Annotated in this window: 50 protein-coding genes; 26 read left to right on the plus strand and 24 right to left on the minus strand. The window is 45.2% G+C overall.

From position 1 onward, the window contains the following. Positions 1–336 precede the first annotated feature (336 nt). Entirely contained in the window at positions 337–1,446 is a 1,110-nt protein-coding gene (locus QUA03_RS07635) for a hypothetical protein (RefSeq protein ID WP_333210984.1), read from the minus strand. A gap of 231 nt (positions 1,447–1,677) precedes the next feature. Continuing rightward, entirely contained in the window at positions 1,678–1,956 is a 279-nt protein-coding gene (locus QUA03_RS07640) for a hypothetical protein (protein WP_333210986.1), read from the minus strand. Positions 1,957–2,104: 148 nt separating this feature from the next. Here QUA03_RS07640 and QUA03_RS07645 point away from each other — a divergent pair, with 148 nt between their 5' ends. After that, complete coding sequence (locus QUA03_RS07645) at positions 2,105–2,644, plus strand: cyclic nucleotide-binding domain-containing protein (protein WP_333210988.1); 540 nt, start codon at positions 2,105–2,107, stop codon at positions 2,642–2,644. 131 nt (positions 2,645–2,775) lie between these two features. Here the strand turns inward: QUA03_RS07645 and QUA03_RS07650 are convergent, their stop codons facing one another. Continuing rightward, positions 2,776–3,189, minus strand: a complete 414-nt coding sequence (locus tag QUA03_RS07650) for a hypothetical protein (protein WP_333210990.1) — start codon at positions 3,187–3,189, stop codon at positions 2,776–2,778. Positions 3,190–3,315: 126 nt separating this feature from the next. Beyond that, on the minus strand, positions 3,316–4,176 hold the full coding sequence (locus tag QUA03_RS07655) for an FAD-binding domain-containing protein (RefSeq protein WP_333210991.1): 861 nt from the start codon (positions 4,174–4,176) through the stop codon (positions 3,316–3,318). Between the two features lie 414 nt (positions 4,177–4,590). Between QUA03_RS07655 and ribD the strand changes: the two genes are divergently transcribed. Together ribD and QUA03_RS07665 are read left to right on the plus strand one after the other, a co-directional pair. Then, entirely contained in the window at positions 4,591–5,766 is a 1,176-nt protein-coding gene (ribD, locus tag QUA03_RS07660) for a bifunctional diaminohydroxyphosphoribosylaminopyrimidine deaminase/5-amino-6-(5-phosphoribosylamino)uracil reductase RibD (protein WP_333210993.1), read from the plus strand. 52 nt (positions 5,767–5,818) lie between these two features. Continuing rightward, a complete protein-coding gene (locus QUA03_RS07665) occupies positions 5,819–6,430 on the plus strand; it encodes a hypothetical protein (protein ID WP_333210994.1) in 612 nt (203 codons plus the stop codon). 184 nt (positions 6,431–6,614) lie between these two features. Here the strand turns inward: QUA03_RS07665 and QUA03_RS07670 are convergent, their stop codons facing one another. Next, a complete protein-coding gene (locus tag QUA03_RS07670) occupies positions 6,615–7,529 on the minus strand; it encodes a PPC domain-containing protein (RefSeq protein WP_333210996.1) in 915 nt (304 codons plus the stop codon). Positions 7,530–7,622: 93 nt separating this feature from the next. Between QUA03_RS07670 and QUA03_RS07675 the strand changes: the two genes are divergently transcribed. Both QUA03_RS07675 and QUA03_RS07680 read left to right on the plus strand, forming a co-directional pair. Continuing rightward, on the plus strand, positions 7,623–9,350 hold the full coding sequence (locus QUA03_RS07675; protein WP_333210998.1) for an NAD(P)/FAD-dependent oxidoreductase: 1,728 nt from the start codon (positions 7,623–7,625) through the stop codon (positions 9,348–9,350). A 614-nt stretch (positions 9,351–9,964) separates the two neighbouring features. After that, a complete protein-coding gene (locus QUA03_RS07680; RefSeq protein WP_333211000.1) occupies positions 9,965–11,674 on the plus strand; it encodes an ABC transporter ATP-binding protein/permease in 1,710 nt (569 codons plus the stop codon). A gap of 105 nt (positions 11,675–11,779) precedes the next feature. Here the strand turns inward: QUA03_RS07680 and QUA03_RS07685 are convergent, their stop codons facing one another. Next, the gene (locus QUA03_RS07685) at positions 11,780–12,307 is read right to left on the minus strand and encodes a hypothetical protein (RefSeq protein ID WP_333211002.1); all 528 of its coding nucleotides are present in this window, start codon (positions 12,305–12,307) and stop codon (positions 11,780–11,782) included. Between the two features lie 219 nt (positions 12,308–12,526). On the opposite strand from QUA03_RS07685, the gene QUA03_RS07690 reads away from it, so the two are divergent. Both QUA03_RS07690 and QUA03_RS07695 read left to right on the plus strand, forming a co-directional pair. Continuing rightward, positions 12,527–13,009, plus strand: a complete 483-nt coding sequence (locus tag QUA03_RS07690; RefSeq protein ID WP_333211004.1) for an FxLYD domain-containing protein — start codon at positions 12,527–12,529, stop codon at positions 13,007–13,009. Positions 13,010–13,335: 326 nt separating this feature from the next. Further along, positions 13,336–15,063: an ABC transporter ATP-binding protein gene (locus QUA03_RS07695; protein ID WP_333211006.1), complete on the plus strand. Its 1,728-nt coding sequence runs from the start codon at positions 13,336–13,338 to the stop codon at positions 15,061–15,063. A 206-nt stretch (positions 15,064–15,269) separates the two neighbouring features. Here QUA03_RS07695 and QUA03_RS07700 read toward each other — a convergent pair whose 3' ends face one another. From QUA03_RS07700 to QUA03_RS07710, 3 genes are read right to left on the minus strand one after another with little or no spacing between them, the layout of a single operon-like run. Then, the gene (locus QUA03_RS07700; RefSeq protein WP_333211008.1) at positions 15,270–15,674 is read right to left on the minus strand and encodes a PIN domain-containing protein; all 405 of its coding nucleotides are present in this window, start codon (positions 15,672–15,674) and stop codon (positions 15,270–15,272) included. A gap of 26 nt (positions 15,675–15,700) precedes the next feature. After that, entirely contained in the window at positions 15,701–15,940 is a 240-nt protein-coding gene (locus QUA03_RS07705; RefSeq protein ID WP_333211010.1) for a hypothetical protein, read from the minus strand. Between the two features lie 19 nt (positions 15,941–15,959). Beyond that, on the minus strand, positions 15,960–20,453 hold the full coding sequence (locus QUA03_RS07710) for a WD40 domain-containing protein (protein WP_333211012.1): 4,494 nt from the start codon (positions 20,451–20,453) through the stop codon (positions 15,960–15,962). 379 nt (positions 20,454–20,832) lie between these two features. Here QUA03_RS07710 and QUA03_RS07715 point away from each other — a divergent pair, with 379 nt between their 5' ends. Continuing rightward, positions 20,833–21,189, plus strand: a complete 357-nt coding sequence (locus tag QUA03_RS07715; RefSeq protein ID WP_333211013.1) for a hypothetical protein — start codon at positions 20,833–20,835, stop codon at positions 21,187–21,189. 52 nt (positions 21,190–21,241) lie between these two features. Here the strand turns inward: QUA03_RS07715 and QUA03_RS07720 are convergent, their stop codons facing one another. From QUA03_RS07720 to QUA03_RS07730, 3 genes are all read right to left on the minus strand, one after another. Next, on the minus strand, positions 21,242–22,210 hold the full coding sequence (locus QUA03_RS07720; protein WP_333211015.1) for a YegS/Rv2252/BmrU family lipid kinase: 969 nt from the start codon (positions 22,208–22,210) through the stop codon (positions 21,242–21,244). 269 nt (positions 22,211–22,479) lie between these two features. After that, positions 22,480–23,208: a DUF3891 family protein gene (locus QUA03_RS07725; RefSeq protein WP_333211017.1), complete on the minus strand. Its 729-nt coding sequence runs from the start codon at positions 23,206–23,208 to the stop codon at positions 22,480–22,482. 145 nt (positions 23,209–23,353) lie between these two features. Continuing rightward, the gene (locus QUA03_RS07730; RefSeq protein ID WP_333211019.1) at positions 23,354–24,946 is read right to left on the minus strand and encodes a metallophosphoesterase; all 1,593 of its coding nucleotides are present in this window, start codon (positions 24,944–24,946) and stop codon (positions 23,354–23,356) included. Positions 24,947–25,184: 238 nt separating this feature from the next. Here QUA03_RS07730 and QUA03_RS07735 point away from each other — a divergent pair, with 238 nt between their 5' ends. Continuing rightward, entirely contained in the window at positions 25,185–25,439 is a 255-nt protein-coding gene (locus tag QUA03_RS07735; protein WP_333211020.1) for a hypothetical protein, read from the plus strand. 1 nt (position 25,440) lies between these two features. Then, positions 25,441–26,619 (plus strand): DNA cytosine methyltransferase, encoded by a 1,179-nt coding sequence (locus QUA03_RS07740; RefSeq protein ID WP_333211022.1) that lies wholly within the window; start codon positions 25,441–25,443, stop codon positions 26,617–26,619. Positions 26,620–26,643: 24 nt separating this feature from the next. On the opposite strand, the gene QUA03_RS07745 is transcribed toward QUA03_RS07740, so the two are convergent. The 4 genes from QUA03_RS07745 to QUA03_RS07760 form a co-directional block, all read right to left on the minus strand. After that, positions 26,644–29,064 carry a dynamin family protein gene (locus QUA03_RS07745; protein ID WP_333211023.1) on the minus strand — a complete coding sequence of 807 codons (2,421 nt, stop codon included), beginning with the start codon at positions 29,062–29,064 and terminating at the stop codon, positions 26,644–26,646. Positions 29,065–29,117: 53 nt separating this feature from the next. Next, on the minus strand, positions 29,118–29,348 hold the full coding sequence (locus QUA03_RS07750) for a type II toxin-antitoxin system HicB family antitoxin (RefSeq protein WP_333211025.1): 231 nt from the start codon (positions 29,346–29,348) through the stop codon (positions 29,118–29,120). Between the two features lie 77 nt (positions 29,349–29,425). Continuing rightward, a complete protein-coding gene (locus QUA03_RS07755; RefSeq protein ID WP_333211026.1) occupies positions 29,426–30,223 on the minus strand; it encodes a PIN domain-containing protein in 798 nt (265 codons plus the stop codon). Between the two features lie 19 nt (positions 30,224–30,242). Beyond that, positions 30,243–30,689: a helix-turn-helix domain-containing protein gene (locus tag QUA03_RS07760; protein WP_333211027.1), complete on the minus strand. Its 447-nt coding sequence runs from the start codon at positions 30,687–30,689 to the stop codon at positions 30,243–30,245. Between the two features lie 562 nt (positions 30,690–31,251). Between QUA03_RS07760 and QUA03_RS07765 the strand changes: the two genes are divergently transcribed. The 3 genes from QUA03_RS07765 to purB all read left to right on the plus strand — a co-directional run bounded on the left by QUA03_RS07765 (position 31,252) and on the right by purB (position 33,389). Continuing rightward, positions 31,252–31,512: a DUF2281 domain-containing protein gene (locus QUA03_RS07765; protein ID WP_333211029.1), complete on the plus strand. Its 261-nt coding sequence runs from the start codon at positions 31,252–31,254 to the stop codon at positions 31,510–31,512. Beyond that, on the plus strand, positions 31,509–31,895 hold the full coding sequence (locus QUA03_RS07770) for a type II toxin-antitoxin system VapC family toxin (RefSeq protein WP_333211031.1): 387 nt from the start codon (positions 31,509–31,511) through the stop codon (positions 31,893–31,895). Before QUA03_RS07765 ends, QUA03_RS07770 begins: the two co-directional genes overlap by 4 nt. Before the next feature lie 198 nt (positions 31,896–32,093). Continuing rightward, entirely contained in the window at positions 32,094–33,389 is a 1,296-nt protein-coding gene (purB, locus tag QUA03_RS07775; protein ID WP_333211033.1) for an adenylosuccinate lyase, read from the plus strand. 19 nt (positions 33,390–33,408) lie between these two features. Here the strand turns inward: purB and QUA03_RS07780 are convergent, their stop codons facing one another. Beyond that, positions 33,409–33,747 carry a type II toxin-antitoxin system PemK/MazF family toxin gene (locus tag QUA03_RS07780; RefSeq protein ID WP_333211034.1) on the minus strand — a complete coding sequence of 113 codons (339 nt, stop codon included), beginning with the start codon at positions 33,745–33,747 and terminating at the stop codon, positions 33,409–33,411. Then, positions 33,747–33,983 (minus strand): hypothetical protein, encoded by a 237-nt coding sequence (locus QUA03_RS07785; protein WP_333211036.1) that lies wholly within the window; start codon positions 33,981–33,983, stop codon positions 33,747–33,749. The genes QUA03_RS07780 and QUA03_RS07785 overlap by 1 nt, the downstream gene beginning before the upstream one ends. Before the next feature lie 94 nt (positions 33,984–34,077). Here QUA03_RS07785 and QUA03_RS07790 point away from each other — a divergent pair, with 94 nt between their 5' ends. Continuing rightward, complete coding sequence (locus tag QUA03_RS07790; RefSeq protein ID WP_333211038.1) at positions 34,078–34,803, plus strand: M15 family metallopeptidase; 726 nt, start codon at positions 34,078–34,080, stop codon at positions 34,801–34,803. Between the two features lie 73 nt (positions 34,804–34,876). Here the strand turns inward: QUA03_RS07790 and QUA03_RS07795 are convergent, their stop codons facing one another. Continuing rightward, entirely contained in the window at positions 34,877–35,716 is an 840-nt protein-coding gene (locus QUA03_RS07795) for an SH3 domain-containing protein (RefSeq protein WP_333211040.1), read from the minus strand. Positions 35,717–36,102: 386 nt separating this feature from the next. Between QUA03_RS07795 and QUA03_RS07800 the strand changes: the two genes are divergently transcribed. Further along, a complete protein-coding gene (locus QUA03_RS07800; protein ID WP_333211041.1) occupies positions 36,103–37,470 on the plus strand; it encodes an NACHT domain-containing protein in 1,368 nt (455 codons plus the stop codon). A gap of 81 nt (positions 37,471–37,551) precedes the next feature. Continuing rightward, positions 37,552–37,824 carry a type II toxin-antitoxin system HicB family antitoxin gene (locus QUA03_RS07805; protein WP_333211043.1) on the plus strand — a complete coding sequence of 91 codons (273 nt, stop codon included), beginning with the start codon at positions 37,552–37,554 and terminating at the stop codon, positions 37,822–37,824. Positions 37,825–38,059: 235 nt separating this feature from the next. Here the strand turns inward: QUA03_RS07805 and QUA03_RS07810 are convergent, their stop codons facing one another. Then, on the minus strand, positions 38,060–38,623 hold the full coding sequence (locus tag QUA03_RS07810) for a Uma2 family endonuclease (protein WP_333211045.1): 564 nt from the start codon (positions 38,621–38,623) through the stop codon (positions 38,060–38,062). Between the two features lie 194 nt (positions 38,624–38,817). Between QUA03_RS07810 and QUA03_RS07815 the strand changes: the two genes are divergently transcribed. The 5 genes from QUA03_RS07815 to QUA03_RS07835 all read left to right on the plus strand — a co-directional run bounded on the left by QUA03_RS07815 (position 38,818) and on the right by QUA03_RS07835 (position 43,066). Continuing rightward, a complete protein-coding gene (locus QUA03_RS07815; protein ID WP_333211047.1) occupies positions 38,818–39,801 on the plus strand; it encodes an alpha-ketoacid dehydrogenase subunit beta in 984 nt (327 codons plus the stop codon). A 151-nt stretch (positions 39,802–39,952) separates the two neighbouring features. Next, on the plus strand, positions 39,953–41,350 hold the full coding sequence (gene secD, locus QUA03_RS07820) for a protein translocase subunit SecD (protein ID WP_333211048.1): 1,398 nt from the start codon (positions 39,953–39,955) through the stop codon (positions 41,348–41,350). 133 nt (positions 41,351–41,483) lie between these two features. Beyond that, positions 41,484–42,452: a protein translocase subunit SecF gene (gene secF, locus QUA03_RS07825; protein WP_333211051.1), complete on the plus strand. Its 969-nt coding sequence runs from the start codon at positions 41,484–41,486 to the stop codon at positions 42,450–42,452. Between the two features lie 88 nt (positions 42,453–42,540). Continuing rightward, complete coding sequence (locus tag QUA03_RS07830; RefSeq protein ID WP_333211053.1) at positions 42,541–42,663, plus strand: hypothetical protein; 123 nt, start codon at positions 42,541–42,543, stop codon at positions 42,661–42,663. A gap of 22 nt (positions 42,664–42,685) precedes the next feature. Then, entirely contained in the window at positions 42,686–43,066 is a 381-nt protein-coding gene (locus QUA03_RS07835) for a hypothetical protein (protein ID WP_333211055.1), read from the plus strand. A gap of 207 nt (positions 43,067–43,273) precedes the next feature. Here the strand turns inward: QUA03_RS07835 and QUA03_RS07840 are convergent, their stop codons facing one another. Next, on the minus strand, positions 43,274–44,758 hold the full coding sequence (locus QUA03_RS07840) for an ATP-binding protein (protein WP_333211057.1): 1,485 nt from the start codon (positions 44,756–44,758) through the stop codon (positions 43,274–43,276). Between the two features lie 1,431 nt (positions 44,759–46,189). On the opposite strand from QUA03_RS07840, the gene QUA03_RS07845 reads away from it, so the two are divergent. Both QUA03_RS07845 and QUA03_RS07850 read left to right on the plus strand, forming a co-directional pair. Further along, positions 46,190–46,588 carry a DUF4342 domain-containing protein gene (locus QUA03_RS07845; RefSeq protein ID WP_015175606.1) on the plus strand — a complete coding sequence of 133 codons (399 nt, stop codon included), beginning with the start codon at positions 46,190–46,192 and terminating at the stop codon, positions 46,586–46,588. 588 nt (positions 46,589–47,176) lie between these two features. After that, entirely contained in the window at positions 47,177–48,019 is an 843-nt protein-coding gene (locus tag QUA03_RS07850; RefSeq protein WP_333211059.1) for a hypothetical protein, read from the plus strand. Between the two features lie 432 nt (positions 48,020–48,451). Here the strand turns inward: QUA03_RS07850 and QUA03_RS07855 are convergent, their stop codons facing one another. Further along, on the minus strand, positions 48,452–49,885 hold the full coding sequence (locus QUA03_RS07855; RefSeq protein WP_333211061.1) for a hypothetical protein: 1,434 nt from the start codon (positions 49,883–49,885) through the stop codon (positions 48,452–48,454). A gap of 946 nt (positions 49,886–50,831) precedes the next feature. Then, a complete protein-coding gene (locus tag QUA03_RS07860; protein ID WP_333211063.1) occupies positions 50,832–52,361 on the minus strand; it encodes a YifB family Mg chelatase-like AAA ATPase in 1,530 nt (509 codons plus the stop codon). 251 nt (positions 52,362–52,612) lie between these two features. Here QUA03_RS07860 and QUA03_RS07865 point away from each other — a divergent pair, with 251 nt between their 5' ends. From QUA03_RS07865 to lnt, 3 genes are all read left to right on the plus strand, one after another. After that, a complete protein-coding gene (locus QUA03_RS07865) occupies positions 52,613–52,960 on the plus strand; it encodes a histidine triad nucleotide-binding protein (RefSeq protein ID WP_333083650.1) in 348 nt (115 codons plus the stop codon). A 545-nt stretch (positions 52,961–53,505) separates the two neighbouring features. Next, positions 53,506–54,588 (plus strand): photosystem II q(b) protein, encoded by a 1,083-nt coding sequence (gene psbA, locus QUA03_RS07870; RefSeq protein WP_333211065.1) that lies wholly within the window; start codon positions 53,506–53,508, stop codon positions 54,586–54,588. A gap of 188 nt (positions 54,589–54,776) precedes the next feature. Beyond that, positions 54,777–56,573, plus strand: coding sequence for an apolipoprotein N-acyltransferase (lnt, locus tag QUA03_RS07875; protein WP_333211100.1), 1,797 nt, complete (start codon positions 54,777–54,779; stop codon positions 56,571–56,573). A 73-nt stretch (positions 56,574–56,646) separates the two neighbouring features. Here the strand turns inward: lnt and QUA03_RS07880 are convergent, their stop codons facing one another. Continuing rightward, positions 56,647–57,552 carry a bestrophin family ion channel gene (locus QUA03_RS07880; RefSeq protein ID WP_333211067.1) on the minus strand — a complete coding sequence of 302 codons (906 nt, stop codon included), beginning with the start codon at positions 57,550–57,552 and terminating at the stop codon, positions 56,647–56,649. Positions 57,553–57,671 lie beyond the last annotated feature (119 nt).

A 57,671-nucleotide genomic window follows, 5' to 3' on the forward strand; every position in this document is an offset into this window, starting at 1 on the left:
TAGAGTCGAACTCATGCACTGGCTAATTTCATAAATTCCTTTTTTTGTCAACTCCTAATACTGAACCGACGCCCTAGGCGTTCTTCTGCTGTCAGATTTTTGAGTGCTGCTAAGATTTCTGTTTTGGTCACGGTTTTTTCGGGTGGTTGGTGAGAAAGTACGATCGCACCATCATTATATCTTTCACAAAAATCAATCTCGGCGCTCTCTGCTTATGGCGTACCCTACCTTGATCGCATAGGCAGATTTTCCATCATCAAAAAGGGTTGACTGTATTCCTACAGCCAACCCCGCGCCTATTTATTTATTTGTCCTGGGTTTGCTCAAACAGCAACACTACCGGGCAATATTCGGAAACGTATAGCCGACACCGACTAACAATCCCACGTCAGCTCCGTCAACAAAACCAATATTCAATCCCGCTGTTGCTGTTAAATTTCTCGTCAGCGGCACATCTACACCCCCCGAAATCAGGAAGCCAAAATTACCGTCATCTCCGGTAGTAACTATCACGCCAGCACCTGCATAGGGAGCAGCACTAATCACAAAATCCTCGCTGACTTCGACGGTCTCTTGAGATACAAAATCGAAGGTAACGGGAACTAGAAGAGTTAAGTTGTCGCGCAACAAAACAGTCGGTCTCACCGACAAATTGTTCGTCAAACCGATTTTGCTAATAATCGCAAATGAACCGTCGCCTAAGGCTGAATCTCCGCCAAAACCTACATTGCCGCCAATGCCGATGTAGCTGGGTCCAGAACGGGTAGCTCGGCCTGGTCGGATTTGAGTTCCTTGAGCTACTTTTTCAGTTGGTTCCGAGACAGTTGCCGGTTTTTCAGCAACTTTGGGTTGGTTTGTCAAAGCTGAGGCGGAAGTGCTGACAGGATTGCTCAACAATTCTTGTGCTGTTTGGACTTCTTTTTCTTCCTTCGTTGCTGTTACTTCAAGATTATTGCTTTGGGCAACAATTGAGCTAGGTCGATCGCTCTTTTTGGCAGTCTCGACTGTTGACTCAACTTTGACACCATTGTCAGCAATTTTAGCGGTTTCTTCCGACTTTTGGGTCTCAGCAGCAATGGAGGTATTTGGCGCTGTTTCTGTCTCAGCAATTTCAGATATTGCTGCTTCCGATTTTTCGGGTGCAGCAATAGATACTTGCAAGTTGGCGGCCGGTTCAGAGGCTGCTGGCTCTGCCGCTTCTGTTAGTTCGCTCCAACTGATTGAATCAATTTTTTTATTACTAGACGTTGTTTCTGCGTCGGGTTTAACTGCTGAAGTTGCCGCAGGCTCAGAAGTTTGGTCAATATTTTGAGCTGCGATTGTTGCAGTTGTAGCGACATCGGGCAAGTTGCCAGTTTCAGCTTTCGCTGACATGGTACTGCAACAAACAGCTAAAGCTGCAAGATTTATTAACGCAAAAGTAGACTTGGAAAATAGACTATTCATAGCAACTCCTCAATGAAGGGTGTGTTAAAAGTGTAAGTGTTTGAGGGAGAACGTCGAGAGCTTTGGGAAAAAAAGACACAAATATGAGTTGTGTTGTTCCTAGATTGCCATTTTACCGTTGAATAGTCAACTCTCAAGCTGATTAGATTCAAGAACGGACGGTGGGTTTAGAGGCTAATTTTAATTTACCGATCGATCGGCAAAAAATCAATCCTAGGGATGATTCCATTCTTAATCCTGTTTAATTGATGGGTCGATCGCGCGTCTCGCTTGCATTCTACAATACTGTACTTGGGGGCGCTGCACTTGCAGCCACGCCGGAAAAACCCGGTTTTTGAGGGCGCACGGAGTCGAAACCAAGAGACAACAAGCTTTCAAAACAGTCTTGGCAGCCCCGCCGTCCAAAGCAAGTGCAGTTAATACAACGCGATCGGCTGCTGCACAGTCCCTGACAATTAATGTAGAATAATACCACCGATCCGAGAAATATTTGTGGCTCGATCGTGTCAAAATTACTGAATTTTATGAAAATTGTGTAAAATTTAGTCTTCTATTTGTAAAGTTTAGCCTTCGCTTTCGCTCAGGGTCTGACCATCTAACAACTGCACGCAACTAAACAAGTAAAAAAATACAAAGTATCTCATCTCAACCTGACTTTATGAGCAAAGTTCTAGTGATATTAGGCGAATTGAGCGATCGCGACATCGATTGGATGCTCGCCAACGGCACCCGCACCCAAGTCCTCCCCGGCACAACCCTGATCACCGAAGGTAAGCCCTTAGACGCCCTGTACATAGTTCTGGAGGGAACTTTGAGCGTTTCTGTATCATCTTTGGGCGACAAAGAAATTGGAAAAATTATTTCCGGGGAAGTGTTAGGGGAAATGTCTTTTGTAGACGGGAGGCTTCCTTCTGCTAGCGTCACGGCAATTGAAGAGTGCCTCATCCTGTCAATTCCCCGGCGACTGCTAACTGAAAAACTCGAGCAAGACGTGCTTTTTTCCCTGCGGTTTTATCGGGCGATTACCAAATTTCTGTCGTCCAGACTGCGGGGTACAGTCAAACGCTTCGGCGATGATAGTGATGGTTTAATATATGAAGATCCCGACGGCGAGGAAGGCATCCCGCAAAATGTCGAAAATCCAGATTTGGCGGCATCGAGATTTCAATGGCTGTTGGAGCGTTTGAAGGGGAGTTGAAGGAAGAAGGAAGTTCGGCAACGGATTCTGTAACGGATGTAACGGATGTAACGGATTTCAGGAAGAAGGAAGAGGGAAGAGGGAATAAGAGAAAAGAACACCTATTTCCTATTTCCTATTTCCAATTACAATTAGAAAACATATTTTTCAGCGACGCGCCAATAGCGAGAAAAACGCTTCAAATCAATGTAACCATCGTAGCGGACAAAGGGTTCTGGTGGCAAAACTTCTACTGGGTGCGATCGCTTAATTTTTCCGCAAATATCCTGAAACAGAGGACTGGGACTTTCGGTAGTTACCACTTGATTAGCGCCGGATTCGATCGCAAAAGCGATAACTTCTGCAGCCACATCGCCCCGCCGAATAACTACCGGCAACTCCAGCAAACATTCGTAAATAAACACCATTCGTTTGAGACTCAACTGCCATTCATCAATGAGCGCATCATCCCAAACCCAGATTGCCGGTGCCTGTGGGTGCGCTTGAAAAGCCGGGCCTTCAGGACTCAAACAGTCGCCGTGCAGCCAAATAATCGGATTGTTCATAAATTGGTAATTGTTGACGGTTGACGGTTGACTGTTGACTGTTAACTGTTGACTACTGACTAATGACTAATGACTAATGACTACTGACAACTAACTACTGAAAACTAACTACTGAAAACTAACTTTTTAATTTCTGCTACCTTTTTTAGAGCCTTGCCAACTTTTAGAACCGCCGCTACGATCGACCTTTTCTCCATTAGGAAACAACTGCCCTTCCAAATATTCGTAAGTTCCCTCAAAATCGCATTGCCCATACAGAGGACAATCGCGACAATAAACCGCCTTAGTGTAACGCTCCAAATTTTCCCGATTAAAAAAATAAGGTTTGTGACTAAAAGTGCTTGCTACCCACTGCCAAGAAAGATTATTGCTCGCCGGATCTCCATCTAGCAAATGTTGCAAAAACCAGCGAGCTCCGGCTTGCCAACGCACGCGGCGCCAGTGTACGAGATAAGCGGCAGTCCACATCCGGTGGTGATTGTGCAAATAACCAGTTTCTCGCAACTCGCGGCTGAAACTGTCGATGCAAACCAAACCAGTCGTGCCCTCGACGACATCCTGTGGCAGAGTTTCGCTGTAATCTTTAGCAGTGTAACCAGTTTTGTAGGGTTCCCGGTCTTGCCAAATGCCCTTGCCCAATTCGGCGTACAGTCGCTGCCAATAATCCCGCCAACCCAACTCGTTGACGAGTTTTACGGCCTCTTCTGGATGCCGCACCTTCTCCAGTACGGCATCCCGGACTTCCGCAAGACTCAAAACTCCGTAGCGCAAATAGGGCGACAAGCGCGTTACCGCACCGTTGAGGAAATTGCGGGTTGAGGCGTATTTGCCGGGGTCAATTTGTTGCAGGGCTGTCTCGGCTGCTTTCCGCCCGCCTGGGGTTGGGGGTACGCTGCTGTCCCGGCCGGCGGCTTCGGGGAACTGTTCACGCACGTAGGCAATTAATTCGTCGCGGCTGGCAAATTCCCGCTTCATCTCCTGACTCATGGTTTTCTCAAGCGCCTGCTATTGTTTCTTAATCTTAAAGCTATGCGATCGGGCGTGCGGGTCGATCGCCCTAAATTGCTTTTCACTCCTGCTAACTCACATCTTGCACCCTTGTCAGTAACAGGCTTTCCGGCCTGTTCATAAAAGGCTAATTGAGAATGGTGCAATATAGCGGTTCTCAACCGTGATGAGGTATGGGGCCGAGTCCTATGCCCTATGCCCTATGCCCTATGCCCTATGCCCTATGCCCTATGCCCTATGCCCTATGCCCTATGCTCACCTCATGTTACTGAGAAAGGCTATATCTTCAGTGGTAACGTACAGTTTGCCCCAGCCGCAATCGATCGTCGGATCGCAGCCAAAATTAGCATCAAAGTTCAGTACACTCAGGGATAGATATAATACCAAAATCCTATGGAAACTTTTCCGGCGCACGCTAAAACGATCGCCAGCTTAACTAACGGACAGCAGCAAGGTACAAAACAACTGGAAAACAGCGAAGTTGAAGAGTTCGATCGAGCCATGATGCGCCGCTGCATAGAATTGGCTCGCCGTGCTCTCGGCAAAACCGCACCCAACCCCCTTGTCGGTTCTGTAATTGTCCGAGACGGCAAGATTGTCGGCGAAGGGTTTCATCCCGGTGCCGGTCAACCTCACGCCGAAGTTTTTGCGCTCCGGGAAGCGGGGGAACTCGCCGCAGGAGCGACTGTCTACGTGAACCTGGAACCCTGCAACCACTACGGCCGGACTCCTCCGTGTTCCGAAGCTTTAGTTAAGGCCAAGGTGGCAAAAGTAGTGGCTGGCATGGTCGATCCGAATCCTTTGGTAGCTGGAAGTGGGCTAGCCCGGTTGCGAGAGGCTGGCATTGAAGTGGTGGCGGGAGTGGAAGGGGAAGCTTGCCAGAAACTCAACGAGGCTTTTGTGCACCGGATTTTGTACCGTCGGCCTTTTGGAATTTTGAAATATGCAATGACTTTGGACGGTAAAATTGCTACCAGTAGCGGCCACAGCGCTTGGGTGACAGGCGAGGAGGCTCGGAGCGAGGTACACCGGGTGCGCGTCGGCTGCGATGCTGTGATTGTTGGGGGAAATACGGTGCGTCTGGACAATCCCCTACTGACGAGTCACAAGCCTGATAGGAATAATCCTTTGCGGGTGGTGATGAGCCGCACTTTGGATTTGCCGAAGTCGGCTTGGTTGTGGGAAACCTCTGTGGCGGCTACTTTGGTGCTGACTGAGCCTGGGGTTAACCCGGAATTTCAGGAATTTTTGATCGCCAAAGGGGTGGAAGTTGTGGAGCTCTCGCCTCTGACACCGACTAATGTTATGGCTTATTTGTACGATCGATCTTTTCTTTCTGTACTCTGGGAGTGCGGTGGCACTTTAGCCGCGAGGGCAATTGCTGAGGGTGCAGTTCAAAAAATTATGGCTTTTATTGCTCCTAAAATTGTCGGTGGTAAAGGTGCTCCAACTCCTGTAGGAGATTTGGGCTTTTCCGCAATGACTGATGCTTTGACTTTAGAGCGGGTTTCTTGGCGCACAGTTGGTGCAGATTGTGTGGTAGAAGGCTATTTAAAAGTTAAAGATTGAAAGTTAAAAGCGAGTCTTTTGAGTTTTTGATTTTTAACTTTTAACTCCTTTTATGGTTGCAATTCTGATTTGGAGTTTGATGATTGGCAGTCTCGGCTTGGAGGCTGCGCTTGTGGGTTTTTTGGTGAACCACGAGCAATTGGATGCGGGGCAAAAATGCGATGAGGAGGAGGAAGTTTTGACTCGGTACGAATCTCAAGAAGATAATTTTAATGCGCCTGAAAATGCGCGATCCAATAGCAATCCCAAGTCTGAACCCAATTCTGTTGATTTGACGGTTTGGGAGTACAAGATTGTGCGGGCTAGCAACGATTTGTTCCGCAATCCTGCGATTTTTCACAAGCTATGCCAGGAAGAGGCGGAAGTTGGCTGGATTTTGCTCGAAAAGCTAGACGACAGGCGGGTGCGGTTCAAACGTCCGATCGCGCTGCGGGATGCCCCGATGCCTAATTTACCCATGTTTGACCCTTACCGCACTCATTACGGCCCGATCTCGAATGCGATGACTTGGGCTGCGACGATCGTGTTTATGAGTGCGATCGTGCTTCCTGCTATTTTGGGCTATGCTTTGGTGTCTACTACTCTAAGCAGAAGTCGCTCTAATTGGCCTCCGGCACCTGTTCAATCTTTGCCTTCTCCCAGTGGGCCAGCAACTAATAAGTGAAACCTGGGCAAATTGTCGCTCGCCTTTTTTGCAGCCTGTTTTATAGCAAGTCTAAATCATTTGTGAACCAGATGTTTTTTTACGAGCCACGAAGGCGCAAAGACCTCGCAGGAAGACAGGATAAGTGAGGAGAAGTCGGGGTTTGTTTGACTGATTTAGGCTTGCTATATACGTTATTTTGATTTTATAATTGGGGCGGTATTACTGAGGGAGAGGCTAGCAATCTCAAGTCATAATTTGTATCGCCTTGAAATTGAGAAACGCGGACAAAATAACTCCCCGCAGGTAAAGGCCCATTGCTGACAATTGTTTCTGAAGCCGTGCCTAAATTGTTAGACGAAGCAATAAGATCGTCTAATCCAACTGCGCCGTTGCCGTTGAGATCTTGAATTAATTCAACATCAACATCTGCACTCAAACCGTCAACAGTTACACTGAAAAGGCTGGGAGTATTGAGGATGAAACTGTAAATGTCGGCGGTTTCTGCATCTCCCACAAAATCGCTCGCAGTTTGAATTTCTGTGAGAATGCCCAGGCTTTTTGCTGCGTTCAAATTGTCTGCAGGATCGGGGAGAGTGCTCAACAATCCTTCTTGTTGACCGAATTGAATGTAATGGTCGATCGCACTTTTAACTGCGCCGCTTTGGACTGCGGCTGCTACCAGCGGATATTTTTCTAGATAAAAGCTGGGATCGAAGAAAACGCTAGCTTTGCGGTTTTCTAATTGACCGGCTTTGAAGTAGTGTTCAAAAGGGGTAAATTGATTTGTTTGGACTGCTGTCTGAACATCTGGGTTGTTTGCTAAATAGAAACCAACATCGAAGAAAGGGTTGGGGTTGCGTCGTTCAAATTGACCGAATCTAATAAAGTGATCGGCTGCTGAAAAGCCATTGAGTTTGGCTGATACCGCTACATCTGTATTGGTGTCTAAATAATAGCTGGCGTCGAACAAGGCATTCGGGTCGCGATTTTCAAATTTGCCAATTTTTCGGTAGTGATCGAAGGGACTCGATACCGTGCCTCTGGCAACTGCTACGGCGACATCAGGGTTGTTTTCGAGATAAAATTTGCTGTCGAACAGTGTTCTGAGGGTTAGCATTATTAAAAAAATCTCTCTGGACTTTAGTCTGGAAAGTGCACGATCGAGAATCCAGTGTACATCAAAGTTTTGTTTTGTGAGGATGTCTTAATTATGGCTAAATCTGCACTGATGGCAATGCTGCGCCGCGCTGCGAGTATTGCTCAGAAATCAAGGGAAACGGGCATTCCGGCTGATGAACTGCTGGGGATGCTGAGCGTGAAGCGAAGCTATCCCGTAGGGAATCGCATTCCCAATTCTGCCATATCTCGGCGCCGCTTGCTGCACGGGGGCTTAGCTGCTGCGGGGGCTGTCGCTGCTGCGACTTTTACCAGGGAGGGAGGGGGAGCTTTAGCTCAACAGGGCGGACGATCGCCCATTTTGGTTGTGGGTGCAGGGATTGCGGGTTTGACGGCGGCTTATCGCTTGCGCCAAGCGGGCGTGCGCGCCGATATAATCGAGGCAACGAATCGCGTGGGGGGGCGGATTCGCACTATTCCCAAGGTGGCTGGAACGCTGATTCCGGCGGATCTGGGGGGAGAATTTATTGACACCGGCCACACTAATTTAATCTCGCTGGCGACGGAATTGGGTTTGCGGGCGATCGACTTAGCCCAAGTGCAGAGTGGACTGGTGAAGGATACTTTTTTCTTTCAAGGGCGCCGCTTTTCTCTTGAGCAAATAATCGCGGAATTTGCGCCACTAGCGAGTAAAATTACTGCTGATTTGGAGGCGGTTGGCGATGAAATTAGCTATCAAGATTTTACAGAAGCAGCGGAAAGATTGGACAATCTTTCGATCGCTGAATATGTAGACCAAGCTGAGACTAGCACGATTGTCCGGCAGCTACTCCGCATTGCTTACACGACTGAATACGGTCGAGATCCTGAAGAACAGTCGGCGTTAAATCTGCTGTTTTTAATCGGTTCTGAACCTGGCAGTTTTGAATTGTACGGCAACAGCGATGAGCGTTATCAAATTGACGGCGGCAACAGTCAAATTATCAACCGTTTGGCGGGTCAATTGTCTGGTTCGATCGAGGCGGGGACGGTTTTGGAAGCGATTACTCTTTTGCCGGATGGCCGCTATCGGGTAAATTTGCGATCGGGACTAAGCGCGTTCGAGCGCACTTACGAGCGAGTTTTGTTAACTTTGCCGTTCAGCACTCTGCGAGACGTTAAAATTAACGTACCTTTGCCCCAACCAAAGCGCAGGGCGATCGAGCAGTTGGGTTACGGTACTAATTCTAAGTTAATTACCGGCTACCGCAGCCGAATTTGGCGGGAACCTTATCGATCGACTGCTTCTGTTTATAGCGATTTAGGATTCCAGAATACCTGGGAAGCTACGCCTTTTGCTCCTACTCCTAACGGTTTAGTTACTAATTTTACAGGAGGAAAGCAGGGTTTGTCGATCGGTGCCGGAACTCCCGAAGACCAAGCACAAAGATTTTTGAACCAATTTGAAAGAGTTTTTCCCGGAGTGAGAAATTTGCGATCGGGCAAAGCTGTGCGAGCTTATTGGCCGGGAGAACGCTTTTCTAAAGGTTCTTATTCCTGCTATTTAGTCGGACAGTGGACGCAAATGTACGGCGTTGAAGGCGAACGAGTTGGCAATTTATATTTTGCCGGAGAACACACTTCGCTGGAAAATCAAGGTTACATGGAAGGCGGTTGCGAAACTGGACAAAGGGCGGCTGTTGAAATTTTGCAAGACTTGGGTTTGATACCTTCTGCTGATGCTTTGAATGCTCGAACTGCGAGTAATTTGAACACTCGCCGTCCCAGCCGAAAAATTCCCGGAGCGCAGAATCTTAGGAATAGGAAGCCGAGTATTAGATAATCTCGCCAGGTGCGTATTTAATGCTTGTTCGCCGTTTTTCCTAGCCCGTGCATCTAATTCTTGTGGGGTGGGCTTCTAGCCCGCCCAAAAATACAATTTAGATGCCCAACAGCTTAAAGCAACTTTACTAATTTTAAATCAGCACTTACCCCCTGCGGGGGTAGTTCTGGGGGCTGTATTCTTTGTCCAGTCTCGGTTTTAGCGACTTGACTGCCGACAAACCGTAGTCATGTATTTAAGATTTTCTCAATATTTAGGGCGAGAGTATTGTTCTCTGATGAATTTAAGTAAAAACCCCGCCACATAAGGGTTGTAAGAGGTTTTAGTCAGGTAAAAGACTTGGAGGCTCCGGGCAAGTCTCACCTTGCAATGGTTTCAGACGGAACTTACCCCGCACACGGGGTAAGTTCCGTTTAATCAGTAAAATTACTGGTGTTTAAGATGTGTCATCTACCTTAAGATAGAAATCATGAAGTTATTCGAGCATCATTAGGCAAGTACCACGGGAGCATCACCCCTACCAGGTGTCGCTGATGGACAAGAACGATGAGAATTGCCCCATCCGCTACAGGTAGTTTCCACCAAAGCACAATTTTTCCTACCCATAAGAAAAGATGAATCAATTGAAGCAGTCGATAAAGCAGTTTTGGTCGATCGTAAACCCCTACTTCTTTTCCAGAGAAAAATGGGGAGCTAGGGGGTTGTTCGCCCTCGTAATGTTATTAATGCTAGGTTTCAATGCTGTGAGCATAGTCCAGAGCTATATTATGCGGGACTTGATGAATGCAGTCACGGGAAAGAATGTTTCAGACTTCTATAAGATGTGGCTGATGCTATTGGGTCTGTTTGCCATATTCACGCCCATTATGGTTTTCTTCTTCTATTCGCAAAATGTACTGCAACTCTACTGGCGAAAGTGGCTAACGAATCACTTACTGAAGAAATATTTTAGCAATCAAGGTTTCTACAAAATTAAGTTCAATGATAAGGTTGATAATCCCGATCAGCGTTTAGCTGAAGACGTTAATTTGTTTGTTAAGCAAAATATTGATATTTGGGGATTATTATTCAACCAAGTTGTCACAATAATTTCTTTTCTCGGCGTTCTCTTTACAATTGACAAGGCACTGACTTTAGTTGTATTTATACTGGCTACTTTTAAAACTGTTTTAACTATCTTTATAGGTAAGAGATTAAGTAGATTAAAGTTCAATCAGTTACAACGAGAAGCAAATTTTCGCTATAGTTTGGTTCATCTTCGAGACAATAGTGAATCCATTGCATTTTACCGAGGTGAAAAGCGTGAATTTAGTGCAGTATCACAGCGATTTAATGAAGTTTTGAATAATTTTAATAACCTGATTGTCTTGCAGCGTAACCTTGGTTTCTTTACTCAAGGAACCGGGATGATATTTACAAATTTACCTATAGTTTTTTTAGCTCCTCGATACTTTGCGGGTCAGATAGATTTTGGGCAGGTAACGCAAGCTTCTGGAGCGTTTGTGTCTATTTTAAGTGCCCTGGGCTTTATTGCCGAGAATTTTGATATGCTAACTAACTTTACCACTCAGATTAATCGTTTAGGAACATTTGATCGGGTTCTGTCCGAGCAAATGGCAGCACCTCGAGCCGGCATGGCAACGATTGATGTTGTGGAACAGCACTATCTAGCCCTCGAAGGGGTTACCTTAGAGACGCCTAACTATGAGCGAATCTTAGTTAGAGATTTATCTTTCAAGGTGGGGCAGGGTGAAAGCGTCTTGATTGTTGGACCTTCTGGCGCTGGCAAGAGTTCGTTAATGCGAGCGATCGCAGGATTGTGGAATGCGGGTACGGGTTGCATTGTCCGTCCTAAACCGGAGGAAACGCTGTTTTTGCCCCAACGGCCTTATATGTTGCTAGGGGACTTACGCAGCCAATTGCTATATCCCAACACCAGCGGTCAAGTTACTGATGAAAAACTGCACGAAATACTCGAACAAGTCAATCTTTCCCATTTGCCAGAACGGGTAGGTGGATTTGATGCAGAATTGGAATGGGCTGATGTTTTGTCACTAGGAGAACAACAACGGTTAGCATTTGCACGCCTACTGCTGACTAAACCTCGCTACGCTATTTTGGATGAATCAACGAGTGCATTGGATGTGGCTAACGAGAGACGGCTCTATCAGTTGCTCAAAGAAACAGGAACTGCCTTTATCAGTGTCGGTCACCGTCCGACTTTGGTACAGTATCACGAGCAGGTCTTAAGGCTAGTTGGTAATACCAATTGGCATCTGATATCGGCTAAAGATTACAGCCCCGATCTCGCCGAGTTTACTTGAAAAATGCAATTGCCGAACTGCAAGTAATGGTCTTTACCGTACCCGCCTCAAAATTCCAGGCGTGCGATCAGGTAGAACAGAGTAACTTTTGACCGTACCCGTCCATCACTTCCCTTTTAGGAGTTTTTCAATAGCGTCGCGTGTTGCCATAGCATTGACATCACTTGAAAGCAGTTGATGAAGACTCCAACGCACAGTATACTGATAGCGATCGCCCTGTTTTAAAAGATGTAGTGGAGAAAGTAGTTCTAGTTCTGCGTAATTTTCTTTAGCATCGCCATTGTTATACACTTCTACAGGAAATCCAGCACCGCCTACTGTCCCATCGGGGTATTCCCCATCCTGACAAGTTGCTTTTTCCATCATGGCTAAGCCATCTTTGACAGTTGCTACCACAACGACGGGGGTATCAGCACCAACCTTATAAATTTTTTTAGCAGAGACACCAACAGAGGGACGTAGCTGTAATAATTTCGGCGTAATTTGCACAATCGGTGACTCATTCTCCGGAGGGACGAGCCAATGATAATTATTCTTATATGTACTCTGGGGATTGAGTGGTAAAAAGATGGCGTCTGGAGCTTCAATTTGAGTAACGTTCACAATCGATAGGAGCAAAGGTTCTCCTTTCACTTTCTCCTTTCCTGCTCAAGAACAATACGATCAGTTCTAACGTTTTTTATTCTGGGTTATCTTGAGTAACGACCATGACTTTACTTTACTTTATAAAGTTTGATGCCTTATCATAGCACAATGCAGCGTGAGCGCGACGCGCCATACCTATAGATATGCTAGCCTAAATTTTAGCTGCATTATATTGTAGAATTTATTTCATAAATTGCCGAAAAAAGCATGATTAATTTACATTTAACAGTAGCTTTATCGACCTTGCTAATGGCCCCGATTTCAGCTCGCGCTTTGATTGCATACTCTAAAAATACAATTGCCCAAAACTCCGAAATTGACGAGCCATTTTGCTACATGAAAACCCCCGATGGCAAAACAGTAGACTTAGGCAAGTTATGCGAGAAACAGCCATCTTTAGGGACTTCCCAAACTTGCATTCCCGGTTCCAACATTGCTGCGAAAGTGTCTATTGCGGCGACTAATTATGACGGCAACTTTTTCAGCGGTCAAGTCCTTAATCAAGGCTGCAAAATAATCAAGAATGTCAAAGTCAATTATGAAGTTTTGGACGAGTCAGGCAATTTAATTGACAACGGATTTATCTACGCTGAACCAGTTACTCTTGCACCCGGACAGTCAGCCGTCTTTCGGGGGCAAGTTGTCGCGGGGTCTAAAGTACAGGCTACTCATGCCGACGGTCAAGAATGATTTTAGATTTTAGATTTTAGATTTTAGATTTTAGATTGAAGAATTGGACAATGAACCCCACAGATGAATCCGTGACCTTTCTATCCCGGATGCTTTGGGTGAAGAATGATTGTTGAGATTTGCCCGATCGCTGTTATCATATTCTGGCTCAGATATCTCTATGACTTACGCAATGAGTGACGCAGAGATCCCCCTAAATCCCCCTTCTTAAGGGGGACTTTGAATAATAATCTTGTCCCCCCCTTATTAAGGGGGGTTAGGGGGGATCGAAGTTTGAATATTCTTGCAGAGATTCCCAAAAACAGAATTTGCGAGGGCAAAATATCTTGAAAACTCGATCGACATACTGGCAAATCTTACCCTACCTCCGTCCCCAAAAACAAACGATCGGTAAAGCATTAGCTTGTACTGTAGTATTTACCATATTTTGGCCAATTATAGCGTGGCTAGTTGGCGAAACAGCCAAATTTATAGGAAAAGGAGATTTACAAGGGTTCGCTCAAATTGCTGCACTCAGCGCCATTATATTTCTACTTCGCGGTACAGCCCAGTACGGTCAAGATACGCTGATGGCCAAAGCTGCTTTGACTATTGCTTTAGAAATTCGCAAAAAAGTCTACTCTCACCTGCAAAAACTCAATATCGGCTACTTTGAAACTGCCAAAACCGGAGACTTATCCTACCGCCTCACAGAAGATATTGACCGCATTGGCGAAGTAGTAAATAAATTTTTTCATCAGTTTATCCCTTGTATTTTGCAGCTAATTGCCGTACTGGGATATATGATTTATCTCAACTGGCAATTAACTTTGGGTGCATTAATTATTGCACCGCTGATGGCTATTTTAATTGGCTGGTTTGGTGAAAGACTACTAAGTTACTCGCGGCAAAGTCAAAATCGTATTTCTGATTTATCCGCTTTGCTGACAGAAGTATTCAGCGGCATTCGTTTAATCAAAGCATTTGTGGCTGAAGACTACGAAATTGCCCGCTTTGCAGAAGAAGCAGAACAAAACCGCCGCGCTAAGTATTTGTCAGAAAGAGTAAAAGCACTTCAGTTCGTTGTAGTTGGCTTTCTGGAAGCGATGAGCGTGATTTTGCTTTTTTTCCTGGGAGGTTGGCAAATTTCTCAAGGAAATCTCACAGGTACTCAATTTATCAGTTATATCGCAGGAGTAGCACTGTTAATTGATCCGATCGCTATTACAACTGCTAATTACGGGGATTTTAAGCAGGGAGAAGCTTCTAGCGATCGCATTTTTGAACTATTAGCAATTCAACCAACAGTAGTCGAAAAGCCTGGGGCGATCGAACTTCCCCATGTTACTGGCAAAGTCGAATACCGCAATATTAATTTTGCCTATAACTCAGAGACACCCATCCTGCAAAACATGAGTTTGTTGGTGCTTCCCGGAGAAATGATTGCTCTCGTGGGTGCATCGGGTGCGGGTAAAACTACTTTAGTAAACTTGTTACCGAGATTTTACGATCCGCAAGCGGGACAGATTTTAATTGACGGTATTGATATTCAAGATGTCACCTTAAATACTCTGCGGAGGCAAATCGGAATTGTACCGCAAGAAACGATTTTATTTTCCGGTACAATTGCTCAAAATATCGCTTTCGGTCAATCTTATTATCAACTGAAAGATGTTCAAAAAGCTGCGGAGATTGCTAACGCTCATCAATTCATTAGTGAGTTTCCTGACGGCTATCAAACTTGGGTAGGAGAAAGGGGTGTAAATTTATCTGGGGGACAAAAACAAAGAATTGCGATCGCCCGTGCAGTTTTGCTTAATCCGAGAATATTGATTTTGGATGAAGCTACATCGGCGCTGGATTCGGAATCCGAAGGTTTAGTGCAAGAGGCGCTGGAAAGATTGATGCGCGATCGCACGGTATTTATTATCGCTCACCGCTTGGCTACTGTGCGGAGAGCCGATCGCATTTTAGTTTTGGAAAAAGGCAGAATTGTCGAATCTGGCACGCACGAGGAGTTGCTGGAAAAGGGCGATCGCTATGCTGGCTACTACGCTCAGCAATTTAGTCAGTAGGCTACGTTAGAAACCGGGTTTTTAGCTGTTTTTGCTGGCTTCAACGAAGTATTGTCGAAAAAACCCGGTTTCTGACTACTCGTGGGTAAGTCCTATCATCGTATTTTATCATCTGCGTTCCCCGAACTCAACCTGACGGTTGAACAGGTTTTCAGATATATCCAAAGGGAAAAATAGCATTCTTTTGGGAATGCGATCGCCTATGATTATGATGCCAAAACATCACTCAGGATGACAACAGATAGATTTGGAACATTACGAAATCCATTGTCATTGGTGAGAAACAGCGTACAGCCTTCAGTGATGGCTGTCGCAGCATGAATAGCATCAGGGGTTTTGAGATGGGTATTAGCCCTTAAATTAGCTGCCGTTCTCAGTACAGATTGAGTGATGGGAACTAGCTGTATATCTGAGGATAATAAAAGTTGTTCGTAGTCACTGACTAAGATAGTGTTAGCATTTTTTAGAGGGAAAACTAAGGTTTCCAGTAACGTCAATTCACTGGTCATGAGTTCAATTTCACCTGTTTGAAACTTCAGCCACAAGGGTTGAAGAAGCGAATAGTAATTCGAGTTAGCTTCAACGGTGTAAATAATGACTTGTGTATCCAAGTAAATTGTAGAAGAGGTTGGTAGGTTTAGTTGTCCCATGAGTTTCTTTCTTCTTCTAGTTCCCGGTCAATTTCTTCAACAGTTCTGGAAACATGACGGCTGCGGATTTCTGTCAACAATGCCAACACTTTACGTCGCCCACCTTGAGGCTTTTCTGGTATAATCACAAACACTTCAACCTCTTCACCTACAGATCCAGGCGGCACTTGAATTTCCAGTTTATTTCCTGCAAGAACTTTGGTTGTAATCCGTATTGCTGACTGCATAATTCCTCCTTTGCGATGATTAATTTTCAACAGCCCCTAAAGCTTTGAGCGTGGCTTTTTCAACTTCCGTTAAACCCGTAACTCCTGCAATATTCATGTTTTCATAAGGTCTGTCACTTTTGAGTATTTTGAGGCACTCACCAGTCTCAATATCCCAAATCATAATTGTGCCATCCCGACTACAAGCAGCAATAATTTTTTCATTTGAACTGAAGGCAACTGAGTTAATTCTACTGGTATGATCTTGCAAAATTTTTAGACATTCACCTGTACGGATATCCCATATTCTTACCGTTCCATCTACACTTCCACTAGCAACTATTTCACCCGAATAACTAAAGGCAACTGAACGTATCCAATCAGTATGCCCGTGAAAAATATTGAGGCATTCACCGCTGTTGATATCCCATACTCTTACTGTTTGATCGATACTTCCACTGGCAAGTATTTCACCGTTCTGGCTAAAGGCGATCGCGCGTACCCAATCCGTATGCCCCTGCAATATTTGGAGGCATTCACCAGTATGGATATCCCACAGCCTCACCGTTCCGTCAAAACCTTCACTGGCAAATATCTCGCCCAAAGGACTGAAAGCAGCCGAGTATACATAATTGTTATGTCCGTGCAACGTTTTGAGGCATTCGCCAGTACCGATATCCCACAGCCTCACCGTTTGGTCATAACCTGCACTCGCAAGTATTTCACCATTTGGACTGAAGGCGATCGATCGTGTTTCATTGCCAAATTCTGGCAAAGTATGAAGGCATTCACCACTGCGAATATCCCACAGTTTCAGTGTTTGGTCATAACTAGCGCTGGCAAGTATTTGACCCGAAGGATTGAAGGCAACTAAGTTTACCCGATCGAGATGCCCGTGCAAAATTTGGAGGCACTCACCGCTGCTGACATCCCACAGCTTGACAGTTTGTTCGTCATCGGCGCTAGCAAGTATTTTACCGTTTGGACTGAAGGCGATCGATATTACTTGATTGCGATGCCCTTGCAGTGTATTCAAGCATTCACCGCTGTCGATATCCCACAGCCTCAGCGTTTTATCGTAACTACCGCTAACAAGTATTTCACCGTTTGGACTGAAGGCGACTGACCTTACTTGATTGCTATGTCCTTGCAAAGTATTCAAGCATTCTCCAGTGCGGATATCCCACAGCTTTGCAGTTCGATCGTGACTTCCACTTGCGAGTATTTCGCCCGAAGGACTGAAGGCTATTGACCGTACTCGATCGCCATGTCCCTCCAAAGTTTTGAGACATTCACCGCTACTGATATCCCACAGTTTCACTGTTTTTTCGCTGCTGCCACTAGCAAGTATTTCACCCGCAGGATGGAAAGCTACTGAAAACACGTTTTTAGTATGACCGTACAAAATTTTGAGGCATTCACCAGTACCGACATTCCACAGCCTTACTGTTGTGTCGCCGCTTCCACTGGCAAGTATCTCACCAGCAGGATGGAAAGCAACTGAAAATACAACTTTAGTATGGTCTTGCAAAATTTTGCAGCATTCACCTGTGCGGATATCCCATAACCTGATCGTGCAATCGAAACTCCCGCTAGCGAGTAGATTTCCATCAGGATTGAAGGTGACTGACATTACCGATCCGGTATGTCCCTGCAAAACTTTTAAACATTCACCAGTCTTGACATCCCATAACTTGATTGTATTTTCATAACTCCCGCTAGCAAGTATCTCACCGTCAGGACTGAAGGCGACTGACTCCACCACGTTGGTATGTCCTTTACAGGTCAATATTTCTCTGCAACTGCCAGCTTCCCACAAGCGAACTACGCCATCAGTATCACCTGTAGCTAACAGTTTGCCATCGGGACTAAATATGACCGATCGCACGCTGCTGAAGATTTTAGTAAAATCAGAATTAGCCAAATTAGCTTCAGCAAAGTTGACGCGACGCAGCGTCGCATTTGTAAAATCAGCACCTAAAATAACCGCACGAGACAGGTCTTTTGTTTCTAACGCAGTGCGATCGATTTTCACCAACAGCGTCGCCGCATTCCCTCCCACATAACCTACCTCACTTTCAGTTTTTCCCCGCGTTGCTTCCAGAATTTCCAATAATTCCTCCGTAGCTACCGCTACATCGAGGCAAGGCCGGCACGAGGACACCGCCCCTACCATTGGTAACAATAAATCCATCACTGCTTTTGTCAGTGGCGCGTGTCCGAAACTCTGACGGAGTTGTCCTAAATCTTCCGTCGCAAATCCTTTCAAAGGCGCAATAAGCTCACCATTATTTCTCTTCTGGGCTTGCAATCGACAATAATTAGACCAAGTATATTTTTGAGGCGCTGCATTAGGATCTAAACAAGACTGTTCGGGCGCAACTAATTCGGTAAAATCTGCGGCCAAAACTCCCAATTCTGCTGCAAATTTATAAGCGACAAAAAACTCTAATAACGAACGGTGGGCCGGAGTATAATCGCCATCAGCATTGCGAATTAGCATCGTTTGACCCATCATGTCGTAATGCCAGTGGTCTAAGTCTTTTTCTTCTTGCACCACTGAACCAAACAAGCTGCGAATGCGATCGGGAAAACCGCGATAATTGAGACTCATTTGGTTGGTAGACAGCATTTCCCAAGACAGTTCGCACAAAAAGTAAAGCTTATCTGCTACAGAAGTAAAAGTACGTTCAGCTTTGATATCTCTCTCTATCTTCCGCCGCACCGCATACAGATAAATCCGCGACATATCGACTGGTTTTCCAGCTTCAATATCGGGCAATGCTTCCAAAATTAACTCGGTCATCACCGGGCGACGCGCTAAATCCAATAGTTGCGGGTTTCCCATCACTTTTTCTACTGTCGCCGCTTCTGTTTGAAATGACAGCGCTTGCCTAATTTGCTCGTCGTTAAATTTTTCTAATTCTAAGACTTCAAATTGGGGAATTTCGCCTGTTAAAATGGTTGTTGATGCTTGCAGTTCTGCATTGAACAATGCCCGTCCTTCCTTGCCTTCAGGAAAGTGTTCGGTACGGCAAGTGAGGATGACTTTTGCGCCGGGAACGACGGCTTTTGCTAGTTCCCAGAAGTTGTTGATGGTTTCTTGCCGATCGCACTTAGCGGCCATTTCATCAAAACCATCGAAAATTAACAGAAATTTACCCATGCGATTAAGTTGTTCAAAGGCCGAATAACCCGCCAAAGGTATCTCGTGCTTGCGAAAGAAAAACTCGGAAAATAGCGACTCGACACTAACTGCTTTGGCGTAATCTCGCAAAGGAATTACTAACGGCAAACGCGGACGTTCTAATCCCCGCTTTTGAGCATTTCGGTAGCGTTGCAGCGCCATCCAAGCATAGTGCATCGCAAACCAACTTTTTCCAGTTCCAAATTCTCCTAAAACTGAAATATGTTCTTTTACTGGGTCATTCAACCACAGGTCAAGATAACCTTCGATCCAGCCATCTCGATCGCCATAATGACTCACGCCTATCTTGCGGTGAGTATCGGGGTCGATTTCTTCTTTCGTACAAGCTAGCGGCACATATTTGGTATCAATTCCTCGGCTGGTAATTTCTGTTTCTAGCCAATTCAGATAAGCGGTAAAATCGGCATCTTGGTCGAGTAATTCATCGAAGGTATAACAAGCTAAATCGCGATTTTCATCTTTTTCTACTTCATCCCGCGCCGCGCGACTGATGCGGCGGGCGGTGACTAACCACCCTTCATCGGTGCGCTGTTTTTCTACCGACTCGCGCAGGGCTGAGATGTCTCTGAGTCCGGCTTCTCCGGCTATTCCGCGCACTAAAATGCGATCGTACCGATTGCGTCTGACAGGAACATTGATAATCCATTCAAAATAGTTATCTTGCGAGATTTGATAGGTTTCAAACTTATAACTTAATGTTTCAAACCACCCGCGAACTTGTTGTGATAAAATAAAAGCTTGAGACTTTTGAATATTAGTTGATGCTGCGGCGGGAAGTGCGGGATAATCTTCGGCTTCCAGTCGTGCAAACTCGGTGCGAATTCCTTCGATAGTGGGCAGGCGTTCGATGCGATCCATTACCAAAGATAGGCGTTTTTGCAAAGATGCGATCGAATTTCCCATCATCACATCTCCCAGCGTCCGCGTCCGCTTTGCTACTTCCATAAACACGGCGGCAAATGCCATAAATTCCCGTCTGGGGTCAATGCCTAAATCTCGAATTTCTTTGCCTAAAGCACTCTCATTAAGATAGTCGTCGCCTGCTTGAATTAAAATGGCTGGGCTATCGGACTCGAAAGCTTTGCGAAATGCTGATTCAATCTCTTTTTGGCGAAACAGTTCTAAAATCTGCTTGGGTTTGCCAGCGCCGTACTCTACTAAAGTATAAACATAAACTCCGCTAAAATCTGCGGGCGGAGCATCGGGGTCGAGGTTAAATCTTTTTAAGATTTTGATGACACTTTCGTTGCGCTGAAACTTGTCTTTGATGGTGCCGAAGGGAATTGTAGTCAGGATACTGATAACTAAGTCGAGACTAATTAGCATGATTTAGGCTTTCCTGTTTTTCCGTGGAAGTAATGCTCAAATCTAGAATCGGTAGGCTGTGTCCCTGAAATGCGCTGCGGGCGATGATCGCAAACTGCTTGAATTTTATGGTAACAGGATTTACGCACTTCGACCAAAGAAACTGGGTTTTTACCAAATCTGCTGGTAGGAGCGCGTCTTTTCGTAAAAAACCCGGTTTCTGACCCACGGTTGGTAAGTTATATCCAGTTAATTAGCTTAGCATCTTTTAGAAAAATTGACAACTCTAAAACATCGAAAAAACCGACATACATTGTAGTAATAATAGCTCTAATTGATTTGTCATATCCGATTTTAAAAAGTTAAAATATAGATAACTAACAAATAAAACTTGCTATCTATGAAAATACAATCTTCTGTCTTAGTCCACCTGGGATTTGGCAAATATGTACGCTCCGATCGAGTAACAGCAGTAATACCAATTGAAGAAGAACGGGGGCCTGGTCGGCGCACTTTTGTGCACGTAGACGGCGAAGTAGACCCGATCGTTGCTTCGCGCGCGGAAGATACAATTGTTCGCGATTTGGTGCAGGAACCGCGCGAAATAACTCAAGCTCGGCAGCAACAAGAAATCCTGCAAGATTTGCTTGCCGATTTGAGCAATGTTAACGTAACCGTGCGCCGCATCAGCCGCGATGAAGGTGGACTCGATCTCGAACGTTTGGAGCGCCGCATTCGCCAAATTTTAGACGCCTAAAAAACAAAGACCGCCCGCGCGGTCTTTGTTATTGTTTGTGTCGCTAAAAATTTTACGTTGAGGGCTTCAATGTAATTTCGATGTCCGCTAAACCGGTGAGTTTTTCTACCACGGGTTCTTCTTCAACTCGCGGTACAAAAATAGTTAAACCTCCCGGAACGCACTCAATAGAAACCGGAGTCATGCCAATGATTTCGCCGTCTACAACCACTTTTTGAGGCGGATCGGCACTGATTTTTACTTTTTTTGCCCGCAAATAACCGATGTCGTCGCGATCCGTAGGATTGCCGCTCAAAGCTGTTTGCAAAAGGTGATAAGAAGCTGCGATCGCCCCAGCTTTATTCTCAGGCGCCACCAGCGTCACGTCCAGCAAGCCGTCATCAAAAACAATCCCTGCCGGGCCTTGAGCTAAAATCGAAGTAGCCGGCGCTGCATTCGCCACTGTTACGGCCACAGCAGTAAGGCTGATAATTTTATCTTCGGTTTCGATTTCCGCTTCAAATCTTTCTAAATTGTTTAACTGTTTAATTCCTGAAAGAATGTAAGCCAGCATTCCCCAGCGATTCTTCATTTCGCGATCGGCTAGTTCGACGGTTTCCGCCTCAAAACCCACTCCAGCTAACAAAACCATCGGCATTTCACCGTTGCAAATCGCTGCATCCACCACCCGCGTCAGCCCTCCAAAAATAGTGGCGCAAGCGGTTTCAATTGTATTCGGAATATCTAAAGCATTAGCAAAAGCATTAGCCGTTCCCCGCGAAATAATTCCTAAAGGAATATTTGTGCCGACAATCGCTCCAGCAACTGCTGATAATGTGCCGTCGCCCCCGCAAGCAATAATTTCCGCAACTCCTCTATCAACTGCTTCGCGGGCGATTTGGTCTGCGTCTAATTCGGGGGTTGTCAGCCGAATGTCTAAGTCAATAAAAGGCTCTAAAAGTTCCTGAATTCTAGCTAAGTCTTGGTGGGGGTCGCTGTTACCAGCGACGGGATTGAAAATTAGGCAAGCTGAACGTTTCATAGTTGATAATAGGTAATAGGTAATGGATAATGGCTGAACTGAAACTCTAGATTTTTTCGTTTAGTTTGTATCCAAGTTTCGATCGCGATCGTATCCCCCTTAATAAGACTCATTTTGACTGTTCTTATCCCCCCCTTATTAAGGGGAGTTAAGGGGGAGCAAGGCTCAAATATAACCCTGATTTAGACATGGTTTTAACATTAAGTTAACACAAATGCCATGCCCGCTAAACTTCCACAACAACCCTCACCTATTTTTCAAAGGTTTAGTTAAGACTTGACAAAAGTCCACTCTAAGACTTTGCGCGGAGCTTTGTGCAACGCTTCCTTGATTTCCTCATTGGTGTCAAATTTGACTTGATTTAAATTGCACGCTTCGACGTTGACAGTAAATTTATCGTCTTCAAAAGGCCAAGGAGTTACAGTCACGAGTTCGTTGCTGTGCTGTACAATATCGTAGCGCTTGCCGTCCGGGCCGACACTAATTTCTAAAGCTCGTTCTCCGGCGGGTAACTCGCGGCTGCAAAGAATTAATGATAGCCGATCGCACCACTGGAAAAAAGCATAAGCTGCCTTAGCATCTTCCTCGGAAATATTCAACTCTTTTTGCCATTTTTTTTGATTTTCCAGTTGTTCGTCCAAAAACTCGTCGAGTTCCTTCGACTCTCCCCGCTTTCCTTCATTGAGATAACTCATGTGCATAGAAATCAGCATGGCTACCCACCTACCGCGATATAGGGAATTCTGCGTCATGGCTTTAATTTTCGGCAGAGAAGTTTCTGTCTGCAAGGTAAAATCAAAGGGCGCGCCCGCTTCAGTCAAAATATTTTCTTCCCACTCTTTCTCCAAATCGTCGTGATGCGAAATCGCCGCTATGGTTTCGTAGAGGCGAACCGGAGATTTCGAGCGCTTCCACTGTCCGCCAAGTTGCGCCGCGAGTAAAGCGTGGGCGCGGTGGTAAATAATTTCCCAGCCGGTGGCGGTTAAATTAGCAATCATGGAATTTTTGTCCTGAATTAAGTTGATACAAGTATTTTGTGCGAGAATTCGGCTCTCGATCGCCCGTAGCCTTAAAAAAGCGGGAACCGGAATCGGTCAAAGCCCACATTTTTAAGAAGGATGGAGACTTACAGAAAAACGAAAGTTAAATCACAAAAGGTTCGATCGAGATCTCCTGCCATTTCCCCTCAAATCGTTCGACAACAATAGGTCGGATGCGGAACTTCGGGGGAGATCCATCGAGAACATCAATCCGCAAACACGAATAAGGACGGCGTTTATGGGAACCTTGACCGCTGCGGCCGACAAATAGCAAAGATTCCGCTACCCGCCGGCTGGCTGTTTCGGAACCAGACTGCCGCGCCAACCGATAAGCTTCAGGACTCAATGCTTCCTCCAACATCGGCCCTTCCGGGCGCTGGCGGCGGAGACTGTGGCCGCTTCCCCCGCAGACAATCCAATTAATCCCAGAGTCGCCGTGTCCAGTATCCCCAGTCCGCAGGTATTCCAAACAGTGAGCGTGGCCCGTCAGCACCAAATCTACTAGCGGACGCCCCCGCGCCACATCCCCAACTGCATCGGCCACCCCGTCGAGTACCTCGCGCAATCGCCACCGAACCGCCAAAGTTTGAGCTTGATTCCACTTTGTCGCCTCGGTCACGTAGGGGGGATGGTGCAGGTAAATTACCCGCCCCCGCACCTCGGAATCGCCCCAAGAGTTAATCAGCCTTTTTTTCAGCCATTCGAGCTGTTCAACGTCGGTGGCGGCTGTTTTGTCGGGGGACAGTTGTTTGTCAATATCCATCAACATTTCGTCAACTTGCTCTAACTTGGCCGCCAAGTCGTCTAGCTGTTCGTCTTCCTCGGGAATTTCGGGGTTGAGCCGATCGCACATTTCGATCATTGCCAATTTTTCTTGTTCCAACTTCTGGCGATCTAGTTCCAAATTCTGGCGGCGAATGTCGCCCTGTTTGGTTTTCGGGATCGGTAATGGCTCGTTGAAGGTGTTGGAGTCGAGGGCGAAGAAGTCGATGCCGCCACTGCGGAAGGTGTAGTAGCGGTTGGGTAAGCGGGTAAAGCGTCCGGGTTGGTAGCGGATGCAGCGGCCTGTGCTGGTGCTGGCGGTGTAGTGGGCGTCTAGGTGGCGATCGAGTTCTCCCGGCATTTTGTGAGCTTGCAGGTAGTCGAGAAAGGCTTTGGCGTAGGTGTTTCCGCGATCGGAACCGTGCCAGCCGACATCGAGATCCAACTTGGAACCCAACAGCCGGCGCAGCGGCAAAGCTGTCGCTGACAGAAGGCCGTAGACTATCGGCAAGTCGTAATAGTCGTGGTTTCCCGGTACGGGCAAAAACGGAAAATTAAACACCATGCGATCGTAGGCAATGCGAGAGGGATGCTCGCCGCCGACTATAAATTCTCGGTAGGGGCGAATAAAGTTTTGCAAGTAATATTCGCTGGAACCTACGAGATAAACTACATCGCCCGTGTGGAGGACGAAACGGCAAGTTTCGCGCTCGGAGACCATCTGTTCGGCAATCTGCCGCTGGGGATTGTAACCGCGGTGATTGCCCGTGCCACTGTCGCCTACGACTAAAAACGAAAACTCTGGAGAGTCGGTGGTTTGAGATTCTAAAACCATCCGAGTTTGGTCGATTCCCCGATGGACGATCGACTGTTCTTGCCACCGCACCCGCTCGTTCATTTTGCGGATTTTGACTGTTATTCGCGGGTCGGACACGAATTTCAATTCACCTAGTCTCCCAAATTGCTGAGTTCCTAGTTAATCATAGTGTAGCGATCGGGCGAGTTTTTACATCTCTCTAAAAGCTGAAAATCGAGGCGCGGGTACGCAGAAGCCTGGTTTTTAGGAGAATACTGCCTGACAACTGACATATTGCACCATTCTCAATAAGCCTTTTAGGAACAGGCAAGATGCCTGTTCCACAATAAAATTCATCTCTTGTGGAACAGGCATCTTGCCTGTTCTTGAGAATGGTGCAACATCTCAGTTACAACTCACATCTTGTCGCATTCTCAATAAGCCTGTTATGGGCGGACTCTGGGGCCCAGCCCACGAAAAAACTCACTCTTTGTGGAACAGGTCGGAAAGCGTGTTAAGCGAGAATGGTGCAATATGTGAGACGATCGCACTCTCCGACTCCAAGGGCGATCGATCCCTACACCCTGACCCAAGCGGGCAACATCAGATAGAACGCAGTAAAAAAATATAAAATGGAAGCAATACAACTGTCTTTGTTCTCAAATGAGTCAGAACCAATTCCTGCCAAAAAGCAGAAGAAAGCAAAATTAGGGCGTTACGAACGCATCCAACGCGAACTAGAAGCAAATGACTGCGACCCCTACAAGATATTCATTGATGTTGAATCTCAGTCACTGCCAAAATTAGACTATACATTTGTCGATCTTTTTTGCGGTGCTGGCGGCATGACCCAAGGTTTATTGCAAGCTGGTTTTCGACCAGTAGCAAGTGTTGAAATTAATCCCATCGCCTCGGCAACTCATACAAAAAACTTTCCCGATTGCCATCACTTGTGCGACGATATAAAAAACTTAAATCCCCAAAAGTTGCTCGCTGAAATTGGTTCGCCCGAAGTTCATGTTGTTGTAGGCGGGCCGCCGTGTCAAGGTTTCTCAGTTGCAGGAAAACGCGACCCCAACGACCCTCGAAATCGCCTCTTTAGAGAGTTTGTCCGCGTCGTCTCTGAAATAAGTCCTTGGTATGTTGTCATGGAAAACGTACCCGGAATATTGACTATGCAAAAAGGAGCTGTTAAGCAAGCCATTTGCGAGGCTTTTGAGGAAATTGGCTATCCCCATATGTCCGTTGCTGTTCTGGAATCAGCCGCCTATGGAATCCCGCAAATCCGCCCGCGAGCCATTTTTATTGCCAATAGATTTGGGATGCAAAATCCCTATCCGAAGCCGCAATTGTTTCCAGAACAATACAAAGCGATTGAGTCAGCAATTGATGATTTACCAGAGTATACTCCCATCCCAGAAATCAACCACGAATGGACTCGTCATTCTGTTCAGTACATGGAAAGACTTGCTAAAGTTCCACCAGGCGGTTCTTTGTATGAAAGCTACGCCGATGCTTTCAAGCGACAGTATCCGGGAAAACCGAGTATGACTGTTAAAGAAAATCACGGTGGCACTCATATTCACCCTTATCTCAACCGCGTGATTTCAGCTCGTGAAATGGCTAGATTGCAAAGTTTCCCGGATTCATTTATTTTTGAAGGTTCAATGAAAAAGGCTATGTGGCAAATTGGAAATGCCGTGCCGCCGCGTTTAGCAGAGTGTATCGGTTTTGCACTTATTCCATATTTGACTGATATTGCTTTGAACAAACCTAGTTTACTTAATAAGTTCCTGTTCCAGAAATCTTAAATTAGTAAAAAACGTAAGCGCATCTCAGCTTGCTATTAATGGTTTTGTCTGACTCAGAAGTTCATTAGCCTTCTCTTTCAACTTATCCACCTGTAATTTATCATTACCTACTGAAAATGATTCAAGCGCTTGCTTTAATTCTTTCAGTGTTTCTAAAGGTAAAGCTTGAGCTTTTAGTGATTGCTCCAAATCCTTCCTATAATCACCTACAAGAGAGTCTAGAGCCTCAAAGTACCTTTTAATTTGTTGATCCAATGATTGCTCAATCAATCGGTTAGATTGTTCTTGAATTTCTTCGACTTTATTGTCAAAGAATTTAACAATTTCCCCCTTGAAAAGGATTATGTTAACTGTATATCTTTCTTTATATACAAGTTTGTCTAAGTCCACACGGAACCAACCAAAAAAGGTGCTAACTGCACCATAAATTGCGCTCAGTATTGGACTGTTAGCTACCATTGCCACTAAACGAGCAGCAAACTGCACCAACAAACCACCAAATGCTTCTTCTAACAATGCTGCGAGTAAATCAGATAACCCATACCCTCTGAATTCAAGATCAGGGGTATTCACTTCTATGTAAATATCAGCTAGCTTGAGTATATCTGGCTTAAAAATAACATCAAAATCTCTTTTTAACCTATCTTGAGCGCGTTCAATAATAGGCTTAGTTTCATTATCTAGTGACTCGGATAATTTTTGAATCCTGTTTTCAGTCTGTGTATCCGTCTCTTTACAAGCGACATCCAATTGACGTTCAATAATTTGCTTCGCCGAAGCTGCTATTTGCTCAGCGAATAGCTTGGCATCTTGCTTACTATCAAATTCAAATTCATCTTTATCTCTATTAAAGATGTTGGATATGTCGTCCAACCACTTGGAAAATACTGTTATAGCAGAATCTAAAACATACTTTTTCAATAGTGTGTCAAGTTCGTTTTTAACGTCTTTTTTGAGGGTTTCTAGGTTGGCGTTTACGGTTTCCTTTATTTGCTTTTTTGTTTGGGCAACCTCTTCATCTAGACTCCGACGGCAAGCAGTTAGACTAGAAAGCTCTTTGTTAAGATCCTCAATTGCTTGCTGAAGCTTTTCAGCATTACTGTTAATGTAAGTCAGGTCATTTTTTGCATTGTTACATAAATCATCTAGATGAATAAGACAACGATTCAATGCAAACTCCATGCAGCGGGGGGCAACTTGTAGCAAAATTACATTAATTGCTTCTTCCAGAAAAGATGCAAACTTTGATGCTTTCCAAAGTTTTACCGCTTTCTTTTGTAATTCCTCTACAGTTGCATCCTCCAGTTCATCCTCCCAATCAACAGGCCAGACTTCTCTAGCTAATGCTTCGGCAGCTTCAGGATCTTTAATATCTTGACTACTGAAAGATGATTGACGGAGAAAATCCTTAGCGCAGAATGCTTGCCTAGCAGAAACTTCAAATACGCGGTCTGTGTCGCCCAGTTCGAGGTTATTAGCAACAAATTGTTTTACCATTTCGGTATCTATGTCACCTCGACGACGCTCATCAATTTTATTAACTAAAACATATAAATTTTCTTGACTGCTTGTTCTAATAACTTTGTGAACTTCTGCTTTAATTTTTTCGGCTGCTTCAGCCCTCAATTCAGTAAAATTCAGGACAAGCAGCACAAGTTGGCTACGCTTAAGTTGCTTGGAAACTACAATTTCTAGTTTTTCGCTGACTCCGGCTTCACTTGGCCCAGGCGTATCAACGATTACAAGATTACCTAGCTTCTCTAGTTGTTGATTTTGCTCTGTTCTGAAAAAAGGAGTTTCGATAGATGGAATGTCATTGTCATTGAGCAACTGGAGAGGATCTTGATCTTGGGATACGGCCAAAATGTTGCAAAGACGGATAATATGATTCAACTCTGTCAGGATCTTGTTGATATTCTTACTGCCAGAGATTTCTTCGGAAATCCCAAAATCTGTATCACTGTGGATTTCTTGGAGTAAACTTGCTAAATGCGGATATTCACCAGTATGCTTAAGAACTTCTTCCATCCCTTGCTGCTCAATTTCCTGCCTGATAGCATCCAATGCTTTCTTAAATGCTTCACAAATTCTAGGACTCAATTTTAGAATCGGCTCGGCTGCATTTTCTTTCAATACAATCTCTGTTGGCAGTGTGGTCATCGCTGTAGCAGAACTTGGCAGGAGTTCTTGACCAATAATGGCATTAATAATTTTGGACTTGCCAGCATTCATCGGTGCGGCAATAGCCATTCTGAGTTTTAGGTCTGTGACTGTACCAATCTCCTTTGCAATTTCCTGTTGATATATCTGGTACTTGTTTTCTGAGCTATCCTCAGACTTAAGTTCTTTGCTAGCGCGACCCATCAGAGTGCTAACTTCTTGTAACAGGGCAATTACCTGTTTTTGCAGGTCTTGAACATTTGGCTTGGAGGGTTGAGAAGTCATAGGGTTTTTAGTTGGTGTTTATGGTGAATGGTAGCAGAGATTGTATAACAACTTTAAGCAATTTGTAGTCGTTTCCCCAACGTGTGAGGTTGTGGTAGAGGTTTGCCGTCTTCTTGATAGAGTTCAATCAATGTTTCTAACAATTCTTGTCCGTGTTTTGCTGCTTCCTCGTAAGTGTGTCCGTGAGTACAAGGCTGCATGACATCGGTAAACTCAGGCCACCTGACAACAAAAAGTCGATCTTCTTCTGACCACTGGATGATGAGACTGTAACGGCTATTCATCTTGTAGCTCCTTTAGCTCCTGCAAATCGGTTATTTTAATCAGCTTGTTGCTCCTCAACCCTATTTATTGTTAATTCTCACTCCAAGCTTTGAGCAAATATTTTTAAGGCTTTGACATCCTCTGATGAGATATTCCCCTCAATTTCCTGATTCTGAAATCGTAGAATTTCACCTCTACCATCTTTCGCAGTAATTGTAAGTGTTTTTTCTTGCTGCCAAATACGATACCGCTCTCCCTCAAGAAATTTACCGCCTTCGGGTATTTGTCTGCCGTAGTTTCTTAAGACTGTTTCCGCAGTTTCCACAATATCTAGACTATATTCATATAACAAAATATCACTAGCAAATTTGGGCATACCTGCTTTTTTTTCCAAAAATTCAAGTAATTCAGCAACAGTCTTCGGAGGTTTTTTGTACCTTTCCGACTGTTGCCGTAATAATCTCACTATTAAGTCCGGGTATTCGTCAAATAGATCGCTCATAAACTCATCAGGTGACAGCGATTTGATGTTCCAAGGAGCTAAATCCTTTTCTTTGAAATCCGCTAGATTGCTGGTAACAATGACATCAGCATTTGCTGTTACAGCAGCAGCAAGAACATGACGGTCTTTAGGGTCATTTTTCATGATTTGCTCTAAGCCGACAGGTACTTCAATTATTGCTTCGGGAAAGGCTGCATTGATTTCCGCTTCAAGATTGATTGCTTTCTCCTGGCATAATATCCCTTGGCGGACAAGGTTGCTCATTGCTTCATCCAGGATTTTCTGCGACCAATAGGGTAAATACAGACCAGCCTCGGCGGTAGAAAGCAGAGTATCGCGCAGATACATAGGAAACAGGACACAAGCATCGAGGACAACACTAAGCTTAGACATATTAATGTTGGAATTATTTCTATGCCTCGTACAAACCAGCTTCTTCGGTCATCTCGATTAGCCGATCCAAGTGTTTGCGACGTTGGTTGTCTCGATGTTCTTTATATAAAGTTAAATCCTCCAAACGAATACGTCTATGCTTTCCTACTTTGATACAAGGAATTTCTCCCTGGTCTAGTAACTTGACCAGAAATGGTCGGGATACATTCAGAATATCAGCAGCTTCTTGTGTTGTCAGTTCGTGATTGTGAGGTACTAGAGAGATAGCTTGACCTGATGCCATTGCACGCACGACCTGACGCAAAATGCTGTAGACTGATTCAGGAATTACTATCTCTTCTCCGTTACTTCCCACTAATTTTGGTTGTGCAAATTCGTGGCTGAGAATCCGATCTAATTTTGCTATTTCTTCTTGTTTTTGTTCGGGAATCAAAACTGACTCAAGCGATGCTTTTTGGTTCAACATAATTAATCTCTTTTTTGATGTGATTGTTTTTGAAGCACAGAGTAAATATGGTGGTATAAGTTGGTATAATCAGCGGTTTAAACCGCTGATTATACCAGACCCCGTTTTATTGGTCAGCAGACAGAATCTGCGATCGCGGAAAACCTGTACAGCCATTGCTGGAAGGGTATGTAAGTATTTGGCCAGCATATACTTGGTTGTTTCCTTCACGATAACACTTACCGTGCCCTAAACGCAATATCCGAAACAAACGAAATATTCAAATTCCCAAAGGGGACAGTTCGATCGCCCGAAATTCCCCATCCCGACTCAAGACGGATGCCGCGCAGAGGTACAATAGGACGATCGCATTCCCCAACTCCCACCGTGATAGAGCGCTACACTCTGCCCGAAATGGGTAACATCAGATAAAAAGCAGTAAAAAACTAGAAAAAGGTTTATTGCAAGCTGGTTTTCGGCCAGTAGCAAGTGTTGAAATCCATGGTGCTTTTGTTTCAAGATGAGCATCGATCGCCCAAAAATAACGGATAATGACACTATCGCCAACATTGAGGGGAAAAAGATGACTTCTCAAACGATCGAACTTTTGGAAGATTTGCTAGGCAAGTTACAACACTTACTCCCGGAAAATCAGCAGCTTCTGTTAACTTTTGCAGAGTTTTTGCTGGAACGACAGATGCGATCGAACCCCGAAAACACTTCAGTTGAAGCTGAACCTCCTCCTGGGCAACAACGGGTTTTGGGCCTGCATCAAGGGATGGGCTGGATGAGTGAGGATTTTAACGAGCCACTTTCTGATGCGTTTTGGTTGGGTGAAGCATGAATATTTTGCTGGATACCCACGTCTTGATTTGGCTGGCGATCTCTCCCCAAAACTTATCGCAACGAGCGACGAATATTATCACCGATCCCACTCATACTTTATTTACGAGCTTGGTTAGTATTTGGGAAATGCAAATTAAGCTTCAGCTTGGGAAGTTAACACTGAACGTGTCCTTAACTGAATTGATAGAACGCCAGCAGCAAGTCAATGGATTGCAAATTTTGCCGATCGAGCTAGCTCATATTTTTGCATTAGACACATTGCCAAATGCTCATCGCGATCCATTCGATAGACTCTTAATTGCTCAAGCCGTTGTGACTCAAATGCCTATCTTAAGTATTGATGCTGTATTTGACAGCTACCCAGTACAAAGATTGTGGTAAAGCGATCGGTTGAATAGGCTTTAACTTAATAATCGGCGATCGGTAAAGAATATCGCACACAGAATCAGAAATCGGGTTTTTACCGAATCTGCCGACAAGAACGAAGTATTTTCTCCAAAAACCCGGTTTCTGGGCTCCTTGGCTCTTGCACCCCCACACAGATGTACAATAAGACGATCGCATTCCCCAACTCCCACCGTGATAGAGCGCTACACTTTGCCCGAAATGGGCAACATCTGGACTGAAACCGCCAAACTGAAAAGCTGGCTGCAAGTAGAAATCGCTGTCTGCGAAGCTCAAGCCGAACTCGGCTACATCCCCGCCGCCGCAGTCGAAGAAATCAAAGCTAAGGCTAATTTTGACCCCAAACGAGTCCTCGAAATTGAAGCCGAAGTCCGCCACGACATGATCGCATTCTTGACAAATGTCAACGAATATGTAGGCGATGCCGGCCGCTACATTCACCTCGGCTTAACCAGTTCCGATGTGCTCGATACCGCTTTGGCGCTGCAATTAGTCGCCAGCGTCAATATCTTGTTAGAACGTGTCGAAGAATTGAGTCAAGCTATTCGCTATCAGGCTCAACAGCATCGCAATACCGTCATGGTTGGCCGATCGCACGGAATTCACGCCGAACCCATCACCTTTGGCTTTAAACTAGCAGGATGGCTGGCAGAAGTCTTTCGCAGCCGCGCCCGATTAGTGAATTTGCGATCGTCCATAGCAGTCGGCAAAATCTCCGGCGCAGTCGGAACCTATGCTAATATCGATCCGCGAATAGAAGCGATCGCCTGTCAAAACCTCGGACTCGAACCCGATACCGCATCCACTCAAGTCATTTCGCGCGATCGACACGCCGAATACGTCCAAACCTTAGCACTTTTAGCAGCATCGATCGAGCGTTTTGCAGTAGAAATCCGCAACCTGCAACGCACCGACGTTCTCGAAGTCGAAGAATTCTTTTCCAAAGGGCAAAAAGGCTCATCCGCCATGCCGCACAAACGCAACCCAATTCGATCGGAAAGACTGACAGGAATGGCGAGAATCGTCCGCGCCAACGCCGTCGCAGCCTTAGAAAACGTTGCACTTTGGCACGAACGAGACATCTCTCACAGTTCCGTAGAACGGATGATTTTGCCCGACAGTTCTACAGTAACTCACTTCATGTTAGTAGAAACCACAGACTTAGTAAAACACCTGCTAGTCTATCCTGAAAATATGAAGCGAAACATGAACCTTTACGGCGGAGTTATCTTCAGCCAGCGCGTGATGTTAGCCTTAGTAGAAAAAGGCACCAGTCGCGAAGACGCCTACAAAATTGTGCAATCTTGTGCTCACGAAGCTTGGAACAAACCGGGCGGCAATTTCTACAATTTAATTGCTAAGGACGATCGGGTAACAGCTAAGATGACGACCAAAGAAATTGATGATTGTTTCGATCCGCAGTATCAATTGAGGCACTTAGATTTAGTGTATCAGCGGTTGGGAATTTAAAAATTTTTTGAATTCCCTACTAAAGATACAAGATGGATCGTAATCCTTCATCTATTTCTTCCTGTAAATCCTGTGGTATTGTGCCAATGCACTCAATTAAAAACGTTTTGTCCACAGTAAAAAGCTGAGAAATATTAGCCACAGAATCCTTGGGTAAACCTGTGGCTTTACTCGGTAACGAGACATTATCTGGTGCTTCCGCTAACCGCAGATTAGAAGTAATGATGACGACGATTACAGTGCTAATCCGACTATGAGTAAAAGTATCATCCTGAACAATTAAGACGGGACGACGATATCCAGGTTCTGAAGCAACTGGAGAGGGTAAGTTTGCCCACCAAATTTCTCCGCGATACATTACCAATCCTCATGGGGTAAGGACATAAATTGCATCTTTGCCAAGACTGGATCTAGTTCAGAGGACTCTTCAGAATAGACTTGATTTAGTTTGCTCAAAATTCGAGATCGGTTGTGTCGCCGCAGATACGCCTGCAATGCTTTTGTATAAAGCTCACTGCGTGATAACCCTAACTGACTAGCCAAAGCCTCGGCTTCTTCAAAAACTAAATCTGGAAGTGAAATTGCAGTTTTCATAGCTCCCCTTGCTGTCACGGTGACATCATAATATTGGTTATAGCATAGAAAAACGACCTCAATCTACTTTTTAACACTCACAATCCCAACAGCTATGAAATTTAATCGTTTTGGAAAATACTTAATCGCATTTATGCTAGTGTTGCTATGTGCGATCGGTCTGCACCATATAACATTTGTCCGCGCCCAGGAGCCGCCACAAGTGCAAATTACCCAACCAGAATCAAACCCAGTAGTACCTGAAAGTATTTTCATGAGTCAACTTCCCCCTTCGGCACGACTGGTTGACATCCGCACCGTAAATCCCAACATTCGCCTCGATATCCGATACGCCACTACTAACAATTTTTTGAAACGAAAGCTTTACCCTATATCGAAATGCGCCTTGAGAAGTTCTGTTGCTCAACAGTTAGGGTTAGTTCAAACAGATTTGGAAAAAATTGGATTGGGTTTGAAAGTTTACGATTGCTACAGACCTTTCTCTGTGACTAAACAAATGTGGCAAGCTTGGCCAGATCCGCGCTATGTTGCTAATCCTGCTAGGGGTTCGCGGCACAATCGCGGTGCTGCTATTGATTTGACTTTAGTCGATCGCACTGGCAAAGAATTAGAAATGCCTACACCTTACGATGATTTTACCGAAAAAGCTCACGGAGATTATCAAGGCGGCAGCGCCGAATCTCGGAAAAATCGTCAAGTGCTTAAGGATGCAATGAAAAAACACGGATTGATGAGTATCACAACTGAATGGTGGCACTTTGATTCGGAAGATTGGCAGAAATTTGCGATTCTTGATATCTCGCTGGGGGCTATTCCTTAATTATACTATTTATTAATAGTCGCAGATACAGGTAGGGCACGGCAGTGCCGTATCCCTACCTATATCAGGAAAATTATCGCAATTTTACCGAAAATTCGTATTCGTATCCTCGGAAATTCGAGTCTAATTGTAATGTGTAATTGCCTGTTACTGGCACTTTTCCACTCCACTCTGTTTCATTGCCTTGATAAGGATATCCGGCTAAAAGTTTGCCGCTAGGAGTTATAATTTGCGGGAAAACATCTTTCCGATTCCTAACAGTCATTGTTTGACCTTTTCGGGCGCGAATCCGGTAAGAATGGCTGCCGCCACCAATAATTCGACCTTTGACGATCGCATCATCTCCTCCTGGCGGAAAATTAATCTGCTGGTTGACGTTAGAACAACTGCTTTCGGTGCGGTTTTTGGCAATCCAACCGGGTGGATCGGTAATTCGCAGCCAACCGTTTTGTTCTTCGGCGACTGAAACAAAGGTATTATTTTTAAGTTTTCCTACTATGTTGCTGCCCCTTACTTGCGGGATTGATCGCACATTTAGCGGTGGATTCGGATCGCTGACTACAGCCATACTGATTTTGCAACCCGAATTTGGCGGTGTGACAACTACTGGCTCAACTTTTGGCCCAGAGGCTTCTGCAACTAGCGAGGATTGAACAGCCGGGGTTTTTGCCGGTTGGGGTGGGGATTCCGGAGATTCTCCAGCCGGGGTTTGTGCTTGCAGAGATTTTGGTTGCCGAGATTCAGGGTTGTTCGTCGGCCCTGCAATCTGGTTTCTGGTGGATGCGGGCGATTCAGCAAGGGGAAGATCGGATTGTTTCATCGCACCAGACTGTATAGTGGCAACAGCCACTCCCACCGCTGTTGCCACTCCTGCTAAGCTTACTGTGATGATCTGAGCCTTCGTAAATGACATAAAAAACCCTCTCTGTATCTATACTAATAATTTTTGTTTGGGAGTTGGGGCGATCGCCAGTTAATTTACAGTGGAAATACCTAGTGCTGCCCACAGGGTCATTCGATTTTAGATTTGAGATTTTGGATTTTGGATTGACTTGCACGAGATAAATTCGGGGGCTTGAGGATTTTAGATTTGAGATTTTAGATTGATTCCACGGATAAATCACGTGGCGGGTACCATCAAGAAATTTTTGGTCAGGATTTTTAGATAAAATTTCAGATCCATAATTGTCGCAATAATTTGAGTCAATATATACTGGACGCCTATACTGATGGTAATCTTGCTCTGGGTTATTTGCGCGCAAATTTGCGAAGGTCAGCGTTCAGCGCGAGGTACATAAAATGTCAAAATTGATTCCTCTAAGATTACAACCGCCTCGCGATCGATTGTTGGAAAAGGTGAAGCAGGAAGTCCAAGCAGGGCTCGCGCAGTCTTTGCACGCCGCTGTACTGGCTAACCTCAGTCAAGACTCGTCGCCAACGGGTGTTAACCGCTGTTGGGATGTGGAAGTGAAAGCGGGCAACCGTCCGAGTTTTCGGCTTCCTCCCAAAGCAAGCATGGCTAAAGTGTTCGATCGCGCCGGCGGCAAATTGGTAATTTTGGGAGCCACGGGTGCAGGCAAAACTACGACGCTGCTAGAATTAGCTCGCGTGTTAGTTTCCCGCGCCCAAAAAGATGCTAGCTTGCCAGTACCAGTGCTGTTTGAACTCGGATCGTGGAAAGCAGAATCCGGGGCGATCGCCGATTGGTTAATTGCTCAACTTCAGTTCAAATACGGCATCTCTCCTGCAGTGGGCAAAAAATGGCTTGCCGAACAACAATTGCTGCCTCTCCTCGACGGCTTAGACGAAGTAGAAACCCACCGCCAAAATAGCTGCATTCAAGCAATCAATCAGTTTGTGGAAAGCGAATTTAAACCCAAACATTTAGTAGCTTGCAGCAGTTTTGAAGCTTACAAAAACTGCGAAACTAGATTTCGCCTGCAAGCAGCAGTTTTGTTGAAACCTTTAAGAGAAACTCAAATTCAAAATTATCTGCTAGAAGCCAGAAGCCGCGAACTTTGGTACAGCATTGAACACGAGCCGGAGTTGTTAAAATTGGCAAAAGTTCCCTTGCTTTTGAGCATGATGGCTCTGGCTTACGACGATATTTTAATTGAAGCTTGGAAGCGCATAACTTCCGCAGAAGAACAGCGCAAATATCTGTTAACTGCCTATATTCGCCATCAAATGACCGGGCAAGTCAAGCAGTATCCCAGAGGTAAGGAACTGCGGCCCGAACAAATTCGCCACTGGCTGGGATGGTTGGCCAGAAGGATGGAACAGCAAGGAATTCAAGAATTTTACCTCGATCGCATACCCTCTAGCTGGCTGCAAACAGAGGAGGAACGGCGCAAGTATCAGTTTGGAGTTAAGCTGCTTGGCGGGCTGATTTGGGTGATTTTGGGATTAATTGCCACCTTAGTCTCCGGGTCGATTTGGGGAATAATTGCGGGTGCTGTTGCTGCGGTAATTAGTGCTTTGTTGCCGGGAATTCCGGGGATTGAAAGTTTTATATTGCGCCTGGTGCTGTGGTCGAACGGCTACATTCCTTGGGATTACAAGCGTTTTCTCGATGCTGCCACCGATCGCCTGCTGCTGCAAAAAACTGGCGATCGGCGCTATCGATTTATTCACAATTTATTGCAAAAACATTTTTCTGAAATCTAAATGCCGGAGCTTGACAAAAACAAATATAATGGATGTAACTGTGAAGGAGATTCCAATACTCGACAAGCAAAAGGAAACTCAATGGCTGTAAAATTCATTCTGAGCGAATACGTTGACAAAGCAATGGCTGAGGCTATGTATGACAAACTTGAAGATCGTAGCTTTGTTGGGAAAATTCCTGTTTGCAAGGGAGTCATCGCCTTTGGTTCAACTTTAAAAGAGTGTCAAAATGAGTTGCGATCAACTTTGGAAGACTGGATTTTGCTAGGGTTGAAATTGCGACATCGAATGCCCGTCATTGACAATATTGATTTAAATCAGGAGCCTAGCCTTGAGCCGTTGGACACCTTGTAAGCGTCGAGAGTTCATCCAGAAATTACAACAGCTAGGCTTTTCTGGCCCTTTTTCTGGAAGTAAGCACCAGTTTATGATTTATCAGGAGTATCGCTTAACGATTCCCTCTAATGATGAGTATTCTGTTCCTCAGCTACGGATGATGATTCGAGAGGCCGAGGAGATTATAGAAAGGGAAATTACTCTTGAACAATGGAATACCTTGTGAACTAACACATACTCATCCCAAAAAAGTTTATGGTATTTTTGCCATTTGAAATAGCTGTGACGCCGTAAATTCTAATCCATCAAACAGTGGATCTGTTAATAGGGTATCTCCCATATAAGTCTGCGGTGCTGCATCGGGGTAAAAAACTGTAATGCTTCTCGCCTTGCTATCTACTACCCAAACCCGCAAAACCTTAGCATCTAAATAATCTCTCGCTTTAGCAGCTAACTGACCGAAAGTTTGTTCGGGTGAAATAATTTCTATGACTAATTCGGGGACTACAGGACAGGCTTCATCTTGATTCCAGTCGGGAGATAAGCGTTCGTAAGAAACATATAAAAGGTCTGGAACTGGCACCCAGTCTCGCCCCAGTCTGGTTAATCTTACCGCCCATTCTACACCAATTTCTCCCCGTTCCTCACCCCACTGTTCGAGGAGTTTTATTAGGCTTCGGGTGAGGCGAGAATGAAATTTTTTAGGTGACATCTTCGGTACTGCTTGCTCGTCAATAAGTTCGTAGGTAATATCGCCTTCTCCTTCGGGAAGAGCGAAAAACTCTTCCAGAGTTAGTTGAGTTTTTGTCTGGAGCATAATATTCCTCTGCTGTGGGCAGGCAAGTTAGTATTATTTTAACTTAAATATTCATTGACATAATACAAATGTTATGATAAAGATGGGCAAAATCTCAGGTTTTAACTGCCGAATTTGCGATCGACTCCTAGATCGACACCCCCAAAAGGTTAAGATTCTAATCTGACCCTCCTGCAATCATTGCTTCACCTCCTATGGCAGAAACCTTATTGTTCAACGCCCTCCGCGAGGCGTTAGACGAAGAAATGGCCCGCGACTCCGCCGTATTCGTACTCGGCGAAGACGTAGGTCAATACGGCGGTTCCTATAAAGTCACCAAAGACCTCTACAACAAATACGGCGAACTTAGAGTGCTCGACACCCCGATCGCCGAAAATAGCTTTACAGGCATGGCAGTAGGCGCAGCAATGACGGGACTGCGGCCGGTCATCGAAGGCATGAACATGGGCTTTTTGCTGCTGGCCTTCAACCAAATTTCCAACAACGCCGGAATGCTGCGCTACACATCCGGCGGCAACTTCAAAATGCCAATGGTAATTCGCGGGCCCGGCGGCGTGGGCCGCCAACTCGGCGCCGAACACTCCCAGCGGTTAGAAGCATATTTCCAAGCAGTACCGGGTTTGAAAATAGTCGCCTGTTCGACTCCCTACAACGCCAAAGGACTCTTAAAATCAGCCATCCGCGACGATAACCCCGTTCTATTTTTCGAGCACGTTCTTCTTTACAACCTCAAAGAAAATTTGCCAGAAACAGAATATTTAGTGTCGCTGGACAAGGCAGAAATAGTGCGATCGGGCAAAGATGTCACAATCGTGACTTATTCCCGGATGCGGCACCACGTCTTGCAAGCCGTGCCCGCACTGCTAAAAGAAGGTTACGATCCAGAAGTAATCGACCTAATTTCTCTCAAACCCCTGGACATGGAGACAATTGGCGAATCCATTCGCAAAACTCACAAAGTAATCATTGTAGAGGAGTGCATGAAAACAGGAGGCATTGGTGCTGAACTCATTGCTTCGATTAGCGATCGATTTTTTGACGAACTCGACGCACCGGTTTTGCGCCTGTCTTCACAAGATATTCCCACACCTTACAACGGCAATTTGGAAAGACTCACCATTGTCCAGCCCAATCAAATTGTCGAGGCAGTCCAAAAAATGGTAGCTTTGCGAGTATAAATAGTGATTAGTCAGTAGTCATTGGTTGACTGTTGACTGTTGACTGTTGACTGATGACTGTTGACTGATGACTGATGACTGATGACTAAAATCTGCCAACTGACAACTGCCAACTGACAACTGCCAACTCACCAATGACTAATAATTAAATATGCAAAAACAACGTTCCCTATTAGCCCTAATTTTTGTTTTAATCATCGCCGCTATTACTGTAATAGTAACAATTCCGACGCGGCTGGGATTAGACTTGCAAGGAGGGTCGCAACTCACAATTCAAGTAAAAACTACGCCCACAATTCCCAAAATTGACCCGGGAATGTTAGAAGCAGTGCGGCGGATTGTCGAAAACCGCGTCAACGGTTTGGGAGTTTCCGAAGCATTAGTCCAAACAGTAGGAGAAGACCAAATTCTCGTGCAGTTGCCCGGAGTAAATGACCCGCAGCAAGCAGAACGAGTTTTGGGCGGCACGGCAAAGCTAGAATTTCTGGAACAACTGCCTGGAACAGAAGCACAATTAGGCATTGAAAGGCAGTTGCAGCAGGAATTGCTGGTCAAACAAGCAGAATTGAAAACCAGCCCTAATGAGGCAGCAATTAAAGAAAATCAGGCTGCTTTGAAAAGAAGCAATGAGGCGATCGCCAAACTCTTCAAAAGCAGCGGACTCGGTGGCGAAAACCTCAAAGACGCTCAACCTCAACCCTTGGCCTCTGGGAACAACTGGAACGTTGCTCTTGTTTTCGATACCAAAGGAGGCGAACTCTTTGCCCAACTTACTAAAAATTTAGCAGGCACCGGACGCAGTATCGGTATTTTCCTAGATGAAAGAATGATCAGTTCTCCAGTCGTCGGCGTTGAATTTGCCCAGACAGGAATTACTGGTGGGAGTGCCGTAATTCAAGGCAACTTTACAACGCAAGAAGCCAACGATTTGGCAGTGCAATTGCGCGGTGGTGCTTTGCCTGTGCCGGTCGAAATTGTAGAAAACCGCACTGTCGGCGCTACCTTGGGTAGAGACAGCATTCAAAGCAGTATTAACGCAGGTATCGGCGGCTTAATTTTGGTCTTGATTTTCATGGTTGCCTACTATCGACTCCCCGGCGTAATTGCCAATATTGCGCTGTTAATTTATGCTCTGTTAACTTGGGCAGCTTTCGTGCTTTTGGGAGTGACATTAACGCTGCCAGGAATTGCTGGTTTCGTGCTCAGCATCGGGATGGCCGTGGATGCTAACGTGTTGATTTTTGAACGCACGCGGGAAGAGTTGCGGGCGGGGAAATCGCTTTATCGATCTGTAGAATCGGGTTTTTACCGCGCTTTTTCCAGCATTTTAGACGGCAACGTCACAACAGTTATTGCTTGTGCTGCTTTGTTCTGGTTGGGCGCTGGTTTAGTTAAAGGGTTTGCTGTAACTCTGGCATTGGGGGTGGGAGTTAGTATGTTTACTGCGCTCACTTGCAGCCGCACTCTGCTGTTCGTAGTATTGAGCTTTCCAGCATTGCGGAAACCTCAGTGGTTCTGTCCCGGTTTGTCGAAAACTGCTAATAGTTAACTGTTGACTGTTGACTGTTGACGGTTGACGGTTGACGGTTGACGGTTGACTGTTAACTTCTGAGTCACGCTCAATAATTAATCCGTGTATCTGTGTCAAAATCCGTGTCGTGCCTTCCCTCTTCCTTCAAATTATGAAATTCAGTGTAATCAAACAGCGATCGCTCTGGTGGAGTATTTCCGCCGCTATAATCCTCGCAGGTATAGTGTCGATGGCGATTTCTTGGAGTCGTCCCGACATCCGCGCACCGCTGCGCCCAAGTTTAGATTTTGTCGGTGGCACTCGGCTGCAATTTGAACTCGACTGCACGAAACCGGAAAATTGTAAACCCATCGATCTTGCGGCTGTCCGCGAAGTCCTCGACGCCCAAGGTTTAGGCGGCAGCAGCATTCAAGTTATCGGCAAAGAACAGCGCGGTTTGTCACTGCGAACAAAAACTTTGGATGTCGAACAGCGGACTAATTTGCAAACAGCTTTGAGCGAAAAAATAGGCACTTTTTCTCCTCAATCTACTCAAATCGATACGGTTGGGCCTACCCTCGGTAAACAATTATTTACTTCGGGATTGTTGGCTTTATTCCTTTCCTTTGCTGGAATTACGGTATATCTAACGTTCCGGTTTCAGTTGGATTATGCCTTTTTTGCTTTCGTTGCTCTATTCCACGACGTGTTGGTTACTCTTGGTGTTTTCTCGTTTTTGGGTTTAGTTCAAGGAGTGGAAGTTGACAGCTTATTTGTGGTCGCTCTCTTGACAATTATCGGTTTTTCTGTTAACGATACAGTGGTAATTTACGATCGCGTGCGCGAAGTAATCAAGCTAAATCCGGGACAGTCGATCGATCAAATTGTCGATGATGCGGTCATGCAGACCCTAGGAAGGTCGATTAACACAACGTTTACCACGCTGCTGACCTTGTTTTCAATCTTTTTGTTTGGCGGGGAAACCCTCAAATACTTTGCTTTAGCATTAATTGTGGGCTTTATTGCGGGTGCGTATTCCAGTATTTTCATTGCCAGTACGCTGCTAGCTTGGTGGCGCAGTCGCACCGGCCACTCTATCCCCGTCCCCGCAGAAGGAATCAACCAGTCAGAGGAAGTTTAGTTGACTGTTAACGGTTAACTGTTGACGGTTAACTGTTGACTGACTAATAATAAATCATTAATAACAAATGACAAATAACAAATGACAAATGACAAATAATATCATGTCCGATCGAGCGATTAAAAGGGCGGGTTTTGGAGATTGTCAATTATTGGCAGATATTTTTCGTGAACTCGCCTCTAGCTTATTAGGGGTAATCGACCGGACATAATATAACAAATAACAAATAACAAATGACTACTGACCAAACTTTTCAAATTGAAGTCCAAAGGCTTCACAAACTAACAGTTTACGGCCGCTGGTTAACAGTGATATTGCTATGGATTAGCGTAGGTTCTTTGAGCATTTGGGGTTTGCGCCACGAAATCGCTTTGTGGTTAGAACACTTCACTTGGGCAGCAGTGCGCTATGGTTTATCTTTTCATCGCTGGCCCACTCTCGGTTTAGGTTTGTGCTTGGGGATGACTTTGGGAGTGCTAACTTGGCAAAGTCGCAATATGGTGCGAGGATTGCCCCTGCGGGAAAAACAGGGTTTGGAACAACAAGTTCGCCGCATTCGCCAACAGGGGCCGAGTCATCCTTTGTGGAAGTGGGTTTGCAAAGGTTCGCGGTAGCCGACGGGCCTTATTCTTTACTCTCAACCCAGAGGAACGAAAGTTTGACAAGAAGCGATTTCAACAGCCGAGTTCCTAACTTTTATTGCTTCTTCCTTCTTCCTTCTTCATTCTTCCTTATTCCTTCTTCAGACTTCCTTCGGACTGACATCCGTTACATCCGTCACATCCCGTACATTGCTCGTTGCCGAACTTCCTTCTGCCATATCACGCAAAGCGAGGCAAAATCTGTGCTAGGGAAGACTGTTGAAGCGGAATTTCGATCGCAAATTCTGCTCCTTTTCCCGGTTCCGAAAAGCACTTCAATGTGCCGCCGTGTTGGTTGACAACAATTTCATAGCTAATCGACAGTCCCAAACCCGTTCCTTGGCCGACCGGCTTAGTAGTAAAGAAAGGGTCAAACAACCGCTTCCGAACATCTTCTGTCATCCCCGGGCCGTTGTCAGAAATTTTAATTATTACCTTTTTTTTCTCAATTAACTCTGTGCGAATCCGAATCGTAGGAATCAGGCGGGTAGACTTAGAAACTGATGATTGAGTCTTTGTACTAAACTGCTTTTCTTCGCCTGATTGCGACTTATTCGCGCTTTTTTTATCAAAAATTTCGTGTTTATTAGACTCAACAAGAGCGTAAATTGCATTAAGTAAAATATTCATAAATACCTGATTGAGCTGTCCGGGATAGCACTGCACCAGCGGCAAGTCGCTGTATTCTTTGTAAATTTCGATCGCCTCCTGCCCCGGTTTCCCTTTAAGCTGGCTTTGCAACAGCATAATGGTGTTGTTGATACCGTCGTGAATGTTGACCTGCTTCATTTCAGCTTCGTCTAATCTGCAAAAATTACGCAGCGACAAAACGATGTCGCGCACTCTTTCTGCACCTTGCTGCATAGAATTTAAGACTTTCGGCAAGTCTTCTAGCACATAATCGAACTCGATTTTTTCTGCTTCCGCTTCAATTGCTGCGATGGGTTCGGGACAGTGCTGTCGGTAGATGTCGAGCATCCGCATTAAACCTTGCGTGTACTCTTTAGCGTGGTGCAAATTGCTGTAGATAAAGCCGATCGGATTGTTGATTTCGTGAGCTACTCCTGCTACTAACTGCCCCAAAGAAGACATTTTCTCCGTTTGAATTAGTTGAGTTTGAGTGCGCTGAAGTTCCAGCAGGGCAAGTTCGAGCTGTTGGGCTTGATGTCTCAATTGTGCTTGCGACTCGCGCATCGCCACGGTTGATAACTCGTGAATTTGCAACTGAGAAAGCAGTAGTTGGTGTACGTCTAAAAGTTTGTAAATTTCCGGTTCTACTTGTACTACAATTGGTTCGTGGATTAGTTCGGGCGATCGCTCCAAAGACTGCCGCACTGCCATCATAATTGAGGTTTCGCGATCGAGAACCAACATATCAGTTTTAGTAAAGCGGTAGAGTATGAACAAAGGCTGTTGAGAAAATAACTCCAAGCTGTAGGGGCGGCTCATGTGTTCAAAATAACGCCGCCGCGAAATCATCCCTATAAACTTTCCTTGCTGAGTGATGATGATGCCCGGAACTAAAGGGTTTGCTTGAAAAATTTTAGCAACTTCGTCCCCTGGACACTCAGATTCTAGGAGAAAGTCGTACAGGGTTAATTCCTGTAGAGTCGATCGCAAACCAAGCGGCGATTTTAGGGGACTCAACCCGTCAGTTTCATACACTGCTCCCTCCTTTGGTAATTGGCAGTTGCGATTGGCTGCTGGAGTCTTGCCTACTATTTAGAAGGCTTTTTCAACTCTTTTTATAGCTTAGTCATCAACTTTCCTCTGCTCCCTCGAATCCAGTTAATTCAGCAGGATTATTTTTTGCCTTAAATCGAGCTGGTGTCCCCCGAAACGATATTGCAGGTTAGATTGATTTAACAGCCGACACCCCTTTGAAGCCTGACTATGTATTGAGTTTTATATATCCAAGATTTTACTAATCCGAATATAACAGTCATAACTATTTTTAATGTTTGATGACATTAATTTGGTTCAGATGGATAAACATCTGCGACCTGTGGCAGTACATTTCGTATTACCCCTTGCGTAAAATTATATTACAATAAAACAAGAATAGTGACAAATCGGCAGCCGATCGCCCGATTTTAAAATTCAGGCAAAACAGGTTTCCGGCAATTGCTAATAAATCTCAATTGTCAGTTTTTTGGCACAAATGCCGATCGCACTCAACCCGAATATTGTATTGTAGGTAGTCTCCAAGCCAGGGAGACCCCATGGCGAGCTATTTGTCAAGTTCGGCAGCTTATACTTTAGCCATATCGAGACTCCAAAGCTTCACCAACGAACTTTTTCCCAGCCGATCTTAAAGTTGTGCGATCGCAACTAAAACTCATGCTCCACACATTCGCTTAATGTTCCTTAAAAATTTGCACAAAAGTACCGTCGGGCAACCAACTTGATATTTAAATTCTGTCGCTGGAAAATCAGAGACGGAGAATCAAGAGGAAGCAGAAGGAAATAATTGTATTTTACCCGACTTTTCTCCAACCTCCACTTCACTTTGAGGAAGTTTGTTTGGTTGCGATAATCTTTCGATCATTATTACTTCTCCTCCCCCTTGATTTTAGGCAATTCTCATTAGAAACTCTAAGATGTTGATTTGAGGAACCTCCGGGGGTGGGGTTTGGTTGGGCGATCGCACTGAGCTAAATTGGAATGACATTTGAGGAAAGTAAGCGACGGTTTCCATGTGCGGTTTCCCGAACGAGAGGTGGTAATTGTATACACGGCGGGACGATCGTACTTTCAGTACAATGTCAGTATTTCAACCTGTACACCTGTTGAGTCTGAGTCTCTGAGAGTGTAAAAGTCGCTCTCATCCTTTCGTTGTCGGGATTGGAGGTTTTTCAAGGGTGGGGCGGTGCGATGGCCAGAAGCAGACAGTTAACTAAACGGCACAAGGAGACAGGGACAGATGGGATAAGCCCAGAAGCGAGAGAGTGAGAGAGTTTTCATCATCATACCTTCATAAAATCACGACAACAGCACCAAGATCACCCAAAAGAATGATTGATTCAAAAAAAGTTGCGTGTTATATTTCAATATAATTCTATACAAAAATACTTTTACCTAAAAGGAGAACAAAAAATGGACACACCTACAGATCGCGAACAAGAACCTGTCGGGACAAGAGAACTCGAATCAATACCTGTATCTGAAAAAGTTTCTGCCCAAAAAGTTACTGAGGTTAATTTTGAAACGACTCCTTTAGAAACCCCCGCTTATACTCAGCAAAAAGTTAGCGTCGAGGAGGTGAAAATTAACGGCGACGATTTGGTTGCTAAAGTTAAAGAACTGATTCACGAAGGAAATATCCGCCGCATCATTATTAAAAATGAAGAGGGACGGATCTTAGTAGAAGTTCCTTTGACAGTGGGAGTAGTCGGTGGAGTAATCGGTGCGGCATTGTTTCCAGTCATTGCAGCAGTAGGAGCGATAGGTGCATTAGTCGCTCACATGACCATCATCATTGAAAGAACAGAATAAAAAAAATTTAGTTGTTAGTAAGGCTCCTGTCCGGTGAATATCCCGTAATCAAGCTTGTTGGTAGTGAGTACGACTATCCTCTGTTGATTGATGAGAAAAAACTTGTCTTTATTACTAAAAACTTAATTATGGCTATCTAACCGGACTTAAACACATTTCAAGCACAAACGGGCTTTATAAATATAGCACTCCTAAATGAGTCGTAATTTTTTTACGACTCATTTAGGAGTGCTATATGCTTGCACACTAAGCAGTATAAATAACTCATTTAGCCGATATTCTTTGTTGAAGTACGGCTAATCCTATCCCTTTGGGGCGTTGCTGAATCACTCTGAGGGTAGAGCCTGGTTAATACCTTAACGAGTTACATTGGATACAAATGAAGGAAAAACCAAAAGTTCTCTAAACTCCCTAAGCTAAAAGCTGTTAAGCATTTAAACTCATGAGCCAAACACCCAACGCTTACACCTGAATTTTGACAGTAAATCAAAATAAGTGATTTAAATGCTCAACAGCTTAGCTCAAGTTTTCAAAGCAGAGCATCTCCTACAGACAAATATTTTTTGAATAGTTGTGCCCAAGATAATTATGAAACCTAACGAAGAAAATAGCTCTAGCCGTGAAATTCATCAAGAAGTTCACACCGATGCAACTAACGGTCACGTCAGTACAACGCGAACCACTACAAATGTTCCGAGTACAACGGGTAAGGCTTCTAAAGAAGCAGCTCATCACCAAGGTTATGTACAGGGTGAAATGGCCGAAAACCACCGCCAAGTTGGAGTCCAAGAAGTCCGCGATAACGAGAATGCTGGTCGCGGGTTACTGTTAGGGCTTCTTCTGGCTTCTTTGGTAGGCTTAGTTCTCGGCAGTGTATATTACTTCAATCGGGGTGAGGAGGCTCCTACTCCTACCGCTGCTCCTGTGATTGTTGTACCGAAAGCGAATCAGCCTTCAGCAACACCAGCTCCGACTCGGACTATAGAGAGAGAAAAAACGATCATTCAAAAGATTGTTCCGGTTCCGGTTCAACCATCTCCAGTTCAAAAGGCTACGCCGACTCCTCAACCAAGTCCCGCTCAACAGGCAACTCCGACTTCTCAACCAAGTCCGGCTCCCAATATCAATATTACAATTCCAAATTCACAGCAGCAAGATGCACCCGCTCAACAAGCAGCGCCGTCTCCATCTTCGCCGTCAAATAATACCAATACTACGGTTCCGAATTCGCAGACGGAGCCAGATTCCACTCGACCAACTCCAGCACCTGAGAGTTCAGCTACTCCATCTCCAACTCAAGATGATGGTGCTTCTGGAGCAGGTACCAGCGGTCAAACTAATACCGAAAGCCAGAGCGATTCTAATCCTAGAGATACGGCGGTACCTGATAGCAACTCCGGCGCAGAGGGTACGGCTGGTTCACCGCAATAGAAGTTGGATGTCGAATTAGTCCGCCTGGGGTTCAAACCCCAGACTCATAGCTAAAGTCCTTTAAAGCTGATATCTGGCACCATTGTCAGCAACAGGCTTTCCGGCCTGTTCCACAAAATATAAATTTTATTGTGGAACAGGCCGGAAAGCCTGTTCACAAAAGGCTGAGTGAGAATGGTGCAACATCTGAGTTAAAGAGGACTTTTTTTATAGTTTAAACTGAAATCTTGCACCATTATCAATCAGCCTGCTATAGGCGGAATCTCCTGCCCAACCCCTACTCCCCACAAGAAAACTCATTCTTTGTGAAACAGGCCCGAAAGCTTGTTAAGCGAGAATGGTGCAACATCTCAGACTAACCGGACATTGTGGCTGAACTCAAGAAACCTGGTTTCTGCAATGGAAAACGTTTTAAGATTGTGCCAACCTATCCTAAGAAACAGTTTGGTGAACTAATTTAACTTTCCCTAAAGCCGTCTTCCTGCTGTCAAAGAGTTTCATCACGCCGGAGGAGATGGTCTCGATGACATCGGGAGCGCAGTAAGAGAGAAACTCTTCCGAGGAAGTAGGATCTGCAAAAAACTCTTGAGCTTTCTTCAAAAAGTTTTCAGTTTCAGCAAAGCCGATAGATTTGATAATAAACGTAGAAACCGGGGAGTTTTTAATATCATAGCGCGATTCTTGATTGCGTCCTATTTCTAGCAGGTCTAACACTTCTCTTTGTAACTGACTTTCTAATGGGTAGGCGCTCTGTCTGTTGGGCAAGTAATCCTCCAAAACAGAAGTTTTAAATCCTGGTGTGCGTAATTCTCCCATCATAGTTGAAAGCGGAATATCGCGGCCCAAACGGTAGGAAAGAGCTTCTAAAATGGCGATAGTAATTAGCTTTACCCCCAGATAAAGTTTAGCAACTTCGATATTTTTGCGAGTTCGGGCAATCAGGTTAGCGTAGGTTTCATCGTCCGGCTCTTGCATAAATTGCTGGAAAACCAGTTCGGGTTTGAGGAAGTTCAAAAATCCTTCCATTTTTTGCAGAGACCTGCGATATCCGGCAACAGTATAGGAATTAACATTGGTCAATTCGTGGTTGGTTTCTGGCATCAAGTTCCAGGTATTGTCTAAGAAATTAGAGGAATTTCTAGAGGCAAAATTCTCGACATCCCGATTTGCTAACCTGACAGAACGCTTGACAATTTCTACGGTTTGAGCATCGCTCCATCCCAAGTTAAAATCACGGTTTGCACTTACCAAACGCTGGTGCAAAAGTTCGATCGCGCTCAAACCGCTGGGCGAAACGGGACGAAAAGGGATAGTAGCTTCGATGCAAGCTGTTATCTCAGCGATCGCACTAGCTGGCAAAAAAGGCTCCAAAGATTTGGCAGCAATAACGGCACTCAAAAATTCGTTTTGGCCGCCAAATGGAGAGAGAGTCTTGCCGGAAATAAACCCAAATACTGAGGCCACTAGCTGATACATGGCATCGTCGGGCAGTTCGGTTTCATCTCTAATAACTAGCTGATAGATGGCATCGTCGGGCCGTTCGGTTTCATCTCTAATAACTAACTGCGATCGCACCTCTTTGACAAAAGGACAAAGGGCGCTGCTAATATTGAAACTAACGCCCTGATCGACTTGCACGTACACGAGGTCGTGAAACAGCGCAGCCAGCACCTCGATCGGATCGACTGACCCCCCGACCTCAAAAATGTGTTCCGACGTGTGAAAGTAGCGCCAAGGCCCTCTCATCGTTTGAATGATTAGCTCAGCTATCTGCTCCAGCTTTGGAATATCTACTCGACCTCCCAATTGCTCGATCGAGCTTACCAAGCAATCCAAGCACCGTTTTTGTTCTGCCAAAAGCTCCATTTACACACCTCCAGTGCATTCCCTGATTGTCTTGCGCTTGATTGAATGGTATCAAAACGCGCTGCGATCGTGCCATAATTCGTCACTCAAAAATTTCAAATTTTATGGTGAAACAGGGAGAGGGGGCGAGGGAAAGAGAAAGAGGGAGAAAGAGCGAGGGAGAGGGAGGGAGAGGGAGAGCGGGAAATTAAATATTAAAAATTCGGCAGTTGTGGAGATTCGGGCAACTTGGGCGATCGGTATCATAAATTACAGTAAAAATGATAAAAAGTGGGTAAAAACTTGATGAATTTTTGAGGAAATTATGAGGGATTTTTGACAAAAGCTGTGGGTGGGTGTCCTTGACACCAGCATCAAACTGCGGTGGTATAAACACTGCGTCCTGCCTCAGAATAAGATTCCTAGACTTGCTGATAAACTTCTTGATATTCGCGCTGATACACTTGAGTTGATTAGCTTTTGGGCAGTTGGCCTAAAGTTTCCTCGATCGCCACTTTAACTGCTGCCTTGGTTTGCTGTCACCTCTCCCACTATAACAGTAACAGAACTTACACAACTGTCACCATTGCTCCTGGCACCATGCCGTACAAAATCCGACAATCAACAGGGGAACATCGGGGGCATTTCAGTGGCTCAATTAAATAATTGGACAACATCAATCGAGCTGAAATACCCCCTTAATCCCTTAGTCCCCCTCTGCTGGGACTTCGTATGTTTAGAAGCCATTTAAATCGCCGAATCAACTGTTAAATACCCAACTTTTTTCAGAAGTCGGCGATCGGGGGATTGTGTCTTTTGAGCCGTTGCTGACAAGCGAATTTCAAAGGTGGTACCCGCCACGTGATTTATCCGTGGAATCAATCCCAAATCGAAAATCGAAAATCCTCAAGAAAGAGCATTTATCCGTGGGGTCGCCTCTAAAATCTAAAATCTAAAATCGATTGACTTACTGCATCCGATCGATCGTCCGATACTGCACCGCCTCCGCCACATGATTCGTTTTCAAGCTTTCATCCCCCGACAAATCAGCAATAGTTCTAGCAACCTTCAAAATGCGATCGCTCGCCCTCGCCGAAAGCCCCAACTTCCGAATCGCCATCTCCAATAAATTCCGAGAAGCATCATCCAACTGACACCATCTGTTAATGTGACTGCTTTGCATCTCCGCATTGCAGCGCAAACTAGATTCCGACTGAAAACGGCGAGTTGCGAGCTCTCGCGCCCGCTGTACTCTCACCCGCACCGGTTCCGACTCCTCCCCCGTCGGCTGTCGCGTAATTTCTTCGGGTTTCAAACGATTTACGGCCACTTGCAAATCAATCCGATCCATCAAAGGCCCCGAAAGTTTTGCCCAATATTGCTCCCTCTTTTGCGGCGAACAAGTACACTGTTGGATCGAATCGCCGTAATAACCGCAAGCGCAAGGATTCGTACTTGCCACTAATGTAAATTGAGCCGGAAACATCACCGATTGTCTAGTTCGAGAAATCGTCACATAACCATCTTCCAGCGGTTGTCGCAAAAACTCCAAAACATCTCTTTTAAACTCAGTTAATTCATCCAAAAAAAGAATGCCGCGATGTGCTAAAGAAATTTCACCCGGACGCGGAAAACTGCCGCCACCTACCAAAGAAGGGCCAGATGCTGAATGGTGAGGACTGCGAAAAGGTCGATCGCCCACCAAGCTTCCCTTATCCTTCAATAACCCGGCCACCGAATGAATTTGAGTCACATCCAAAGCTTCATCAAAAGTCAGCGGCGGCAAAATACCAGGCAAACGCCTCGCCAACATCGTCTTACCGCTTCCTGGGGGCCCCACAAAAATTAAATTGTGTCCCCCCGCCGCCGCAATTTCCAAAGCCCGCCGCGCGTGAATTTGCCCCTTTACATCCTTTAAATCTAAACCCGGAAACCGCGTTTTTGCTAACTCTTCTCGACCGTTTACTTCTACAGGCGAATAAACTTCAGGATTGTTCAAAAAATCAGTAACTGCAAAAATATTCTCAAAACCATAAACAGATATTCCGTGCACCAAAGCCGCTTCCTGCGCGTTACCAGCCGGTACAACTAATCCTGAAATACCCATTTTTTGAGCAGCAGCGGCGATCGGCAAAACCCCAGCCACAGGCCGCAAACTCCCATCTAAAGAAAGTTCCCCTAAAAACAAATAATCGCCCAACAGTTCACCGCTGACTTGTTCCGATGCTGCTAAAATGCCAATGGCGATCGGCAAATCAAAACTCGGCCCTTCCTTCCGCAAATCTGCCGGTGTCAAATTAATCACAATACTCCGCATCGGAAAAGCATATCCCGAATTTTTTAGCGTAGCCTTAACCCTTTCTTTAGCTTCTTGCACCGCAGAATCGGGCAATCCCACAACCACAATTTTCGGTAGCCCCCCTGACACATCAGCCTCAACACCCACCTTTACCGCGTCAATTCCAACGATCGATGCACTCCAAACCCTAGCAAGCATTTTTCTTTATCCTTAATTTGCCTGTCCTTGATTCATCATCTATTATGATTAACAATGACTAATGAATATCGGGAGAGGCAAGAAAAACTTTTCCTTGCCTCTTCTTTTTCTCCTCTTCCCTCTCTCCTGCTGAGTCTTCCCTCTTCCCACTTCCCCTTCCCACTTCCGCCTTCTGTCCTCTTCCGTCAAACTCCATCCGTTAAATCCGTTACATCCGTTACACAATCCGTTGCCGAACTTCGTTAATACCCATGACAACTCAAGAAACGCTTTTCAGCAAAATCATCCGCAAAGAGATTCCCGCAGACATCGTTTATGAAGACGACTTGGCCCTCGCCTTCAGAGATATCCATCCGCAAGCACCCGTCCACATCCTCGTCATTCCCAAACAGCCTATTGCCAAATTAGCCGATGCCGAGTCGGAAGATCATGCTCTCATGGGACACCTGCTGCTGACTGTCAAGCGGGTAGCAGAACAACTCGGACTTAGCAACGGCTATCGCGTCGTCATTAATAGCGGGAGCGACGGCGGCCAAACTGTAGACCACATGCACCTTCACATTCTCGGCGGTCGGCAGATGAAGTGGCCCCCAGGCTAAAGGCTAATTTTTACCCCGAACTTGCGGACTCATCCTCAGAAACCCGGTTGATTTCTATTGCCAAGCGCCTCAGAAACCGGGTTTCTTTTTTTGTCAATACACCCCGTTGATTGGAGATTATTGAGAATGCAGCCCGCACTAGAAACCCGGTTGTCAGTATTCTCCCGATAAAAATTTCCGCTCGCAGAATCCACCGGCTATATGTGAATAAATATTAAAAATCCTCTCCCCCAGACGAAATTAAGAGATATTTAAAATGAAAGAAAATCGACCTGAACTAAAGTAATTTGCTCAAACTGCTGAACCCATCTACAGCTAATAGATGCAGTTCTTCAGGTCGCTATATTTAACCTATTATGTGAGTAATATTGCTTTGTAAAAAACTACAAATATTTACCAGTAATCCAGTTTTTGTAAAAGTTTGTAAAATCTTTAAATTGTCAGCAGAAATCCCTTGGCAAACTTTAGTGAATGGTGTTACTAATATAAGCGTGGGGCATCCCCACAACGAACTTTGAAAATTCAATTAAGCCATCATAAACCAAATGACAACAACCGTACAGCGTCGCGAAAGCGGCAACGTTTGGGAACGCTTTTGTGAATGGGTCACAAGCACTGAAAACCGGATTTACATCGGTTGGTTCGGCGTCTTGATGATTCCTACCTTGCTGAGTGCCACCATCTGCTACATCATCGCCTTCATCGCTGCTCCTCCAGTGGACATCGACGGCATCCGCGAACCAGTTGCAGGTTCCTTGATGTACGGCAACAACATCATTACTGGTGCTGTTGTTCCTTCATCGAATGCGATCGGGCTTCACTTCTATCCCATCTGGGAAGCAGCTTCCCTCGATGAATGGTTGTACAACGGCGGCCCCTACCAATTGGTAGTATTTCACTTCCTGATTGGCATTTTCTGCTACATGGGTCGTGAATGGGAACTGTCTTACCGCTTAGGTATGCGTCCTTGGATCTGCGTCGCTTACTCTGCACCAGTTGCAGCAGCCACCGCAGTATTCTTGATCTACCCAATTGGACAAGGTTCGTTCTCTGACGGTATGCCCTTGGGTATCTCCGGCACATTCAACTTCATGATCGTGTTCCAAGCCGAGCACAACATCCTGATGCACCCCTTCCATATGTTGGGAGTTGCTGGTGTCTTCGGCGGTGCTCTGTTCTCCGCCATGCACGGTTCCTTGGTAACATCTTCTTTGGTTCGCGAAACAACCGAAACTGAATCTTTGAACTACGGTTACAAATTCGGTCAAGAAGAAGAAACCTACAACATCGTTGCAGCCCACGGCTACTTCGGTCGGTTAATCTTCCAATACGCGAGCTTTAACAACAGCCGTTCTTTGCACTTCTTGTTAGGTGCATGGCCAGTTGTCGGTATCTGGTTTACCTCTTTGGGTATCTCCACGATGGCGTTTAACTTGAACGGTTTCAACTTCAACCAATCGGTTATCGACTCGCAAGGTCGCGTCATCAACACTTGGGCTGATGTCATCAACCGCGCTAACTTGGGTATGGAAGTAATGCACGAGCGCAACGCTCACAACTTCCCCCTCGACTTGGCCGCCGGTGAAGTCACCCCAGTAGCAATGGTTGCTCCTTCCATCAACGGCTAAATTTAGCTTTTGATTAACAAAAAGCGCTCCTAGAAATAGGGGCGCTTCTTGTTTTGGCAACTAGAATTTGAGAGATTTCCTTCTCTTAAATTCGTTAGATCCGTTAAATCCCATACACTGCGCCTTGGCGAACTTCCCGAGCGATCTGATATATTGATTAAGAATTATTATTTTTGGCAATCATCAAAGTGGCGATATTTAACAGGCACAAAGTTGAAAAACTCGTGGTTCATAAATCCAAAACATTAGCCTGGGCGATCGCATTTTTTAGCGGCATTTTGATGGCATTGACAACCGCACCAGTAAATGCTTGGCTATTGGCTTGGGTAGCATTAGCTCCCCTGTGGGTTTTGGTTGTCACTTATCAAAAGCCAAAAATAGAAGAACAAAAACAAAAATTTCTCTTTCTTCCTTCTTTCCTCAACATCCATCCGTTACATCCGTTACAGAATCCGTTGCCGAACTTCCTTCTTCCTTCACTCTGGGGAATTGGCTATCACGGATTAGCTTTATCTTGGATTATGGGAATTCACCCGATGACTTGGTTGGGAGTTCCTTGGTGGCCGAGTTTGGCGATCGCACTTTTTTGCTGGGCATTCATCACCCTCTGGGGAGCAGCATTAGTCGCCGTTTGGGCGTGGCTATTTGTAATTCTCAACTCCCTAACTTTACCCGGAAAAAATCCAAATCTTATTCTTAACTCCCCCCCTTTACAAGGGGGGGCTGGGGGGGGTAGCTCCGATCTTATTATTCTTAACTCCCCCCCTTTACAAGGGGGGGCTGGGGGGGGTAGCTCTAAATTTTCAGCATTAACTCGCGTTTTAATTGGGACAGCTTTGTGGTGTGCCTTAGAAAGTATTTGGAGTACAGGTTCGCTGTGGTGGACATCACTATCTTACACGCAAAGCCCCCACAATTTAGCAATATTGCACCTCGACCAACTCTCCGGACCCAGCGCAGTAACAGCCGCTATTGTAGCAGTAAATGGCTTAATTGCCGAAGCTTTTATAGAAGGAAGAAGGAAGAAGGAAGAAGGAAGAAGGAAGAATTGGATTGCTTATATTTTGCCTGTAAGTTTGTGCTTAATTTTGCATATTGCAGGCTGGACTTTGTACAACCGCCCTTTGAATCAAGAAGCTGAAACCGCTTTAAAAATTGGCATTATTCAAGGCAACATTCCTAACGAGATTAAGTTTGATTCAGGGGGTTGGCAGCGCGCTTTGGAAGGTTACACCACTGGATACAAACAGTTAGCAGACAGAAAAGTCGATGCTGTGTTAATTCCAGAGACAGCTTTGCCTTTTATCTGGACAAACGAGTATCAGCGTTCTACCCTTTCTTTTTACCAAGCTATTCTCGAACGCGGTGTGGTGGCTTGGGTTGGAGGATTCGGACAGCAAGAGAATAGTATCACTAACAGCTTATTGGCGATCGATCGCACTGGAGAAATTGTCGGTCGCTACGATAAACTAAAGCTCGTACCTTTAGGCGAATATATCCCTTTTTACGAAATCTTAGGCGGGATTATTAATCGTCTTTCTCCCTTAGATGCTCATTTAGTACCCGGTAATTCTAAACAATTGTTTGATACGCCGTTTGGCCGCGCCATTGTCGGAATTTGTTACGATTCAGCCTTTGCTGAAAATTTCCGATATCAGGCGGCGATGGGAGGCGAATTTATGATTACCGCTTCCAACAATGCCCATTACAAACCGCCGATGTTAGCTCAACATCACGCTTTAGATGTGATGCGGGCAATTGAGACGGATAGATGGGCAGTTATCGCAACTAATACAGGTTACTCTGCTTTTGTTAATCCTCACGGTGAGACAATTTGGAAGTCGGGAATTAATACTTATGAAGTCCGAGATGTTACTATTTATCGGCGGCGAACTCGGACTTTTTACGTGCGGTGGGGAGATTGGCTGACGCCTGTATTGTTAGTATGGGCTGGGTTAATGCTGTTTATTGTTAAAAAAAATTAATCCGAAGCTTTTAGATTTTAGATTTTATGTACCAATCTAAAATCTAAAATCTAAAATCTAAAATCGAATGACTCTACTTATCTTTCACGTGTTCGTGAACGCTAGGAGATAAAGAAATTAAATCGTCGATATTGCGCTGCATGGCAGCACAAATATTGTCCAAAGGCAAATCATTGGCATCGTGTCCAAAGGGATTTTCTATTTCTATGCCGATTTCTTCAATCCCGAACAAAGTAAAACTAATTAAAGCTACAACAGGGCCGGTTCCCCAACTCACATCGTTTACCATTTGAAAGGGCAGTGCCAAACAGTAAAGCAACAATAGTTGTTTTAGGTGAATCGCGTAAGCCAAAGGGATAGGGGTCTTCAAAATTCGCTCGCAGCCACCTAATACATCTATCATAGAGTTGATTAACTCCTTCATACCAGTTAACTGATAGACATCAACGCAATTGCCCTCGTACTGTTCGTGCAAGTAATCCTCAATCCAAAAGGCAATCTCTAGGGGCGGATTGTTCATCGACTTGAGCTTTTGGTACTGCGATGGGGACATCAAATGCTCCAATTCTGAATTTACTAATTCTTGGCGCAAGTGCAGTTTCAGGGCTACTGCAAAGGCCGGTAAGAGGCGCAGGACTGACTTTTTGATTACGATATCCTGCGGGTCTTTTTCCTCGATTGCTACCCAGATTTGGCGCGCCAAATTGCGGACGTTGTTGACTAACGTTCCCCACATTTTTCGACCTTCCCAAAATCTTTCGTAGGCTGTATTTGTCCTAAAAACTAACAGTAGACCCAGGACAATACTGGGTACAATACTCGACAAAATTGGTAAGGAAACCGGCCACTTTAAAAAGTGCAGCAGGGAAATCAGAACTCCAAAGCCCCCACACAGCAAAACGCGGGGCAAAATTGAGGGAATGACAGACCCCCGAACCTGTAATGCAATTTTAAACCAAGGTGGTCGATCGACACTCATGCAAGTCTCCTCATTAAATTAAATTAGCCCCGTCCTAGCACGGGCGGCACAACTGCCTGCTACACTTATTTCTTCGGCCCCACCAGTCGATTTGAGATTCGAGATTTTAGATTGACTCC

Source organism: Microcoleus sp. S36b_A4, from assembly GCF_036700645.1.
In the GTDB taxonomy this organism is placed as follows: domain Bacteria; phylum Cyanobacteriota; class Cyanobacteriia; order Cyanobacteriales; family Microcoleaceae; genus Microcoleus.

Coding starts and splice junctions, on each gene's coding strand:
- QUA03_RS07635 (WP_333210984.1), bottom strand. CDS start 1,446: ATGAATAGTCTATTTTCCAAGTCTACTTTTGCGTTAATAAATCTTGCA.
- QUA03_RS07645 (WP_333210988.1), top strand. CDS start 2,105: ATGAGCAAAGTTCTAGTGATATTAGGCGAATTGAGCGATCGCGACATC.
- QUA03_RS07650 (WP_333210990.1), bottom strand. CDS start 3,189: ATGAACAATCCGATTATTTGGCTGCACGGCGACTGTTTGAGTCCTGAA.
- QUA03_RS07655 (WP_333210991.1), bottom strand. CDS start 4,176: ATGAGTCAGGAGATGAAGCGGGAATTTGCCAGCCGCGACGAATTAATT.
- ribD (WP_333210993.1), top strand. CDS start 4,591: ATGGAAACTTTTCCGGCGCACGCTAAAACGATCGCCAGCTTAACTAAC.
- QUA03_RS07665 (WP_333210994.1), top strand. CDS start 5,819: ATGGTTGCAATTCTGATTTGGAGTTTGATGATTGGCAGTCTCGGCTTG.
- QUA03_RS07670 (WP_333210996.1), bottom strand. CDS start 7,529: ATGCTAACCCTCAGAACACTGTTCGACAGCAAATTTTATCTCGAAAAC.
- QUA03_RS07675 (WP_333210998.1), top strand. CDS start 7,623: ATGGCTAAATCTGCACTGATGGCAATGCTGCGCCGCGCTGCGAGTATT.
- QUA03_RS07680 (WP_333211000.1), top strand. CDS start 9,965: ATGAATCAATTGAAGCAGTCGATAAAGCAGTTTTGGTCGATCGTAAAC.
- QUA03_RS07690 (WP_333211004.1), top strand. CDS start 12,527: ATGATTAATTTACATTTAACAGTAGCTTTATCGACCTTGCTAATGGCC.
- QUA03_RS07705 (WP_333211010.1), bottom strand. CDS start 15,940: ATGCAGTCAGCAATACGGATTACAACCAAAGTTCTTGCAGGAAATAAA.
- QUA03_RS07710 (WP_333211012.1), bottom strand. CDS start 20,453: ATGCTAATTAGTCTCGACTTAGTTATCAGTATCCTGACTACAATTCCC.
- QUA03_RS07715 (WP_333211013.1), top strand. CDS start 20,833: ATGAAAATACAATCTTCTGTCTTAGTCCACCTGGGATTTGGCAAATAT.
- QUA03_RS07720 (WP_333211015.1), bottom strand. CDS start 22,210: ATGAAACGTTCAGCTTGCCTAATTTTCAATCCCGTCGCTGGTAACAGC.
- QUA03_RS07725 (WP_333211017.1), bottom strand. CDS start 23,208: ATGATTGCTAATTTAACCGCCACCGGCTGGGAAATTATTTACCACCGC.
- QUA03_RS07740 (WP_333211022.1), top strand. CDS start 25,441: ATGGAAGCAATACAACTGTCTTTGTTCTCAAATGAGTCAGAACCAATT.
- QUA03_RS07745 (WP_333211023.1), bottom strand. CDS start 29,064: ATGACTTCTCAACCCTCCAAGCCAAATGTTCAAGACCTGCAAAAACAG.
- QUA03_RS07750 (WP_333211025.1), bottom strand. CDS start 29,348: ATGAATAGCCGTTACAGTCTCATCATCCAGTGGTCAGAAGAAGATCGA.
- QUA03_RS07755 (WP_333211026.1), bottom strand. CDS start 30,223: ATGTCTAAGCTTAGTGTTGTCCTCGATGCTTGTGTCCTGTTTCCTATG.
- QUA03_RS07760 (WP_333211027.1), bottom strand. CDS start 30,689: ATGTTGAACCAAAAAGCATCGCTTGAGTCAGTTTTGATTCCCGAACAA.
- QUA03_RS07765 (WP_333211029.1), top strand. CDS start 31,252: ATGACTTCTCAAACGATCGAACTTTTGGAAGATTTGCTAGGCAAGTTA.
- QUA03_RS07770 (WP_333211031.1), top strand. CDS start 31,509: ATGAATATTTTGCTGGATACCCACGTCTTGATTTGGCTGGCGATCTCT.
- QUA03_RS07780 (WP_333211034.1), bottom strand. CDS start 33,747: ATGTATCGCGGAGAAATTTGGTGGGCAAACTTACCCTCTCCAGTTGCT.
- QUA03_RS07785 (WP_333211036.1), bottom strand. CDS start 33,983: ATGAAAACTGCAATTTCACTTCCAGATTTAGTTTTTGAAGAAGCCGAG.
- QUA03_RS07790 (WP_333211038.1), top strand. CDS start 34,078: ATGAAATTTAATCGTTTTGGAAAATACTTAATCGCATTTATGCTAGTG.
- QUA03_RS07795 (WP_333211040.1), bottom strand. CDS start 35,716: ATGTCATTTACGAAGGCTCAGATCATCACAGTAAGCTTAGCAGGAGTG.
- QUA03_RS07800 (WP_333211041.1), top strand. CDS start 36,103: ATGTCAAAATTGATTCCTCTAAGATTACAACCGCCTCGCGATCGATTG.
- QUA03_RS07805 (WP_333211043.1), top strand. CDS start 37,552: ATGGCTGTAAAATTCATTCTGAGCGAATACGTTGACAAAGCAATGGCT.
- QUA03_RS07810 (WP_333211045.1), bottom strand. CDS start 38,623: ATGCTCCAGACAAAAACTCAACTAACTCTGGAAGAGTTTTTCGCTCTT.
- QUA03_RS07815 (WP_333211047.1), top strand. CDS start 38,818: ATGGCAGAAACCTTATTGTTCAACGCCCTCCGCGAGGCGTTAGACGAA.
- secD (WP_333211048.1), top strand. CDS start 39,953: ATGCAAAAACAACGTTCCCTATTAGCCCTAATTTTTGTTTTAATCATC.
- secF (WP_333211051.1), top strand. CDS start 41,484: ATGAAATTCAGTGTAATCAAACAGCGATCGCTCTGGTGGAGTATTTCC.
- QUA03_RS07830 (WP_333211053.1), top strand. CDS start 42,541: ATGACAAATAATATCATGTCCGATCGAGCGATTAAAAGGGCGGGTTTT.
- QUA03_RS07835 (WP_333211055.1), top strand. CDS start 42,686: ATGACTACTGACCAAACTTTTCAAATTGAAGTCCAAAGGCTTCACAAA.
- QUA03_RS07845 (WP_015175606.1), top strand. CDS start 46,190: ATGGACACACCTACAGATCGCGAACAAGAACCTGTCGGGACAAGAGAA.
- QUA03_RS07850 (WP_333211059.1), top strand. CDS start 47,177: ATGAAACCTAACGAAGAAAATAGCTCTAGCCGTGAAATTCATCAAGAA.
- QUA03_RS07855 (WP_333211061.1), bottom strand. CDS start 49,885: ATGGAGCTTTTGGCAGAACAAAAACGGTGCTTGGATTGCTTGGTAAGC.
- QUA03_RS07860 (WP_333211063.1), bottom strand. CDS start 52,361: ATGCTTGCTAGGGTTTGGAGTGCATCGATCGTTGGAATTGACGCGGTA.
- QUA03_RS07865 (WP_333083650.1), top strand. CDS start 52,613: ATGACAACTCAAGAAACGCTTTTCAGCAAAATCATCCGCAAAGAGATT.
- psbA (WP_333211065.1), top strand. CDS start 53,506: ATGACAACAACCGTACAGCGTCGCGAAAGCGGCAACGTTTGGGAACGC.
- QUA03_RS07880 (WP_333211067.1), bottom strand. CDS start 57,552: ATGAGTGTCGATCGACCACCTTGGTTTAAAATTGCATTACAGGTTCGG.